This is a genomic window from Shinella sp., assembly GCF_052438155.1.
GTDB lineage: Bacteria > Pseudomonadota > Alphaproteobacteria > Rhizobiales > Rhizobiaceae > Shinella.
The window spans coordinates 1-41,972 of the sequence record NZ_JBQVPI010000034.1 but is presented as its reverse complement, the minus strand read 5'-3'; the positions used below and the strand labels follow the sequence as shown (position 1 = coordinate 41,972).

Here is a 41,972-nt window from a genome sequence, read left to right as displayed (position 1 = left end):
TCCGTCGTGGAGACCGCCAGCTTTTGCGCCTGGGCTTGGTTGGCCATTGTTGTTTCCTCTCAGTTATCTTTTGTGGCCCTTGTCGAGCCGGCGTTCCACGAAGGCCGAGTAGCGCGACATGCCGAAGCAGAAAATCCAGAACGTGAAGCCGGCGAAGATCAGTCCCGTCAGCGGCGTAACAGGTGTGATCCAGGCAGAATCCCCAAAGCTTGCCTTCACGATACCGAGCAGGTCGTACATCGAAATGATCGTGACGAGGGAGGTATCCTTGAACATGCCGATGAAGGTGTTCACGATGCCCGGGATCACGAGTTTGATGGCCTGCGGAAGCACGACGAAGGTCATTTTGTGGAAGTAGTTTAGACCAAGAGCGTCGGCCGCTTCATATTGTCCTTTCGGAATGGCTTGAAGACCACCGCGAATAACCTCCGCCATATAGGCGGACGCAAAGATCGACACGCCGATCAGGGCGCGCAGGAACTTGTCGATGTTGTTGCCGGGTTCGAGGAACAGCGGCAGCAGCACGCTTGCCATGAAAAGAACGGTGATCAGCGGCACGCCGCGGATCAGTTCGATGAAGATGATGCAAGCGGTCTTCAAGACCGGCATTTCCGACCGGCGACCAAGCGCCAGCAGAATGCCCGCCGGCAGCGATATGGCAATGCCGACGAAGGAGATGATGAGCGTCACCATCAGGCCGCCCCACAGCGACGTCTCCACGGGCCGGAGACCGAACACGCCACCGAGCAGCAGGAAGAAGGCGACGACCGGCAGGACGACCAGGAGCAGGAGGGCGTTCAGCCCCTTGCGCGGCACCTTTGGCATCAGGAAGGGGGTGAGCAGCCCCACGAACATGGCGACGACCAGCAACGGCCGCCACAGTTCGTCGCGCGGATAGGAGCCGAACATGAACTGCACGAAGCGGTCGCCGACATAGGCCCAGCAGGCGCCGTTCCAGCCGGCCGGAAGCTGGCCGCCCTGATCGACGGTGAGGCAGGCTGTGCGGTCTGCCCCGGTCCAGACGGCCGACACGAACAGCCAGTTGATGAGGCCCGGCAGGAAGTAGACCAACGCAGCCAGCGCGATGAGCGACAGGATACTGTCCTTCACCGATGCGAACAGGTTTGTGCGGATCCAGCCGATGACGGAGGAGTCGGAAAGCGGTGCCTTCTCCGGCTCGAGGAAGTCTTCGCGGACGTAGGTAATGCTTTCGGCCATCTCAGCGCTCCACCAATGCCATCTTGGCGTTGAACCAGTTCATGAACAGCGAGGTGATAAGGCTGATCGAGACATAGATCAGCATCCAGATCGAAATGATCTCGATCGACTTGCCGGACTGGTTGAGGATGGTTCCGCCGACCGCGACGAGGTCGGCATAACCGACGGCCACCGCGAGCGAAGAGTTCTTGATGAGGTTGAGGTACTGCGAGGTAAGCGGCGGAATGATGATCCGCAGCGCCTGCGGCAGCACGACGAGGCGCGTCGCCTGGCGCGGACGAAGACCCAGCGCATAGGAGGCTTCCGACTGGCCCTTGGACACGCCACGGATGCCGGCGCGCACGATCTCGGCGATGAAGGAGGCCGTATAGAGCGACAGCGCAAGGTAGAGCGCCAGGAATTCCGGACCGATGACCATGCCGCCCTTCATGTTGAAGGAGCCTGGCACGGCATAATCGAGGCTGAGCGGGCTTCCCATCACCACGAAGACAATGAGCGGGAAGAGCACGATCAGGCCGAGATTGACCCACAGGACCGGCGGGCGAATGCCCGTGGCACGCTGTCGGGCATTCGCCCAGACCGTGAAGGCGATCGCCGCGATCACGCCGATGATGAAGGCTGCAAACACGACCCCGAAGCCTTCACCGAAGACCGGCGCCGGCATGTAGATGCCGCGGTTCGAGACGAAGAACACCGCACCGGGATTATCCTTCACATGCTGGAAGATGGTGCGGATCGACGGCAGCAGGGCAAGAACGCCGAGATACCAGAAGAAGATGACCAGCAGCGGCGGAATGTTGCGGAAGATTTCCACATAGACCGTGCAGAGCCGCGCGATCAGCCAATTGTGCGACAGGCGCCCGACACCAACGAGCAGTCCGACGATCGTCGCAGTTACGATGCCGGCGGCGGCCACGACAAGCGTGTTGATGAGGCCGACCTGGAGTGCGCGGAAATAGGTCGAGTCGCTCGAATAGGCGATCAAGGTTTGCGCGAGATCGAAGCCGGCGCGGCTGTTCAGGAAGCCGAAACCCGCCGTCATGTTGGCGCGAGCCAGGTTCTGGACGACGTTGTTCCACGCATACCAGACCGCCGCGACGATCACGACAAGTGTTACGACCTGATAGACGATGCTTCTCAGCGCCGGATTGTAGAGAAGAGATACCTTCGGCGGTTCGCCGGACCCTGTTCGGGCATCCGCAAGAGCCATACATTTCCCCTGAATTTGCGTTCGCCCTGTTTTCCGGGCGTTTGTTTAAAAAGGGAGGGCAACGATTTGCCCTCCCGGATTAGTACGGATCAGTCGCTTAGCGAACCGGCGGAGCGTACTGCAGGCCGCCCTTGGTCCACAGGCCGTTCAGGCCGCGGGCGATCTTGAGCGGCGAGCCTTCGCCGACATTGCGCTCGAAGGATTCGCCGTAATTACCGACAGCCTTGATGATCTGCACGGCCCAGTCCTTCGGCACGCCGAGGTCGGCACCGATGGTCGAGTCAGCTTCTTCGCCGAGGAAGCGCTTGATGTCCGGGTTGGCGGACTTCTTCATCTCTTCGACATTGGCCGTCGTGATGCCGAATTCCTCGGCAGCCACCATCGCGTAGTGCGACCAGGTCACGATGTCGAACCACTTGGAGTCGTTCTGGCGAACGGCCGGGCCGAGCGGCTCCTTGGAGATGATTTCCGGCAGAACCATATGGTCGTCCGGGTTGGCCATCTTCAGGCGGATCGAGTAGAGGCCCGAGGCGTCCGTCGTGTAGGCGTCGCAACGGCCGGCATTGTAGGCGGCGTCGGCTTCATCCTGCGCTTCGAAAACGACCGGCTTGAAGTCCATGTTGTTGGAGCGGAAGAAGTCGGCGAGGTTGAGTTCGGTCGTCGTGCCGGACTGAACGCAGACGGAAGCGCCGGACAGTTCCAGAGCCGACTTTACGCCGAGTTCCTTCTTCACCATGAAGCCCTGGCCGTCATAGTAGTTCACGGCGCGGAAATCGAAGCCGAGCTGCGAATCGCGGCTGATGCTCCAGGTGGTGTTGCGGGCGAGAATGTCGATTTCGCCGGACTGCAGGGCCGGGAAGCGGTCCTTGGCCGAGAGCGGCGTATACTTTACCTTGGTGGCATCGCCGAAGACGGCAGCGGCCACGGCCTTGCAGAGGTCAATATCGAGACCGGCCCAGTTGCCGGCCGAATCCTGCGCGCCGAAGCCGGCGAGGTTCGAACCGTTCACGCCGCACTGCACGAAGCCCTTTGCCTTTACGTCAGAGAGCGTGTCGGCCTGTGCCGCCGTTGCGCCAAGCCCCAGAACGGCTGCACCAACGAGCGCCGCCATAATTTTTTTCGCCATTTTTTCACAACCTTTTTCTGTTGTCTTTGTTTTGTCCGCAGGTCACGCGATCCTAATGGATACGTTGCGGAACTCGCCACCCTCCCGGCGCGAGGTTGCTTATCTCATGCTCAAAATTTCGCAGGGTCAAGTGATCCGGACCATTTTCCGGTCGGTAACCTAAATTTGTCGGCATCTGACGGGATTTTGGGCAGAAAATCGGGGATTTGTGCAGTAAATCGCTCAAAAAATCCGCTTGTTTAACATTTGAAGCGCTTTGGACATCCCGCCGCCCATTCGTATGGGGTTGACCTCGCGGTCTCGCTGGCGAAAAGTCAGCGGCTCAATTCCCTCTCGCATCCTCGGACCGCCCCATGAAAAACAGAGACGAAATCCTCGCCGGCGCCGGCGTGAACACCCGCCTTGCCCATGCCGGAAACGACCCGGCGGACTATCACGGTTTCGTCAATCCTCCGGTTGTGCACGCCTCGACCGTGCTTTTCCCGAATGCCGCGACGATGGAAAGTCGGGCGCAGAAATATACATACGGCACACGGGGCACGCCCACCACGGATGCGCTCTGCGACGCCATCGATGAGTTGGAAGGGTCTGCCGGCACCATTCTCGTGCCCTCGGGGCTGGCTGCCGTCACCGTGCCGTTCCTGGCCTATCTTTCGGCCGGCGACCACGCGCTCATCGTCGATTCGGTCTACCACCCGACCCGCCACTTCTGTGACACGATGCTGAAACGTCTTGGCGTGACGGTGGAATATTATGATCCGATGATCGGTGCGGGTATCGCGGCCCTGATCAAGCCGAACACCAGGCTGGTCCACACCGAGGCTCCCGGTTCCAACACATTCGAGATGCAGGATATCCCGGCCATCGCCGCCGTTGCCCACCAGCACGGCGCGATCGTCACCATGGACAATACCTGGGCGACGCCGCTCTATTTCCGCCCGCTGGATTTCGGCGTCGATGTCTCCATCCATGCCGCGACAAAGTACCCGGCCGGCCATTCGGACGTGCTGTTCGGCACGGTCTCGGCCAATGCCGCGCATTGGGAACAGTTGCACGACACACAGATCGCGCTCGGTACCTGCGCCTCGCCTGACGATGCCTATCAGGTGCTGCGCGGCCTGCGCACCATGGGCGTTCGGCTGGAGCGCCACCAGGAAAGTGCACTTGATCTCGCCCGCTGGCTGGAAGGCGTGGACGACGTTTCGCGGGTGCTGCATCCCGCACTGCCGAGCTTCCCGGGCCACGAGCTCTGGAAGCGCGATTTCAAGGGATCGAGCGGCATTTTCTCGATCGTGCTGAACGGCGGCTCGCCGGAGCGCTACAGGGCGAAGGCCCATGCGTTCCTCGATGCGCTTGGTATTTTCGGCCTCGGTTACTCCTGGGGCGGCTTCGAATGCCTCGCGGTCCATGTCACCCTTTCGGACCGCCGCGTCGCCAAGGGACCGGAGGAGGGGCCGGTTCTCCGTCTCCAGATCGGCCTCGAAGACGTGAAGGACATCAGGGCCGATATCGAGCGCGGGCTTGCGGCAGCGCGGGCGGTCTGACCGTCAACCTGGTGTGCGGTAACCGTAGAGCCAGTCGAGATCGGCGGCGAGGCTCTCCGGTCCGCGCAGCGCCAGCACGAGATTGCGGCCGAGCGCGATCGGACCGCGCGCGTGATAGGCAAAGCGGTTGAAGGCACCGCGGCTGCGCACGCGGGCGACGCGCTCGCGGCGGGTGGTTTCGAAACGCCGGAGCGCCTGCGTGGTGTCGGTTTCATCCGCAAGCAGATGGGCGAGCAGTGCGGCGTCCTCGATCGCCATCGCGGCACCTTGCGCCGCGAATGGCGTCATGGCGTGCGCGGCGTCGCCGATCAGCACGGTCTTGCGTCCATCCGTCCAGGCGCCGTCAGGGCACTCGAAGAGCGGCCACATCAGGGGATCCTGCGCATCGTTCAACAGGCGGCGGATATCGGCGTGCCAGCCGGAAAAGGCGTCGAGCAGGCGCTTGCGGGCTATAGCGTCGCCCTTGCGTGACCAGCCTTCCGGCGGCGCTTCCGCAAGCTGGTGGATGGCGACGATGTTGAAGGCTTGGCTCTCTGCAAGCGGGTAGGCGACGAGATGTGCCTGGGGGCCAAGAAAAGCCGCCACGGTGCGCGGGTTGAGAAACGGCGGTGCCACGCCATAGGGCACGAGGAAACGCCAGGCGATGGTGCCGGAATAGCGCGCGGGCAGGGCGCCCGGCACCGTTTGGCGCAGGCGCGACCAGACACCGTCGGCGGCGATGAGGATGTCCGTCGGCGCGACGGCGCGGGCGTCTTCTGCGGTCTCGATTCGCTTGCCCGTCGTTACTGTGCAAAGCGGCTCGCGGCGAACGGCATCGAGGAGCACGGCTTGTAGGGCGGCGCGGTGCAGCACGCCATAGGGAGCGCCCCAGCGCGTGCGAGCGGCCCGGCCGGCGGGAACCGACGCAAGCGGCGCTAGCGAGCTTCCCGAGGACAGCAGGATATGATCCGGCTCGCTCCAGCGGGCGCTGAGCGCGTCGAGCAGGCCGAGGTTGTCAAGGATGCGAGACGCATTTGGCGAGAGTTGCAGGCCGGCGCCGACTTCCTCGATGGCGGGGGCCTGCTCGAGGACATGCGCGGTGATGCCTTTCTGCGCAAGCGCAAGAGCAGTCGTCAGCCCGGCAATGCCGGCGCCGACGATGGTTGCAGATGTGACGGAAGACATGATCGTACCGGCCCTTCGGCCGTTACGCCGCGACCTGGTTGGTGAAAGTGCAGCCGACCGGATCGGTCTGGCTGGCCTTGAAGGTCGGGTTGTAGCGGAAGAGCGTCGAGCAGTACGGGCAGACCTTTTCGTTGTCGTCGCCCATGTCGAGGAAGACGTGCGGATGGTCGTAGGGCACGGAAGCGCCGACACACATGAATTCCTTCACGCCGATCTCGATTGCGCGATGGCCGCCGTCGTTCTGGAAATGGGGAATGCTGTGGCCAGCCATGTCATGCTCCGTAAAATACCGTCTTTTCTGGCGCGGACCATAGTCGCCTTCCGGCGAAATGTGTAGATGCAAAACCGTCGCGCCTGGCGAGATTTCGGCGCGGCTGCCGTTTTCTCCAGGGCCGAACCGCTTTATGAGCAGGGACAAGAAAACGAAAGAAGGCCCGCGATGAACCTCGATGCTCCAGCCTTTTCCAGCTTCACCCATGACGGTCTCGAACTCGCCTTCTTCGACGAAGGCGACCCCTCGGGCGATCCGGTGCTGCTGATCCACGGTTTCGCCTCAAGCGCCAACGTCAACTGGGTGTTTCCCGGCTGGTTGAAGACGCTGGGCGATGCCGGCTACCGTGTCATCGCGTTCGACAATCGCGGCCATGGCAAAAGCGCCAAGCCGCATGACCCGGCGGTCTATACGCCGCCGTTGATGGCCGGCGATGCCGCAGCGCTCCTCGATCACCTCGCAATCCCCGAGGCGCATGTCTTCGGCTATTCCATGGGTGCGCGCATCACCGCCTTCATGGCACTTGCCCATCCGCACCGCGTGCGGTCCGTCGTGTTCGGCGGGCTCGGCATCGGCATGGTGACCGGCGTCGGCGATTGGGACCCGATCGCCGATGCGCTGCTGGCGCCCTCGCTCGATGTGGTTGTCCATGAGCGCGGCCGCATGTTCCGCGCCTTTGCTGACCAGACGAAATCCGACCGGCAGGCGCTCGCCGCCTGTATCATGACGTCGCGTGATCTGCTGACGGACACGGATATGGGGCACATCGACGTGCCGGCGCTGATCGGAGTCGGGACGAAAGACGACATTGCCGGCAGCGCGCAGGCGCTGGCCGATCTCATGCCGAATGCCCGTGCGCTCGACATCCCCGGCCGCGACCACATGCTCGCCGTCGGCGACAGGGTCTTCAAGCGCGCCGTGCTGGATTTCTATGCGGAAATCGACGGTCGCTGACGCACCATTTGCGACAACAACCGTCGGGCCATTTCGCTCGGCCGTGCTTTGCATTATATATGGACGGGAATGACCATAAGGAGTGCGGCGATGGTCGCGACGAACGAACTCAGGGCCGGTGAGAATCTCAAGGCCATGGATCCGATCTGGGACAGCCTGCGCGAAGAAGCGCGCGTTGCTGCCCAGGCCGAGCCACTGCTGGCGGCCTTCCTCTATTCGACGGTGCTGAACCACCGCTCGCTGGAAGAAAGCGTGATCCACCGCGTCTGCGAGCGCCTCGACCATCCGGACCTGCAGGCGAACCTGCTGCACCAGATCTTTTCCGAGATGCTGGAAGACTGGCCGGAATGGGGCGGCATCCTGCGCGTCGATATCCAGGCCGTCTACGATCGTGACCCCGCATGCCTGCGGTTTTTGGATGCCGTGCTCTATTTCAAGGGTTTTCACGCCATCCAGACCCATCGTGTCGCGCACTGGCTGTATAACAACGGCCGGCGCGACCTCGCGCTTTACCTGCAAAGCCGCTCTTCCAGCGTCTTCCAGACCGACATCAACCCGGCTGCGCGTATCGGCAAGGGCATTTTCCTCGATCATGCCACCGGCTTTGTCGTCGGCGAGACGGCGGTGATCGGCGACAATGTCTCGATCCTGCACAACGTGACGCTCGGCGGCACCGGCAAGGAAGGCGGCGACCGCCATCCAAAGATCGGCGACGGCGTGATGATCGGGGCGGGCGCAAAAATCCTCGGCAACATCCATATCGGCCATTGCTCGCGCATTGCCGCCGGCTCCGTGGTGCTGAAGCCCGTGCCGCCGAAATCGACGGTGGCCGGCGTGCCGGCCAGGGTCATCGGCGAGGCGGGCTGCAACGAGCCCTCGCGCGCCATGGACCAGCTTCTGGCAGCCTTCGACTACGACCTCTAAAGCGGGGAAAGTCGCAGCCTGCCGGACATCGAGGGTTTACACGCCCCGGAGCAGGTGCGAGAAGCGCGCCAAATCAAACGTTGACGGAGACATGTCGTGACGCCGGAAGAAATCAGGAAGCTCGAGGCTTACTTCAAGCGCAATATCAACAAGGAGATCGCGATCAAGGCCCGTCCGCGCAAGGATGAATCGGCCGAGGTCTATCTTGCTGATGAATTCCTGGGCGTTATCTTCCGCGACGACGAGGATGGCGAACTCTCCTACAACTTCTCCATGGCGATCCTCGACATCGATCTCTGATCTGTCGGCATAGCCAAAGAAACGACCCGGCAGCCCATGGCGCCGGGTCTTTTTGTTATATTTTTGCGACAAGTCAGCCGTTTTTAGGCGCCAATAATCATACCTATTGCGCAAGGTCTTGCTTTACTTGTGGAATATTGCATTGCAGCATCTTTATTGACTTTTTTGTGCGCCGCATATAGATTTCGGGGCATATCACCGGGATCAAAGGAGACTTCGATGTTCAATTTCGATGACGCCAACAAGAAGAGCAAGGAAGCCGTGGACACGTTCGTCAAGAGCTACGCGACCGTTGCGCAGGGCTTTCAGGCGATCGCCACCGAAACGGCTGACTATTCGAAGAAGTCCTTCGAAAGCAACGTTGCCCATATCGAGAAGCTCTCGAGCATCAAGAGCGTCGAAGCTGCTGTCGAGCTGCAGACGGCTTTCGTGAAGTCCGCCTATGAAGGCTTCGTCGCTGAAGCCACCAAGCTCAGCGAAATGTACGCCGACCTCGCCAAGGGCACGTACAAGACCTACGAAGCGCCTGTTGCCAAGGCGACCGCTGCTGCCAAGGCTGCTGTCGCGGCTTAAGGCTATCCAGTACTGCATACGCGTATAGCGTTTATCGGCCGGCTGCGGGCAACCGCAGCCGGCCTTTTCGTGTTGCGGAGATTGCGCGAGGCTGATGCGGCAGGAGCAAATTTCGCTATTTCCTTCGGATGGTCCGCGATTATGATTGCAGTGCGAAGCAGGGGTCTTACAATCGTGTGTCGAAACATTAGATAACAGGTCCAGAAGGCAGCCTCGGCTGAACGGTGCGCTCCAAGGAAGTGGCCGAAATCAAGGGAATGAACACAAATGGATGTGAGACTGGCTCGAATGCAGGATGGGGAAGGCGGCAGCGACACTCCCGGTCGCAGCACCTCCGTCATTACCCGCACGAAGCCGAAGACGAAGAAGCCGAGCCTGTACCGCGTCCTGCTTCTCAATGACGATTATACTCCTATGGAGTTTGTAATCCACATTCTGGAACGTTTCTTCCAGAAGGACCGGGAAGCGGCCACGCGGGTCATGCTCCATGTGCACAATCATGGCGTAGGCGAATGTGGCGTGTTCACCTACGAGGTTGCCGAAACCAAAGTGACACAGGTGATGGATTTCTCCCGCCAGCACCAGCATCCGCTGCAATGTGTCATGGAAAAGAAATGAGGAACGAACGTGCCAACATTTTCTGCAAGCCTTGAAAAGGCGCTCCACCAGGCACTGACCTACGCGAACGAGCGCCATCATGAATATGCGACGCTCGAGCACCTCCTGCTCGCCCTTATCGAGGACGCCGACGCGGCCGCGGTGATGGGCGCCTGCAATGTCAATCTCGACGTGCTGCGCAAGACCGTCACCGACTATGTCGATAACGACCTCGCTAACCTGGTGACGGGTTATGAAGAGGATTCTAAGCCCACGTCCGGCTTCCAGCGCGTCATCCAGCGCGCGGTGATCCACGTCCAGTCGTCTGGCCGCGAGGAAGTGACCGGGGCCAACGTGCTCGTCGCGATCTTTGCCGAGCGCGAGAGCCACGCCGCCTATTTCCTGCAGGAGCAGGAGATGACGCGCTACGACGCCGTCAACTTCATCTCGCATGGCATCGGCAAGCGCCCCGGCTCCACCGAAGAGCGCAAGGTGCGCGGCGCAGAAGACACTGACAACGAGCCGAAGCAGCAGCGCAATGGCGCCGAGCCGGAAGAGCCCGCAAAGAAGCAGGATGCGCTCACCGCCTATTGCGTCAACCTCAACGAGAAGGCCAAGAACGGCAAGATCGACCCGCTCATCGGCCGTCATGCCGAGGTCAACCGTACCATTCAGGTCCTTTGCCGCCGTTCGAAGAACAATCCGCTCTATGTGGGTGATCCGGGCGTCGGCAAGACGGCCATCGCGGAAGGCCTCGCCAAGCGCATCGTCGAAGGCAAGGTGCCGGAAGCGCTGGCCGACGCGACGATTTTTTCGCTCGACATGGGCACGCTGCTCGCGGGCACGCGCTATCGCGGTGACTTCGAGGAACGCCTGAAGCAGGTCGTCAAGGAACTGGAAGACTATCCGGGCGCGGTTCTCTTCATCGACGAGATCCACACGGTCATCGGCGCCGGCGCCACCTCCGGCGGCGCAATGGATGCTTCCAATTTGCTGAAGCCCGCTCTGTCCTCCGGCGCGATCCGTTGCATTGGCTCGACGACCTACAAGGAATATCGTCAGTTCTTCGAAAAGGACCGGGCACTCGTGCGCCGCTTCCAGAAGATCGACGTCAACGAGCCGACCATCGACGACACGATCGAGATCATGAAGGGCCTGAAGCCCTATTTCGAGGAGTACCACAAGCTTCGGTATTCCAACGAGGCGATCAAGTCGGCCGTCGAACTGTCGGCGCGCTACATCAACGACCGCAAGCTGCCGGACAAGGCGATCGACGTGATCGACGAGACCGGTGCGGCCCAGATGCTGCTGCCCGTTGGAAAACGCCGCAAGCTGATCACCGAAAAGGAGATCGAAGCGACGGTCGCCACGATGGCCCGTATTCCGCCCAAGACCGTCTCGAAGGACGACGAGCAGGTGCTCGCCAACCTTGAGAAGGAACTGAGCTCGGTCGTCTACGGCCAGGATCTCGCCATTGAGGCACTGTCATCGGCCATCAAGCTGTCCCGTGCGGGCCTGCGCGAACCGAACAAGCCGATCGGCTGCTATCTGTTCTCCGGCCCCACCGGCGTCGGCAAGACCGAAGTCGCCAAGCAGCTTGCCAGCTCGCTCGGCGTGGAACTCCTGCGCTTCGACATGTCGGAATACATGGAGCGGCACACGGTTTCGCGTCTGCTCGGTGCACCTCCCGGCTATGTCGGCTTCGATCAGGGCGGCCTCCTGACCGATGGCGTCGACCAGCATCCGCACTCCGTGCTGCTGCTCGACGAAATCGAGAAGGCGCATCCGGACATCTACAACATCCTGTTGCAGGTCATGGATCACGGCTCGCTGACCGACCACAACGGCAAGAAGATCGACTTCCGCAACGTCATCCTGATCATGACGACCAATGCGGGCGCGTCCGACATGGCCAGGGCCGCCATCGGCTTTGGCTCGTCCAAGCGCGAAGGCGAGGACATGGAGGCGATCAACCGCCTGTTCACGCCGGAATTCCGCAACCGTCTCGATGCGATCATCCCGTTCGGCTCGCTGCCGACCCCGGTCATCCATCAGGTCGTGCAGAAATTCGTCATGCAGCTGGAAACGCAGCTTGCCGAGCGCAACATCACCTTCGACCTCCAGCAGGAAGCCATCGCCTGGCTGGCTGAGAAGGGCTACGACGAGAAGATGGGGGCCCGCCCGCTGTCGCGTGTCATCCAGGAAAACATCAAGAAGAAGCTCGCCGACGAAATCCTCTTCGGCAAGCTCAAGAAGGGCGGCGTCGTCCGCGTTTCCGTCGGCACGAAGGAAGATGGCTCGACCGGCCTGATCCTCGACGCCGTGCCGGAAACCGCACGGATCAAGCCGAAGGCCGAAGTCGAGGAAACCGCCGCGAAGAAGGCAAAGCCCCGCAAGGCCAAGGAAACCGTTGCAGCGGAAGCGGCGCCGACCAAGGCAAAGTCTTCGAAAAAGGTGACCGAAGCCAAGGCCGAACAGCCGAAGGACGAGCCGCCGCGCAAGTCCAGCGCCGTTCCCAAGGTGCCGCGTAAGAAATAACGGTTCTACAAATGATATGGGCCGGGCAGGAGACTGCCCGGCTTTCTTTTTGACACCTCCTCATCCGCCCGTCGGCACCTTCTCCCCGAAGGGGAAGGAGAAAAATGAGACGGTTGCAACCCTCCCTTCTCCCCTCGGGGAGAAGGTGGCCCGACAGGCCGGATGAGGGAGCGGTCGATTCTATTGCAAGAGATTTTTATGACTGCCGAGCCCGAGCCCCAATCCCACACCCATTGGTTCCTTCTCGGCATGCGCGGGCTTTTCAGCCTGCCGGCGATCATCCTGATGCTGTCCTTCGTCGGCTTTGCAGCGTTTACGGCGGAAGCGAAAATTCCGGTCGAGCAGGTGATGTTCATGACCGGAATGGTCTGGGCGCTACCGGCGAAAGTAATCCTCGTCGGCTCCATGCTGTCGGGCGCCCACATCGCAGCCGCCTTCATTGCCGTGACGCTATCCTCCGTGCGCATGATGCCGATGGTCGCCGCGCTCATTCCGGAAATTCGGACAAGCCGCACGCCGACCTGGCTGCTTCTCATCATTTCGCATTTCGTGGCGATCACTGCCTGGGTCTTTGCCATGGAACATGTGCGTGACGTGCCGCGCAGCGGCCGTGTCGCCTTCTTCGCCGGCTTCGGCATCACCCTGACGCTCGCCAACATCCTACTCGTCGGCCTCGTCTACGGCGCTGTTTCGGAATTTCCGCCGATCGTGTCGGGCTGTCTGTTCTTCCTGACGCCGGTCTATTTCCTCACCTCGATCTGGATTTCCGCCCGCCATCGGGTGATCTACTGGGCGCTCGGCATCGGCCTTGCGCTCGGTTACGTCTTTGCGGTGATCGCGCCGGAATACGACATTCTGCTCGCCGGCATTATCGGCGGAACGGTCGCCTGGTGGGGGGAACGGCTGTTGCGCCAGAAGGAGGCAAGCCGATGAGCTTCGACGGCCTGTGGCCCTATATCTACATCGCCATCGCCGGCTGGCTTGCGACGGATCTGTGGCGCTGGGCCGGCGTGCTTGCCGGCAACCGCCTCGATGAAAAATCGGAAGTGCTGAACTGGGTGAGGGCGGTGGCGACAGCACTCGTGGCTGCCGTCATCGCCAAGCTGATCTTCTTCCCGACGGGAACGCTCGAGACCTCGCCGCTCTGGCTGCGGCTTGGCGCGGTGGTTTTCGGCGCCGTCTGCTTCTTTTTCGGCGGGCGCTTCCGGCAGATCCTGGGAATTGCCGCGGCCATTGCCTTCCTGGCCGCGGGTCTTGCCATCACCGGCGTCTGATCAGAGCGGCGCGAGGCCGAGGCTCTGGCGCAGGTCGAAGCCGTTTTCGACGGGATAACGCACGTTGCCGATCTTCCAGTCTCCACCGTTTTTCACGAAGTGGATCTCGACCGTTTTCGTGGCGCCGAAATTCGTCATCTCGGCACGCACCACGGCACCTGTATCGTTTTCCGAAACCAAGGTGGCGACGGCGGAAACCTTGTCGAAGTCCTGCGCATCGATGAAGAAATCGAAGCCCGGATGGTTCTCGCCGGACAATTGCTCGGCGACGTCGGCGAGATAGGGAACATCCTTCGGGCCGTTGCCGTCATTGGCGTAGCCGGCGTAGATTTTTTCGACGATCGCTTCCGGCCGCTCCGCTGCGAAGGCGGGGAAGGCAGGCAGCGCGGCGAGAAGAGCCGCGCTTGCGAGCCCGAACAGCACCGTGCGACGGGTGAGGAGAAGCGTGCTCATTTCGACAGCGCCTTTTTCAGCTTTTCCGCATTCGCGGCCAACACGCCCTGGTCTTCCATCGTACCGGAATGCGGCTTCAGCGCCACGCCCTCGCTGCGCGGGATGACGTGGAAATGCAGATGATAGACGGTCTGGCCGGCGGCCGGTTCGTTGAACTGGATGACCGTGACGCCATCCGCCTCGAACGCCTCCTTCACCGCAACCGCCACCTTCTGCACGACCGGCAGCAGGCGTGAAAGCGTCTCATGGTCGGCATCGAGAATGTTGCGCGACGGCGTCTTGGGGATGACAAGCGTATGTCCGTTTGCCTGCGGCATCACATCCATGAAGGCGACGGTGTGATCGTCCTCGTAGACGCGGTGCGAGGGGATTTCGCCGCGCAGGATCTTTGCGAAGATGTTGTTCGTGTCGTAGCTCATGCTCGTCTCCCGATCGTGCTCAATCTGTGTCGTTTGGTTCGCCGCGGCGGAAGGGGCCGTGTTCGGCAAGGTATTCGCCCGTCATCTCGACATCGCGGCGCTCGCGCTCAAGATAGTCCGCGACGGCACGCCGGAGGCCCGGATGGGTGATGTAATGGGCTGAATGCACGGTGGCTGGCAGGTAGCCGCGCGCCAGCTTGTGTTCGCCCTGCGCGCCGGCCTCAACGCGCGCCAGCCCCTTGGCAATCGCGAAATCGATCGCCTGATGGTAGCAGACTTCGAAATGCAGGAAGGGGTGATCCTCTATGCAGCCCCAGTGCCGGCCGTAGAGGGTGTCGCCGCCGATGAAATTGATCGCCCCGGCAATGTAGCGGCCATTGCGCTTGGCCATGATGAGAACGATGTCGTCCGCCATGCGCTCGCCGATCAGGCGGTAGAACTCGCGATTGAGATAGGGCCGGCCCCATTTGCGGCTGCCGGTATCCATGTAGAAGGTGAAAAACTGGTCCCAGATCTGTTCGGTCAGGTCCTTGCCCGTCAGCCAGTCGATGGAAATGCCGTGTTCCAGCGCGGCGCGGCGCTCCTTCTTCAACGCCTTGCGCTTGCGTGACGCAAGCGTTTCCAGAAAATCCTCGTGCGAGCCATAGCCGGCATTGATGAAGTGGAACTGCTGGTCTGTGCGGTGCAGGTAGCCGGAAGCCTCGAAGACCGGCATCTCCTCCTCCGGCACGAAGGTCACGTGCGCGGATGACACGCCGTGGCGTTTGCACAGTTCCTTCAAACCCTCGGCGAGTGCCGCTTGCGTCTCGATAACCGGTTGGTCGAGGCGGTGCAGCAGACGCGGGCCAGTCGCCGGCGTGAAGGGGATAGAGGCTTGCAGCTTGGGATAATACCTCCCGCCGGCGCGCTCGAAGGCGTCGGCCCAGCCGTGGTCGAAGACATATTCGCCCTGGCTGTGATTTTTGAGATAGACGGGCAGGGCGCCAAGAATAGCGCCGTCGTCGCCCTCCAGAAGAAGATGCTGGCCGAGCCAGCCGGTTTCGGCAACGGCACAACCCGATTCTTCGAGCGAGGACAGGAAGGCGTGGCTGACGAAGGGGTTGTAGGGTGTTGCAGCATCCCCCCTGGAGGCGCCGGCAAGACGCCCCCAGTCATCCGACGAAATGTCGGCGAAGCTCGTTTCGACGCGAATGCGCACCGACCCGGCCATACTCAAGCCGTCAAGGCCTCGCGCGGATCAAACCCTTCGAAGGTCATCTGGTCCGCGTTGAGCGCTGTGATCGTGCGCGCCTCGTCGTCGCGCACGGTCCAGGTGATGATCTGCTTGCCGAGATCGCGCTGCCGGCTGATGAAATCATTCGGCAGGTGGCCGTAATAATAGGAGATGAAATCGAGCCCGAGCTGCATCGCTTTTTCATGCACGGCAAAGTTCTCCGGCCGCGCACCTTCCGCCGTCAGGCCGACGGGGCGGGTTGTGCCGTTCTCCTTCAGGTCCTTCAGCAGCCACTGGTCGAAGCTCATCAGCGCGACCGGGCCGTCATAGTCCTCGATGGCATCGAGCACCGCCACGGCGAACCCCTCGTCATCTCCCTTGCGACCCTTCAGTTCCAGGACGAGCGGCACCCGGCCCTTCACGAGATGGAGTAGCTGTCTCAGCGTCGGAATGCGATCCGCCGTTCCACCGACCGGCAGCAGGCCGAGTTCGCCGGCCGTGCGCGCACGGACGTCACCTTCGATACCGCAGAGTCGCTTCAGGTCGTCGTCATGGAAGACGACGGGAATGGCATCGGCGGCATATTGCAGGTCGCATTCGATCGCGAAGCCGGCATCGGCGGCGCGTGCGAAGGCGGACAACGTGTTTTCCCAGACGGTCCGGTTGAGGTCGTGATAGCCGCGGTGGGCAATCGGCCTCTCGGTCAGCCAGCTGAATTTCTGCATCAGGCAATTTCCATGATGGCATCGATTTCGACGGCCGCATTGAGCGGGAGTGCCGCCATGCCGACGGCGGCGCGGGCATGTTTGCCGGCATCGCCCAGCGCGCCGACGAGGAAGTTGGATGCACCGTTCAACACCAGATGCTGTTCGACGAAGTCCGGCGTCGAGGCAACAAAACCGTTGATCTTGATGATACGCTTGATGCGCGACAGGTCACCGAGTGCGGCCTTCGCCTGGGCAAGGAGGCCAAGCGCGCAGAGTTCGGCGGCCTTCTGGGCGCCGGCGACGTCGACATCCTTGCCGACATGGCCGGTCACAGCGAGCTTGCCGTCGAGCATCGGCAGCTGGCCGGAAATGTGGAGCACGTTGCCGCTGATGACGAAGGGCACATAGTTGGCTGCCGGCGCCGCCGCCACGGGAATATCGTAGCCCAGTTCTTTGACGCGTTTCTCGATTTCAGCGGACATGCCGGTCTCCGTTGCTGGTCTGTTTGGGATATCGCTGCGGCGTGCTGCCGCGATATCGAAATGAATAGGGCATCGCGGGGATATTGCCTCGCTTTTGCCGGAAGAGTTCATATAACATCGCGACCGACTTCAACAGGAGGAAACGGATGTTTCGTTCATCCTTTGCCGCGGCCGCCATGGCCGGGGCATGCTTCGCCGGCAGCGGCATCACGAGCGCCTTTGCCGCCCCGGCAACGGGGCTTGCGCCGCACCGCGCCGTCTACGACCTCCAACTCAAGGATGCCTCCGAACGGTCCGGCATCGCCGGCATGTATGGCCGCATGGTCTATGAATTCAACGGCAGTCCCTGCGAGGGCTACACCGTGAGCTTCCGTTTCGTCACCCAGGTCAATACGGGCGAGGAGACGCGGCTCACCGACCAGCAGACGACGACCTATGAGGACCTGAAGAGCGGCAGCTTCCGCTTCCTCACCCGCTCGTTCACCGACGAAAAGCTGGACAAGGAAGTGCGCGGCTCCGCCCGCGAGGACAAGAACGGCGTCAGCGTCGACCTGACGGCCCCGGACACAAGGCAGGTGGAACTCGCCGCCAGCCGCTTCCCCACCGAACACATGCTGGATGTCATCGATCGTGCCAAGAAGGGCGAGCGCTTCTTCGAATCGCGGCTCTTCGACGGCTCGGATGCCGGTGACAAGACGCTGATGACCACCTCGGTCGTCGGCAAGAAGGAAACGCCGAAGGCCGGTGATCCGGATGCCGACAAGGCGGGCAGTTTCTCCAAGCAGGCTTTCTGGCCGGTCTCGATCGCCTATTACAACGACACGAGCGAAGGGGACGCACTCCCGGTCTATCGCATGTCTTTCAAGCTTTACGAGAACGGTATCACCCGCGATCTGACCATGGACTACGGCGAGTTCGTGCTGAGCGGCAAGCTCGCCAAGCTCGAGATGTTCAAGGAACAGGAGTGCAAGTAGGCCCTTCTGGCCGTCTTTTTTGCTGGTTGCCCTTGATTTTCCGGGAATCTGGGGGTATGGGGCAGCCATTCCACACGTAAGGCATGGGATAGTCCGGGAGAAATCCGGACCGTTCCGCCCGGTGGCATTCCCGAAGGGGATGCTGTTCGCCTTGCGGAGGTTCAACCGGAAAAGGATAACTAGGCATGGCATTGCCCGATTTCTCTATGCGCCAGCTTCTGGAAGCTGGTATTCACTTCGGCCACCAGACCCACCGCTGGAACCCGAAGATGAAGCCGTACATCTTCGGCGATCGTAACAACGTTCACATCATCGACCTGGCACAGACCGTTCCGCTGCTGTCGCGCGCCCTTCAGGTCGTGTCCGACACGGTTGCCGGTGGCGGCCGCGTTCTGTTCGTTGGCACGAAGCGCCAGGCGTCCGACATCATTGCCGACGCTGCCAAGCGTTCGGCCCAGTACTACGTCAACGCCCGCTGGCTCGGCGGCATGCTGACGAACTGGAAGACGATCTCCAACTCGATCCAGCGTCTGCGCAAGCTCGACGAGATCCTCGCTTCGGAAGGCTCCGGCTATTCGAAGAAGGAGCGCCTGACCCTCGAGCGCGAACGCGAAAAGCTTGAAAAGGCTCTCGGCGGTATCCGCGACATGGGCGGCACGCCGGACCTGATGTTCATCATCGACACCAACAAGGAATCGATCGCGATCCAGGAAGCCAAGCGTCTCGGCATCCCGGTCGTCGCCATCATCGACTCCAACTGCGATCCGGACCCGATCGATTTCCCGATCCCCGGCAACGACGACGCCTCGCGCGCCATCGCTCTGTACTGCGATCTGATCGCACGTGCTGCCATCGACGGCATCGCACGCCAGCAGGGCGCATCGGGCCGCGATCTCGGCGCCTCCGCTGAAGTTCCGGTCGAGCCGGCACTCGAAGCTGAAGCCGAAGCATAAGGCCAAGGTCGGAGCGAGACATTCGCTCCTGCTTTTCCGATCCAACCGAGGCCAGAGAGACGATCCCTGGCCTCGGCTTGTTTAAAGACCTTGTCTGCCCACGGTCCGAAGGGCCGCAGCTGAGGCGACAGGTCGCGGTGATCTTCATCACCCTGTCATATTCCCGGGTACATTCGTTCCCAAAACCTTGAGTTCGCCGAGGTTTTCCGGCGGCACGCAACAACCGACAAGAGGCTCACAATGGCTGAAATCACCGCTGCACTGGTGAAGGAACTGCGCGAAAAGTCCGGCGCAGGCATGATGGACTGCAAGAGGGCGCTGACTGAAAACAACGGCGACATCGAAGCAGCGATCGACTGGCTGCGCGCCAAGGGCATCGCCAAGGCCGACAAGAAGTCCGGCCGCACCGCGGCTGAAGGCCTCATCGGCATTGCCAGCGCCGGCACCAAGGCCGTCGTCATCGAAATCAACTCCGAAACCGACTTCGTTGCCCGTAACGATGCCTTCCAGGACATCGTTCGCGGCGTTGCTGGCGTGGCACTTGGCACCGACGGTTCCGTCGAGGCGATCTCGGCTGCCAACTACCCGGCAACCGGCAAGTCCGTTAACGAAACCATCACCGACGCGATCGCCACGATCGGCGAGAACATGAACCTGCGCCGCGCAACGCTGCTGTCGGTCGAAGACGGTGTCGTCGCGACCTACATCCACAATGCGGTTGCTGACGGCCTCGGCAAGCTCGGCGTTCTCGTCGCGTTGAAGTCGACCGGCGACAAGGAAGCGCTCACCACCATCGGCCGCCAGGTCGCCATGCACATTGCCGCCACCAACCCGCTCGCCATCCGCTCCGAAGAAGTCGATGCTGGTGTCGCCGAGCGCGAACGCAACGTCTTCATCGAGCAGTCGCGCGCTTCCGGCAAGCCGGACAACATCATCGAGAAGATGGTTGAAGGCCGCATGCGCAAGTTCTTCGAAGAAGTTGCCCTGCTGTCGCAGGCCTTCGTCATGAACCCCGAAGTGACCGTCGGCGCTGCCGTCAAGGAAGCTGAAAAGACCGTCGGTGCGCCGATCGAAGTCGTCGGCATGGCCCGTCTCCTGCTCGGCGAAGGCGTCGAAAAGGAAGTAACGGACTTCGCCGCCGAAGTCGCAGCCGTCGCCAAGGGCTGATTCCCTTAATCCCGATTGGGAAAAGACTGGCCTGATTGGGAAAAGAACAGGGCGCCGCGTGACAACGCGGCGCCCTTCGTGTATCCGGCTTGCCGAAATGCCTGCCCCGAATATTCTCAAGCGGCGAGGGCTGCCCCTTGCAGGACCGCCCCCGGTTCTGCCCGGCTGCCGGATCGGGAGAGCAGGATCACAAGTTCAGGAGTGACAATGACCGCCAAGCCAATCTACAAACGTGTTCTGCTGAAAGCCTCGGGCGAGGCGCTGATGGGATCGCAGGGCTTCGGTATCGATGTCGCGGTCGCAGACCGCATAGCTTCCGATATCGCGGAAGCCCGCGCACTCGGCGTTGAAGTCGGTGTCGTGGTCGGCGGCGGCAATATCTTCCGCGGTGTGGCCGTGGCCTCCAAGGGCGGCGACCGGGTGACCGGCGACCACATGGGCATGCTGGCGACCATTATCAACGCGCTGGCGCTCGCAACCTCGCTGCGCAAGCTCGACATCGATACGGTGGTCCTTTCCGCGATCGCCATGCCGGAGATCTGCGAGAGCTTTTCGCAGCGCGCGACGCTCTACCACCTGTCGCTCGGTCGCGTGGTGATTTTCGCCGGCGGGACCGGCAATCCGTTCTTCACCACCGATTCGGCCGCTGCCCTTCGCGCGGCCGAAATGGGCGCCGAGGCGATCTTCAAGGGCACGCAGGTCGATGGCATCTATTCCGCCGATCCGAAGAAGGACCCGCACGCCACCCGCTTCGACCGCCTGACGCACAGCGAAGTGCTGGAAAAGGGCCTCGCCGTGATGGACGTCGCTGCCGTTGCGCTGGCGCGCGAAAACCACATTCCGATCATCGTCTTCTCCATCCATGAAAAGGGCGGATTTGCCGAAATATTGACCGGTGGCGGACACGGCACCATCGTAACCGACAACTGATTCTCTTGTGGCTGCACGCCCGATGCGTGCAGCCGTTCCGTGAAAGTGGAGTATTCCGATGAGTGAAGGTATTGACCTGAAAGAACTGAAGCGTCGCATGGACGGCGCGATTACGGCCTACAAGAGCGACATCGCCTCGTTGCGCACCGGCCGCGCCTCGGCCAACGTGCTCGATCCGGTGCAGGTCGAAGCCTATGGTTCGCGCGTGCCGCTGAACCAGGTCGCCAACATCTCCGTTCCGGAGCCGCGCATGCTGTCGGTATCCGTCTGGGACAAGGGCATGGTCGGCGCCGTCGAACGCGGCATCCGCGAATCGAATCTCGGCCTCAACCCGATCATCGACGGCCAGAACCTGCGTATTCCGCTGCCGGAGCTCAACGAAGAGCGCCGCAGGTCGCTCGTCAAGGTCGCTCATGACTATGCCGAGAAGGCAAAGGTGGCGATCCGCCATGTGCGCCGCGACGGCATGGATGATCTAAAAAAAGCCGAAAAGGATGGCAGTATCGGCCAGGACCTGAGCCGCGCCCAATCCGAAAAGGTGCAGAAGATGACGGACGAGACGATTTCCGACGTCGATCGCTTGCTTGCCGAGAAGGAAAGGGAAATCATGCAGGTTTAGGGCGTTCGCCACCTGCATTCATTTCTCTTTTTCGGATTGCTCATGAACCAGCTTTCGCCCAGCACCGTACCGGCCCACGTTGCCATCATCATGGATGGTAACGGCCGCTGGGCGAATGCGCGCGGCCTTCCTCGCGCCATGGGGCATCGCAAGGGCGTGGAAGCCGTACGCGAAGCCGTTAGAACGGCCACCGAATGCGGCGTTTCCTACCTCACGCTCTTTGCCTTTTCCTCGGAAAACTGGAGCCGCCCGCAGAGCGAGGTCTCCGACCTGATGGGGCTGCTCAAGACCTTCATCCGGCGTGACCTCGCGGTACTGCACCGGCAGAACGTGCGCATCCGCATCATCGGCGACAGGGCGAACCTGTCCAGCGATATCCTGCCGCTCCTTCTGGAAGCGGAAGACACGACGCGAGCCAATACCGGAACGACACTGGTGATCGCCTTCAACTACGGTGCGCGTGACGAGATTGCCCGCGCCATGCAGGCCCTTGCAGCCGACGTGGCCGCCGGGCGCCTCGATCCCTCACAGATTACGCCGGAGCGCATCGGCGCATCGCTTGATACGGCTGGCATTCCTGACCCCGACCTCATCATCCGCACCAGTGGCGAGGAACGGCTGTCCAATTTCCTGCTCTGGCAGGGAGCCTATGCCGAACTGATGTTCATTCCCGACTTCTGGCCTGATTTTTCGCGCGAGACCTTTCTGGAGGCCCTGTCGCGTTATGCTGCACGCGAGCGCCGGTTCGGCGGCTTGCAGACGGCAAAGACGCTTGCGGTGGGCTCCTGATGCAGAGTGAACTGCGCCTGCGCATCCTTTCCGGCATCGTGCTTGCCATTGTCGTGCTTGCCGCGACCTGGCTCGGCGGCTTTGCCTTTCGCCTGCTGGCATCAGCCATCGGGCTTCTCGTCTATTATGAGTGGTCGACGATCACGCGCCTGCCGGAGACGGATTTTCGCGCCAATGCGTTCGGCTGGTTTTCGGTTGGGGTCATCGCGCTGCTCGTCGTCTTCGGCTTCGATGAATTCGCCTTGCCTGTGCTGATCGGCGCGACCCTGGTTGGCATCGTCTACGCCCTTGCCCTGAAGGGCAGCGGCTGGCTTGCCGGCGGCATCGTCTATTCCGGCCTGACGGTCATCTCGCTTGCCGCAATCCGGGGCGATACGGCGAATGGCTTTGCGGCGATGATCTTCATCTTCGCCGTCGTCTGGGCGACGGATATCCTTGCCTATTTCATCGGGCGCGCAATTGGTGGGCCGAAACTCGCGCCACCGATCTCGCCCGGAAAAACCTGGTCGGGAGCCATCGGCGGGGCCATATCGGCAGTCATCGCCGGCACATTGGTCCATATGATCTTCTTCCCGCTGAACGGCCTCTGGATACCGATGATTGCGTTTGTGCTCTCGGTCTTCAGCCAGGTCGGCGACCTTTTCGAATCCTTTATCAAGCGCCGATTTGGTGTGAAGGATTCGAGCCGCCTCATTCCGGGACATGGCGGCGTCATGGACCGGGTCGACGGCCTTGTTTTTGCCTGCTTCGCCGCGTTCCTCATTGCGCTAGGCGATGCGCTCGTGTCAGGTGCCGCAAACGCGCCAGCCGGCGTGTTTCTTTTCGGCCCGTAATCACGAAGACTTAAGGATTGGGATCATGGAAATGCTGGCTGGCTCCGTTGGCTTTGTGACGGGCTATATCATTCCCTTCCTGGTCGTGTTGACGCTGATCGTCTTCGTGCATGAGATGGGTCACTACCTGGCTGGGCGTTGGTCTGGAATAGGCATCACAGCCTTCTCCGTTGGCTTCGGCCCGGAGATCTTCGGCTTTAACGACCGGCACGGCACGCGTTGGAAGCTGTCTGCGATCCCGCTTGGCGGCTATGTGAAATTCCTCGGTGACGACGATCCGGCTTCCATTCCGGATTATAACGCCGTTGCGGCGCTACCTGAATCCGTACGCAAGCGCACCTTTCTCGGAGCGGCCCTGTGGAAACGGGCGGTGACCGTTGCCGCCGGACCGATCGCCAATTTCGTGCTCGCCATCGCCATCTTTGCCGTAATGTTCGTCATCTACGGCCGGCAGGTCGCCGACCCTGTCGTTGCAGAAGTTCGACCGGGCAGCGCGGCCGAGGAAGCCGGGGTTCTCCCGGGCGACTTGCTCGTCGCACTCGACGGACACCCCGTGGCAACGTTCGATGACGTGCGCCGCTATGTCAGTGTCCGCCCGGAGCTGAAGATCACCGTCACCGTCCGCCGCGATGGCGCCGAACTCGATCTCCCGGTGGTGCCGCAGCGCGCCGAAATCACCGACCAGTTCGGCAACAAGATCGAACTCGGCCAGATTGGCATCGTGACCAACCAGGAGACCGGCAATTTCCGGGTTATTGAGTATGGTCCGATCGAGGCCGTGGGGCAGGGCGTGCTGCAAAGCTGGCATATCGTGACGGGCACGTTCGACTACCTGTCGAACCTCGTGACGGGCCGCATGAAGGCCGATCAGCTCGGTGGTCCGATCCGTGTTGCGCAGGCTTCAGGCCAGATGGCGACGCTTGGTGTTGCCGCATTGCTGCAACTTGCCGCCGTCCTCTCTGTTTCCATTGGACTTTTGAACCTTATGCCGGTTCCGGTACTTGATGGCGGCCATCTGATGTTCTATGCGGTGGAGGCTATCCGGGGCAGGCCTGTCGGGCCCGGGGCGCAGGAGATCGCATTTCGCATCGGCATGGCGCTGGTGCTCATGCTGATGGTCTTCGCGACCTGGAACGATATATCCATGCTTCTTGGCTGAAAGTTTGCCGGCGCGTCCGGCGGGAATTAAAGGGGGACCGCGGCCCGGCGGGCAGTCTTGCTAAGGCTCTGTTTACCGTAATGAAAAGCATTTAGTGGCCGTAGGGCCACGGTTTGAATTGAAGTAAACAGAAATTAACGCGTGACCTTGCTTGTATGGCAAAAGCGGTTAAAACGGCAAACGTGACCGGAATCGGGTGTAAGCCCGCCGGGACGTTGAAACGAAGGTAAGTAGTGAAGATGAAAGCTGGTTCAAACTTTTTGAACGCCGTGTCGGCCGTTGCATTGTCGGCCAGTATGGTTGTCACGGGCGGCTCTTTTGCCACGCTTGTCTCCGCCACGGCCGCTGAAGCGGCCGTCATCCGCAGCATTCAGGTGCGCGGCGCCGAACGTGTCAGTGCCGATACGGTAAAAGCCAACGTCACGATTACCCCCGGCAAGAATTTCTCGAACACGGACATCGATGCTTCCGTGCGTCGGCTGTTTGCGACCGGCTACTTCTCCGATGTGAAGATCACCGTTTCCGGCAGCACGCTTGTCGTCACCGTCAACGAGAACCAGCTGATCAACCAGGTCGTCATCAACGGCAACCGCAAGATCAAGGATGACAAGCTTCTGCCGCAGCTTCGCTCGCAGTCGCTTGGCCCGTTCAGCCAAACCGCCATCGAGGCCGACATTCAGACGATCCGTGAGGCCTATGCTTCCATCGGCCGTAGCGACGCGACCGTCACCACCGAGACCTATCCGCTCGGCAATGGCCGTGTGAACCTTGCCTTTGTCGTCGATGAGGGTGATCGCACCAAGATTTCGCAGATCAATTTCGTCGGCAATCAGGCCTATAGCAACAGCCGCCTGCAGTCCGTCATCATCACCAAGAAGTCGAACTTCCTGTCGTTCCTGACCCGCAAGGACGTCTACAACGAGGACAAGCTGCGCGCCGACGAAGAAACGCTGCGCCAGTTCTACTTCAATAACGGCTATGCCGACTTCCGCATCGTTTCGGCCGAGGCCGTCCTTGACGAGACGACCAACGAATATGTCATCACCTTCACGGTCGATGAAGGTCAGCGTTATGACTTCGGTCAGATGAATGTCGAATCGACAGTCGAAGGTATTGATTCTCAAGAGTTGCAAGGGCTGATCGAATCTCGCCCCGGCAAGACGTACCGCGCCAAGGACGTCCAGGACACGATGTCCGAGATTTCCCAGCGGGTTGCGGCAAAGGGTTACCCCTTCGCCCGCGTCACGCCGCGCGGCAATCGCGATCCGGGTTCCAGCACGATTGCTGTCGACTATCTGGTTGACCAGGGCGAGCGGGCTTATGTCGAGCGCATCGAGATTCGCGGCAACACCCGCACGCGCGATTATGTTATCCGTCGTGAATTCGATATCGGCGAAGGTGATGCCTTCAACCAGGATGTCATCGCGCGCGCAAAGCGTCGCCTTGAGGCACTTGGCTATTTCTCGACCGTCAACATTTCTACAGCGCCAGGCAGTGAGGCCGACCGCGTTGTCGTGGTTGTCGATGTTCAGGACCAGTCGACCGGTTCGTTCGGTATCGGTGCCGGTTATGAAACGGGCGACAAGGGCGGCCTGAAGCTCGAGGCCTCGATCGAAGAGAGGAACTTCCTTGGCCGCGGCCAGTATATTCGCGTTTCTGCCGGTGCCGGCAAGAATTCCCGCGATTACAACCTTTCGTTCACGGAGCCTTACTTCCTTGGCTACCGCCTCGCAGCCGGTTTTGATATCTTCAGCAATGAAGACCGCAGCGAAGATTTCTATGACCTGAATACCCGCGGCTTCAACCTGCGTATGACGGCTCCGATCACGGAAGACCTGTCGACGACATTGCGCTACAGCTACGCAAAGCTCGATTACAAGACCTCGCTGGACTTTGATGATCCGGATGACAGGGAAGAGTTGTCCAGCCCGTACTGGGATGTGGTCAACAATGGTCCGTGGGTTCGTTCTGCAATCGCGCATAGCGTGACATTCGATACCATCGATGATCGCACGCTCCCGCGCGACGGCATTTTTGCTCAGGTCACGCAGGAGTTTGCGGGGCTGGGCGGTGATTCCGAGTTCTACAAGATTTCGGGTAAGGCGCGTTACTATCATACGCTTCTGGAAGACGCCGATGTCATCGGCTCGATCTCCGTCAGCGGCGGCCACATGTGGGGCTTTGGCGACACCAAGGTCTATGACCAGTTTAACCTGTCGGGAAGCGATTTGCGCGGCTTTGAATCCAGCGGGATCGGCCCGCGGGCAACGTCGACGGGCGATGCGCTCGGCGGTACGACCTACTTCACGGCCTCTGCAGAAGCGTCCTTCCCGCTGCCATTCGTGCCGCGTGACGCTGGCTTCCGTGGTGCGTTCTTCGCCGATGCTGGCACGGTCTACGGCAACGACGTCAAGATCAACCAATTTGGCATGGACGACAAGGTCAAGGGTACGGACATGACCCTGCGTGCTGCCGTCGGCGCCTCCATCATCTGGGCGTCGCCGTTCGGTCCGCTGCGCTTCGATTATGCGATCCCGGTCAAGAAGGAAGACTTCGACGAGACGCAGCGCTTCAAGTTCGGCATCGCGACCCAGTTCTAAGACGGGCAGTCCAGAACTGCGCAAAACGGACGTTCTGGAGTCATCGCGTGATGGAACATAACTGGTTTTTTCCGCCCCATGATGGTATTCGTCTGGGTGACCTGGCGGTAGTGCTTGGGGCGGAGCTAGCGGATAGCGCGCATGCCGACCGCATTGTGCGGACTGTTTCACCCGTAAATCGGGCGAAGAACGGCGATCTCTGTTACATTCTCTCCCGTAAATTCCGCAATGAGCTCGCGACAAGCGAGGCAAGCGCGATCCTTTGTGACCGCGCGTTCGTCTCCCTCATTCCGCCCCACATCGCCATCCTCGTTTCCGCGCGTCCCCACACTGCTTTTGCGCGCGCCGGTGAACTGTTGCATCCTTCGGCCATGCGACCAGAGGGGATGACATCTGCTGCGGCTGGGGTCGCCCCCAGTGCCTATGTCGATCCCGAAGCACGCCTCGAACCCGATGTTTCCGTCGAGCCCATGGCCGTCATCGGCAAGGGCGCCGAGATCGGCGAGGGCACGCGCATCGGCCCCGGGGCGATCATTGGTGCTGGTGTCAGGATCGGCCGCAACTGCACCATCGCCGCGGGTGCGACCGTGCAGTACGCGTTGATCGGCAACGATGTCATCATTCATCCGGGCGCCCGCATCGGCCAGGACGGGTTCGGCTATGCGCCGGGCCTCAAGCCGGGCATGATCAAGATCGTCCAGATCGGCCGCGTCATCATTCAGGACAATGTGGAGATCGGCGCCAACACGACGATCGACCGCGGCACGATGGACGATACGGTCATCGGCGAGGGGACCAAGATCGATAACCAGGTCCAGGTCGGTCACAATGTGCGCATCGGTCGCCATTGCGGCATCGTCAGCAAGGTCGGCATCGCTGGCAGCACACGCATCGGTGATGGCGTCATGATCGGCGGTGCGTCGGGCATCAACGGTCATATCACCATTGGCGATGGCGTACAGATTGCCGCGATGAGCGGCGTCGTCGCCGATGTTCCGGCTGGCGAAAAATATGGCGGCGTCCCGGCGCGGCCCATGCGCGAGTTCCTGCGCGATATGGCGGAGATCGCCTTGCGTTCCAGTACCCGAGTCCAGAAAAAGGGGGGCAATGATGAGTGAAGAGACCAAGGCAACGCTCGGCGTGGCTGACCTGCGGGAAATCTTGACGCTGCTTCCCCATCGTTATCCTTTCCTTCTCGTCGACAAGATCATCGAGATCGACGGCGACGAATCGGCGATCGGCATCAAGAACGTCACCGTCAACGAGCCGCATTTCATGGGGCATTTCCCGGATCATCCGATCATGCCGGGCGTGCTCCTGATCGAAGGCATGGCGCAAACCGCAGGCGCGATCTGCGCGCGCAAATCGCGCGTCGGCAGCAACCTCGTCTACTTCATGACGATCGACAACGCCCGCTTCCGCAAGCCGGTCGTGCCCGGCGACCGCGTCGAGTACCACGTCACGAAGCAGAAGCAGCGCGGCAATATCTGGAAGTTTCACTGCGACGCAAAAGTTGATGGGCAACTCGTCGCGGAAGCTGATATCGGCGCGATGATCGTGAAAAAGGAAGACGCCTGAAAATGATTGCTGCCAGCGCGAAGATCCACCCGCTTTCCGTCATCGAGGACGGCGCTGTCATCGGTGAGAACGTTGTCGTCGGGCCCTTCTGCCATGTCGGTCCCAAGGTCGTTCTCGGCGAGGGCGTGGAGCTTCTGACGCATGTGGTTGTGACCGGGCGGACCGTCATCGGCCGCGGCACGCGCATTTTCGCCAATGCTGTGATCGGCGGTGATCCGCAGAGCGTGAATCACGACGGGGCGGAAACCACGCTTTCCGTCGGCGCCATGTGTGTCATCCGCGAAGGCGTGACAATGAACACCGGCACGACCGAAGGCGGCGGCAAGACGGTGGTGGGCGACAACAACCTGTTCCTCGCCAACTCGCATGTCGCGCATGATTGCCAGCTCGGCAACCACATCATCCTGTCGAACAATGTCATGCTCGCCGGTCACGTCACGATCGAGGACCGGGTCATTCTTGGCGGCGGTTCCGCCGTGCACCAGTTCACGCGCATCGGCCGCCAGGCGTTCATCGGCGGTCTTTCGGGCGTGTCCTACGATGTGATCCCCTACGGCATGCTGAACGGCAATCCCGGCATTCTGGGTGGCCTCAACGTTGTTGGCATGAGCCGTGGCGGCATGGAGAAGGCGACGATCCACCAGGTCCGTCGCGCCTTCAAGCAGATTTTCGAGGGCGAAGGCTCCATCCGCGTCAATGCCGCTGCGATCCGCGACGAATATGCGGGCAGCGAACCGGTCATTCACATCCTTGACTTCATCGCCGCCGACAGTGACCGCGCGCTGTCCTCCCCGAACCGGGGTAACAAGGGCTGAGTGGCATGACGGATGGCCGGCCCGTACAACGTGACCGGCTGGCTATCATTGCCGGCGGAGGGCTCCTGCCACGCTATGTCGCCGACGCGGCCCGCGCCCGTGGCGAAAATCCCTATATTCTCGCGCTCACCGACGAGTCCGGAGAGGACTGGTCCGGTTTCGACCACCAGGTGATCTCTATCGGTAATTATGCCGGTATCGGTGCGGCGTTCCGCGCCAAGGGCATCGGCCGCGCGGTGCTGTCTGGCTCCGTCCGCCGCCGCCCCGAATGGCGCGACATCCATGCACCGTTCAAGGCACTGCTCGCGCTCCCGTCCGTTGTTCGCACACTGCTGAAGGGCGGTGACGACGCCGTGCTCAAGATGGTTATTCGCCTGATTGAAAGCGAAGGTGTGCATGTCGTCGGTGCGCATGAAATCGTGCCAAACCTTCTGGGGAGCGAAGGCCCCCTTGGCGCCGTTGCACCGGATGCGGCGGCTGAAGCCGATATTGCCGCCGCCGCCGCTGCCGCACTGGCACTCGGCCGGCTGGATGTGGGGCAGGGTGCCGTTGCGCTTGGCGGTCGCGTGGTCGCGCTGGAAGGGGCGGAAGGCACGGATGCGATGCTGGAGCGTGTGGCGCAGCTGCGCGCTTCGGGCCGCATCTCTGCGCGTCGTAAGGGCGTGCTGGTCAAGCTCTGCAAACCCGAGCAGGATCTCCGGGCCGACCTGCCGTCGATCGGCGTCGAGACGTTGCGGCGCGCCCGCGCAGCAGGCCTCGCTGGTATCGCTGTCGAGGCGGGGCGGTCGCTGGTGCTGGAGCGCGAGGCGCTTGTCGCGGAAGCGGATGCGCACGGCCTTTTCGTCACGGGCATCGTGCCGGGAAGGGTGGAGAACCAGCGATGACGGATACGGCACTGAAGGTCGGCGTGATTGCCGGCGAGGTATCGGGCGACCTGCTCGGCGGTGATCTGATCGCAGCCTTGCGCGAAGCCCATGGCGGCTCGATCGAACTCGTTGGCGTCGGCGGGGAGGCGCTGGAACGGCAGGGGCTCACCTCCCTGTTCGACTTTTCCGAACTTTCCATCATGGGCATATCGCAGGTGCTGAAGCGCCTGCCATCCCTGCTGCGGCGCATTCGCCAGACGGCGGACGCGATCATCGCCGAGCGCCCGGACGTGTTGGTCATCATCGACAGCCCGGATTTCACCCATCGCGTCGCGCGCCGTGTCCGCAAAGCCCTGCCGGGCCTGCCGGTGGTCAATTATGTCTGCCCGAGCGTATGGGCCTGGAAGGAAGAGCGCGCGCCACGCATGCGCGCCTATGTCGACCATGTCCTGGCGTTGCTGCCTTTCGAACCGGCTGTCATGGAGCGCCTCGGCGGCCCTGCAACGACTTACGTCGGTCACCGGTTGATCAGCGATCCTGACGTCCAGCGGGTCCGCGCGGCGCGCCTAGCGCAGACGGATCACACTTCCGACGCGCGTCTTTGCCTGCTGTTGCCCGGCTCCCGCGCAACCGAGATTACCCGTCTGCTGCCGGTCTTTGCCGATGCGGCGCGGGAGATGACGGCGCGCAATCCCGCCACCCGTTTTGTGCTGCCGACCGTGCCGCGCCAGGAAGCGCTTGTGCGCAAGCTGACGGCCGACTGGCCGGTGAAGCCGCAGATCACCGTCTCGACTGCGGAAAAGTGGCAGGCTTTCGCAGAGGCCGATGCGGCGATTGCGGCGTCAGGCACCGTCATTCTCGAATTGGCTCTGGCCCGTGTACCGGTCGTTTCCACCTACCGCTTCGACTGGCTCGCCAACCTCTTCCTCCGCAAGATCAAAATCTGGACCGCCGCAATTCCCAACCTCATTGCGGATTACACCGTCGTGCCGGAATATCTCAACGAACAGGTACGCCCGGGCAGCCTCACGCGTTGGTTCGAGCGGCTTTCCCGCGATACGACCGAACGTCGCGCCATGCTGGAAGGTTATGACCTCGTGCATGAAAGCATGCGAACCGTCCGCCCGCCCGGCGAAACCGGCGCGGCGGTCATTCTCGATCTTCTCGCAACAAAAAAGCCCGGTCGAAACTGACCGGGCTTTTTCATTTCATCTTTTCGCTATCAGCGCTTGGAAACTGGCACGTAATCGCGCTTCGGTTCGCCGATATAGAGCTGGCGCGGGCGGCCGATGCGCTGTTCCGGATCTTCGATCATCTCGTTCCACTGGGCGATCCAGCCGACCGTGCGGGCGAGCGCGAAGAGCACGGTGAACATGGTGGTGGGGAAGCCCAGCGCCTTCAGCGTGATGCCGGAGTAGAAGTCGATGTTCGGATAGAGCTTCTTCTCGATGAAGTACTCGTCCGTCAGCGCGATGCGCTCGAGTTCCATCGCGACTTCCAGCATCGGATCGTCCTTGATGCCGAGCTCGTTGAGAACCTCGTGCGTCGTCTTCTGCATGATGCGCGCGCGCGGATCGTAGTTCTTGTAAACGCGGTGGCCAAAGCCCATCAGACGGAACGGATCGTTCTTGTCCTTGGCGCGGGCGACATATTCCGGAATACGATCGACCGAACCGATTTCGGCGAGCATGTTCAGGGCCGCTTCGTTGGCGCCGCCATGCGCTGGGCCCCAGAGGCAGGCAATGCCGGCCGCGATGCAGGCGAACGGGTTGGCGCCCGACGAGCCGGCGAGGCGCACTGTGGAGGTCGACGCGTTCTGCTCATGATCGGCATGCAGGATGAAGATGCGATCCATGGCGCGAGCCAGAACCGGGTTCGCCACATAGTCTTCGCACGGCACGGCAAAACACATGCGCAGGAAGTTCGACGCATAGTCGAGGTCGTTCTTCGGGTAAACGAAGGGCTGGCCGATATGGTATTTGTAGGCCATGGCGGCGATCGTCGGCATCTTGGCGATCATGCGCAGCGATGCAACCATGCGCTGGTGCGGGTCGGTGATGTCGGTCGAGTCGTGATAGAAAGCCGAGAGCGCGCCGACACAGCCGCACATGACGGCCATCGGGTGGGCGTCACGGCGGAAGCCGGTGAAGAAGCGCGACATCTGCTCGTGCACCATGGTGTGGTGCGTGACGCGGTGGTCGAAGTCATCCTTCTGCGCCTTGGTCGGCAGTTCGCCGTACAACAGCAGGTAGCAGGCTTCGAGGAAATCGCCGTGTTCGGCCAGCTGCTCGATCGGATAACCGCGGTGCAGCAGAACGCCTTCGTCACCATCGATATAGGTGATCTTCGATTCGCAAGAGGCGGTGGAGGTGAAGCCGGGATCGTAGGTGAAGGTGCCGGTATTCTTGTACAGCGTGCCGATGTCGATCACATCGGGGCCGATCGTACCGGATCGCGTCGGCAAGTCCACCGTCTTGCCACCGACCGACACACCCGCGCTAGTTCCTGTCATAACGATCCTCCGTTGTTTCCAATGGTGGCACGAAGCTGTGCCGTATCCATGAACATGCTCGTTTTGCTAACCCATTTGTCCGATGCTGCCAAGCAATACGAAAGGCAAATTGTGCATTGCGAAAACAGGCTTTCCGGCAACGCAATATCTACCCTTTCCATGAAGTTGCAAGCAACTTTTGAGGGTGCTTTCCTCGATGCGGAGGGCGCATCCTTTATGCCCGGCTTAGCGTTTTCGACGCGTACTGCAGATTGAAGATTTCTCCATTCGATTGCATAGTGCCAGTGGGAACGGGTGGGGCCGAGCCATGGCCAGGATCGACATCGCGGAACGGTGGACGGCGTCCGAGGCTGATGCCTGGCGCGGTGCGCCCGCCGAGGAAACTCCACCGGTCGCGCCACTTGAAAAACCACGCCGGCTGGTCTTCGTTCTTCTCCTGCGTGCCGCCAGTCATCTCTACGAACGCCTTGCAAGGCGGCAAACGCTGGCAGCCGCCTTTGCCGAGGAGCGCGCGCACGGTCATTTCCTCCTCTTCGTTCCAGTCTTCCTCGGTGCGGGCGCCGCGCTGTGGTTTTCCGCAGAGTCGGATCCGTCGCCCTATGCGCTGATCCTGCTTGCCTGTGCAGCGCTCTGGCCCGCCTTGCGGTTGCGGCATCGCGAAGGCCTCGTGGCGCTCGCGGCGGGTGGCGCGTTCCTCATCCCGCTCGGCATGCTGCTTGCTGCTGCCGAGACCGCCCGCCTTGGCACCATCATCCTGGATGCGCCGGTGACAACGGAGGTGAGGGGCCGCGTCCTTTCTCGCGAGAGCGACGATCGCGGTGCAATCCGCTATCGCATTGCACTCGAAACCACGCGCGAGCCCACCCTGAAGCGCGCGCCCGGCGTGGTTACGCTACTCGCCCGAAGCCGGCATGAGCCGATTGCCATCGGCGGCGGCATTGCGGGGCGCGCGCGCCTTGGCCCACCCTCTGGTCCTGCGTTGGCGGGGCTCAACGACTTCACCTTCGATGCGTATTTCGCCGGCACGGGCGCTGTTGGCTACTTTTACAGAGCGCCCACCGCCGTGGCGGTAGACGAACCCGGGCTGGACGACAGGATACGGCAACGGATCGCCGCATGGCGAAACAACCTCACCGAGCATATTCGGGGACGCATCGGCGGGGACGCGGGGGCCATCGCCGCTGCCCTTGTCACCGCGGAGCAGCGGGCGATCGGGGAGGATACGGTGGAAGCGCTGCGGCAGGCGGGCCTTGCCCATGTCCTCGCCATTTCCGGACTGAACATGGTGCTCGCCGCCGGGACCTTCCTCGTCGGTGCGCGCATGCTGATGGCGCTGATTCCAGGCTTTGCAGAGCGCTACCCGACCAAAAAGTTCGCGGCCGGCGGCGCCCTGGTGATGGTGACGCTCTACATTCTGGTTTCGGGTGGCGCGATCTCCGCGGTGCGGTCCTGGATCATGATCTGCGTGATGCTCATCGCCGTCCTCTTCGGGCGAGCGGCCATCAGCCTGCGCAACGTGGCGATCTCGGCGATCCTCATCCTGCTGGTCACGCCCTCTGCCGTGACGAATCCCGGTTTTCAAATGTCCTACGCCGCAACGCTCGGCCTTGTTGCCGGCTACGCCGCGTGGCGCGAGCGTCCGGTTCAGCGCGAAAGCCGGGGAGGGCCGTTTGCGCTCTTTGGCGGCGCTGCCGGCCGCTTCTTCGGCGGACTCATCCTCTCCTTGCTGATCGGCGGCTTTGCGACACTGATCTACTCCATCGGCCATTTTCACCGCATCCCGGCCTGTGGGCTTGCTGGCAACCTGCTGGCCATGCCGTTGATCAGCGTCATCGTCATGCCCTTCGGTCTCATCGCCGTTCTCCTGATGCCCTTTGGCCTCGATGCCATTCCCTTTGCGATCATGGGCAAGGGCATCGAGTGGATGATCATGCTTTCGACATGGGTTGCTAGCTGGAAGGGCGAGGTCGTCACCGGCCGCATCCCTGAGATCGCCTTCCTGCTCATCGGCATCGGCGGCGGCCTTGTCTGCCTTCTGCGGACCCGGCTGCGCCACGCCGGCACGCTTCTCGTCGTCTTCGGTATCCTTGTCGCCTGCTGGCCCGGCGGAGGCACGAGGCCGGAGATTCTCGTGTCGGAAGATGGCCGCCTGGTTGCGATTCTGCTTGGCGAAAAAGCAGCGGTCAACCGCGCCAGCCCCCCGGATTTCATCTACGCGCAATGGCGGCGCGCCCTTCGCCTCGACGGATTGATGAAACCTGAAATTCGTAAAACGGACGGACTGGCGGTGGAAGCCAAGAACGCAGAGCCCACAAACAAGGTCAGGCAGAAGCGGCCCCGCCGAAAAGCGGACCGGCAAAAGGCCAAAGCAGCCATGGCCGCAGCACTCGATGCAGCCCGCATCCGCACCGGCTTCATCTGCGAGACAAAAGCCTTTTGCGCCGCTGTTTCACCCAGCGGATGGCGTATCGTGGCGCTGGAAGACCTCGCCTTCCTCGGTACGGCGTGCGACGGGCGGATCTCGTCATCGTGCCGGTGGCAATCCGGCTGGAGACTTGCCGCTCAGGTGCGCGCCTCATCACGGTTCGACATTTGAGGCAGACCGGCGCCCTGGAAATCCAGTCGGCGGTCGATCAAGCACACCCCGTCGTCTCCGACACCCTCTTTGGCTCGGCCGTCGAAACGCTTCACCGCCCCTGGTCACGACACCGCACATACGATTGGCGCACAGCTACTTATGACGCTGGCAAGGGCGATTAAAGCATGTCGCGATATTTCAGCTTCACGTCTCGCGCTTTGGGTATCCGATTTTTCGCATGTCGCTCTGGCGCTGCACGCGCTTACGCGACAGGCTTTAATGGTAGCGGCGAATGAGGCCGACGAGCTTGCCCTGGATCTTGACGCGATCCGGCCCGAAAATACGGGTTTCGTAGGCCGGATTGGCGGCCTCAAGCGCAATCGATGCACCCTTGCGGCGGAAGCGCTTCAGCGTCGCTTCCTCATCATCGACCAGCGCCACGACGATTTCACCGGGATTGGCAGTGTTCGTATTGCGAATGATGACAGTGTCGCCGTCGAGGATACCGGCCTCGATCATCGAATCGCCCTTGACCTCCAGCGCATAATGCTCCCCGCCACCGATCATTTCTGCAGGCACAGTGATTTCATGGGTATTGTTCTGGATGGCCGAGATGGGCACACCCGCCGCGATACGCCCCATGACCGGCACGGAAACGGAGGAGGGCATGTCTGCCTGGCTTGACGTGCGCTGGGGCGGCGCAGCTGTTACCTGTTGCTTCCCGAGACTCCCCTCGATGACGGCCGGGGAAAAGCCGCGTCGCGGTTGCAGGCTGGGCGAATACGCCTCCGGAAGCTTGATGACTTCCAGTGCGCGTGCGCGATTGGGCAGGCGACGAATGAAGCCTCGCTCTTCGAGTGCCGTAATCAGCCGGTGGATACCCGATTTCGATGCAAGATCCAGAGCATCCTTCATTTCGTCGAAAGATGGCGGTATGCCAGATTCCTTCATCCGTTCATGGATGAACAAGAGAAGTTCCTGTTGCTTACGTGTCAACATCGCCGCCCACTCCAGAATCGCGAAACAAATATAGAACATACACTATCTGTTCCATATGTGTTCTGCAAGAGCCGCGCCTGCAGAGGCTGTGTTGGTGGCGTGGAAATTAATCCAGATTTCGGTCCTTGAAATGGCGACAATTAATCTAGATTCCAATACAATAAGGTTCTGAAATTTCGATACTTTTTCGCGACGAAACCGCCAGAATCACCAAAAGTGTGACTTTTAAATTCAGCTAGCCTTCTATGCTATTGATTTCGTTTAATAATAATAACTTATTCGATGTTTCTAAGTTCCATAATACTCCATCTTGCGGATTTGGCTATTGAACACGGTTTGTGGCATTTAGCTCAACGATGAGTTCCAAAATGTTGGCTGGTTCGGCGTCGCGAAATTCATCAACATGAATAGCCCTGAGATTTGTAGACGTCTTCCTTCCTAAATTTGAGGTAGTAGGCGGATATGGGCAAAGCTAATTTCAGCGACGATTTTAAGCGTGACGCGGTGCGTCAGATCACTGAGCGGGGCTATCCGGTTTCGGAAGTTTCGCAGCGGCTGGGTGTCAACCAGCATTCTCTCTATGAGTGGAAGAAGAAGTTTTCTTCGACGCCCGGTGAGCAGGGTAGTTACCAGGCAAAAGAGATCAGGTGGCTCAAGAAGGAGCTGGCGCGTCTCACCCAGGAACGCGACATATTATAAAAAATGCCACCGTGTATTTCGCTAGGGATGCAAAGTAAAGTACGCGTTCATTGCCCAGCATCAACAGCGGTTTTCGGTGCGAATGATGTGCCGCCTGTTCCGCATCCATCCCGGCGGGTTTTATGCTTGGCTTCGGATGCCGTTGAGCAAGCGTGCCTGCGAGGACAAGCGGCAGATCGATCTGCTCCAGACGGCTTGGGAAGAGATCGGCAAGGTCTACAGCTATCACAAGCTTCATGACGACCTGCTCGATCACGGCGAGACATGCTGCCCCAACCGGGCTGCCCGCCTGACCCGGATTGCCGGTATCAAGGCTCAGATCGGCTACAAACGCCGTCCCAGCGTCTATGGTGGCAGACCTTCCGTTGTCATCGACAACACGCTGGATCGGCAATTCGACGTCGAGGCTCCAGACAAGGTCTGGGTCACCGACATCATCTACATCCGTACCAGCGAAGGTTTTGCCTATCTGGCCGTCGTCATAGATCTTTATTCCCGGTGACCTTCCCCTGAACTTTCCTCCGGCAGCGATTAGAGCCTCGGCGGTTTTTGATACGCCAAATGGCGCGGTGTGAGCAACCGGCTCCAACGCTACGCGAAGCTTCCACATCGCGTAGCGTTGGAGCCGGTTGCGGCGATGATCCCGGCATAGTCTGCCGGGGTCTGGTATCCGAGCAATGAGTGCGGCCGGAAATTGTTGTAATCGTCCGCCTATTCCGCGATGGCGCTGCGGGCGTGGTCGAGGCCGAAGAACAGGCTCTCATTGAGCAACTCGTCGCGCATGCGGCCGTTGAAGCTCTCGATATATCCATTCTGCATTGGCTTTCCTGGCGCGATGTAGTGCCACTCGACCTTATGATCCTTCGACCAGGCAAGGATGGCATTCGAGGTCAGTTCGGTCCCATTGTCGGAGACAATCATGCCGGGCTTGCCTCGCCGTTCAATAAGCGTCGTCAGTTCTCGTGCGACACGACGACCGGAGATCGATGTGTCCGAGATTGCCGCCAAGCATTCGCGCGTGACGTCGTCGACAACGTTGAGCACACGCAAGCGTCTGCCGCAGGAGAACTGGTCGTGAACGAAATCCAGCGACCAGCGGGCATTTGCCTTTGCTTCGACGAGGATCGGCGCACGGGTGCCGACAGCGCGCCGCCTGGCTTTCCGCTTGCGTACAGAAAGACCTTCCTCCCGATACAGTCGGTAGATGCGATTGACGCCGGACCGCTCTCCATCACGCCGAAGCAGAATGAACAGCCGTCGGTATCCGAAACGCCGGCGCTCATTGGCCAGATCTCGGAGCTTCGCCCGCAGCTCGACTTCAGGCGGTCGGCAGGATCGGTAGCGAACCATCTTGCGGTCGGCGGATATAATCTGGCAGGCCCGCCGTTCCGAAAGCCCCATAACGGCCTTCAGATGCGTGACCGCGTCACGCTTGGCGGCGGGCCCTACCACTTTTTTGAAAGAAGCTCGCGGAGCGCGGCAACGTCCAGCATCTGCTCGGCCAGCAACTTCTTCAGCTTGGCGTTTTCCTCTTCGAGCGCCTTCAAGCGCTTCGCCTCGGACACTTCCATGCCGCCGTATTTGGCCTTCCAGTTGTAAAACGTCGCTTCTGAAATTCCGTGCCTGCCGCACAGGTCGGCCGCCTTCGCTCCAGCCTCCTGTTCACGCAAAACACCGATAATCTGCTCTTCCGTAAATCTCTGCTTCTTCATGCGTCCGTCCTTCAATGGGCCGGACGCTAATCAATTCTGGAGGAAATTCGCAGCGGCAGGTCAATCGGGATGCTGTCGCTCGTCGAGTTCGAGAAACAGCAGAAAACCTAACCCGAGAACGTCTACGAAACGCGGGGCTATTCAGACCTTGACTGCCACCATGTCTTTCTGGACTTGCTCACCCAAGCGGATACCCGCATCGAAGCGCCCCGCGACGATATCGGTCAGTCCTTGGGATCATCAAATATGCCGCACAGCAGAGCCGCGTAAGGCTAAGTGCGGATCAGCTCGATTATGCTCAGCCGGCACGGCTCAAGAACCGTATCGACTATTGTGAAATAGACGAGCTGACTGCCATGTACAAAGCGGCTATGGGCAAATGCCATACGTCGCGGGAGGGGCGTAAGGGCTGGCTCGAGGAGATGGAAGCGCGCGGCGGGTCGATTGAGGATCGCCCGACCGTGAAGTGTCAGCGTGTGGCGGCGCATATCGGCAAGTTCATTGTTGTTGCCGCCTGGACGGGGACGCGCGCAGCGCGCATCCAGGATGCATCGTTTGTCCGTGAGCCAGGTCGTCCGTGGATCGATCTGAAGAAGGTAATCTTCTATCGATCGGCGCTCGGAGAGGACGTCGCGGCAAACAAGAGAGCAGACCCCGTCCTATTGCCTGATCGTCTCGTTCATCTGATGAGGAAATGGCACGAGGTAGACGGCTGCTGCTACCTTATCGAATACCAAGGTCGACCAGTGGATTGCCGGAAAGGCTTTTACACACTCAAAAGTGAGGTGTTGCCCCCGGAACACGCAAAGGTATTGAACAGACGCAGTCTCAAGCACACAGCATATTGAGGGAAGGGGTGTCGATTGAGGCTGTCGCCCATTACGTATCGACGACGCCTGAGGCTATCCGGCAGGTCTATGCCCAGCTGATTCCTGGCGAGTATTCCGAGGTTCATAAGGTGCTAAACCGCAAAGGCCCTCGAAAGCAGCGGCCGGGCGAACCTGATGAAAAGAAAGCGACTTGACTCCTCTCGAGCATCCGGCCATTGGTCGAATGTTCTCGTTCGAGGGGAGTCGGATTTGCCGCCAACTTACCGCCAGCGGAACAACGGAATTTAGCGGGAACGAACGGGCATTATCGGGCGTTTCCAGATATCAACAATGCCGATTTCGTAGGCAGTGTCACTGCTTTGAGACCAGAGGGTCGGGAGTTCGAATCTCTCCACTCCGACCATCTGCGAGCGTCTTGATGGCAAATGCTCTTCCGGTCATTCCCCCTTTACGGAATCTGGGTTATGCATTCTCGGACGCGCGACGGCACAACGGTGCGCCTTTATGCGAGAATTCTGGAGCCGCTTCGATGACCGCGAAGATCTATCGTCCCGCCAAGACCGCCATGCAGTCCGGCAAGGCCAAGACTAACCTCTGGGTTTTGGAGTTCGACGCCGAAACGCCGCGGACGATCGATCCGATTATGGGCTATACGAGCTCCGGCGACATGTACCAGCAGGTCAAGCTCACTTTCGAAACCAGCGAAGAGGCAATTGCCTACGCGACACGCAACGGCATCGAATATCGCCTGATCGAGCCCAAGGAAGCGACCCGCAAGCGCGTCGCCTATCCGGATAACTTTCGCTTCAACCGTATGCAGCCCTGGACCCACTAAAGTTCACCGGCGCCACCGGTAACGGCCCCTTAGCTCAGCTGGATAGAGCATCTGCCTTCTAAGCAGAATGTCGCAGGTTCGAGCCCTGCAGGGGTCGCCAACACACTATTTAAGATGTTGATTTCACTACAGGTGCGACCGAGTAGGGTCAAAGGTGCGACCTACATTCTGTTCGACAGGCGTTCCGACGCGCCTCGCGCCAACTTCTTTTTCTCGGCTTCCCTCGTGTATGTCTCTGCCATGGTGAGACGAGACCAGCCATACATCGCCATCAGCTCGTGGGCAGTCGCACCTTCGTCAGCAGCTATCGTGGCGCCCGCCTTTCGCAGCCCGTGTGCACGGCATTCGTCCGGCAGACCCGCGAGTGTGCATTGCTTTGCAAACCAATTCCCAAATGATGCGCCGGAGCTGAACGGCTTTCCTCGTTCCGTAGTAAGGAAGGCCAGATCGCCGGTCGGCGTCGCGTCAATTGATTCCTGTAGGTGCTTGAAAACCGGGAGATGAACCCAGACGCCGGTCTTCTGAGTTCGCAGGGATATCACCCCATCCTTCATATGCTGGCGTCCGACTACCACGGATCCGAACGGCGCAGTCCAAGGAAGAGCATGATGTCGATCGCGAGCCGCGGCTTCGTCCCAAGCTTGTGATGCGCCCGGTATTTCTCCACTTGTTCGACCGACCATGCGTGAAAGCCATCGGTCTTTATCGTGACCTTTGAGACGCCGGAAACCGGGTTGGTTTCAAGGTGCTTTGCCTCCACGGCCCACTTGAAAAGGTGGCTCATGGTCTTCAGGAAGTTGTTCGCCGCGTTCGGGGTCGCGGCTCTCTTGTCTATGCCCTTTTTTATGTTGGCGCGAGATATGGCGCCGTAGGGCATTTCGGCAACCTTCGGGTCCTTCAGAACTGCGATCAGCATATTGTCCCGAGCTTGCCGGGTTAGAGGGGCAAGGGCGGAGAAGGCGGCGCTTCGTTTGTACTGCCCGACCAGCCACTTGAATGTGCCGGTCTTTGGCTTAAGTGGCTCTGGCGAGGCAGAGCTGCCGGTCAATGCCCGTTCGTATGCTGCATTGAACTGCGGTGTGCCATATTCGTCCGGCAACCGAACGCGTTTCCCATGGCGTTTGAAATACCAAACCCATCGATCGTGTCTGGTTTTTTCGTGGGACAGAAATGGCTTGCGGGGCATGTCCGCCATCAGAAGGCTATGTCCTCATATTTGACAAGCCGTTCGACCTTGTGATTATCGGGGATATCGGGGGAAATTCGGAAAATCTTCCCGTTGACCTCGACTCGCACGCCTTCTTTCTTGGCGATGGATGCCATACGCCGAAGCTCCGCCTGTTTTATGAGGGCCGGCGCCGTCATTCTCCCGGCTCCTTCGATCGATCATGCTCGATCGCGCTGTCTTCGCTCATCGTCCGCCAGTCGGGCCAGGAACGGGCCATGTTCTTCCGCTGCTTGGCGAGGAGAGCCGGCAAGTTCATCGGAGCCATCTCGTTTCTTCTCAGTAATGACCCTGTCCATGACAAGTTCTCCATCAACACGAGAACAATGGCA

The 41,972-nt window shown here is 60.8% G+C and carries 43 protein-coding genes, 1 tRNA gene and 3 pseudogenes; 29 read left to right on the top strand and 18 right to left on the bottom strand.

Translation table 11 applies throughout. The annotated features are described in order from the left end of the window. Positions 1–63: 63 nt before the first annotated feature. The 3 genes from ACT6VE_RS30615 to ACT6VE_RS30605 all read right to left on the bottom strand — a co-directional run bounded on the left by ACT6VE_RS30615 (position 64) and on the right by ACT6VE_RS30605 (position 3,554). Positions 64–1,218: an amino acid ABC transporter permease gene (locus ACT6VE_RS30615; protein WP_444802020.1), complete on the bottom strand. Its 1,155-nt coding sequence runs from the start codon at positions 1,216–1,218 to the stop codon at positions 64–66. A gap of 1 nt (position 1,219) precedes the next feature. Continuing rightward, entirely contained in the window at positions 1,220–2,428 is a 1,209-nt protein-coding gene (locus ACT6VE_RS30610) for an amino acid ABC transporter permease (protein WP_444802019.1), read from the bottom strand. Positions 2,429–2,525: 97 nt separating this feature from the next. Next, positions 2,526–3,554 carry an amino acid ABC transporter substrate-binding protein gene (locus ACT6VE_RS30605; protein ID WP_444802018.1) on the bottom strand — a complete coding sequence of 343 codons (1,029 nt, stop codon included), beginning with the start codon at positions 3,552–3,554 and terminating at the stop codon, positions 2,526–2,528. Positions 3,555–3,907: 353 nt separating this feature from the next. Between ACT6VE_RS30605 and ACT6VE_RS30600 the strand changes: the two genes are divergently transcribed. Beyond that, positions 3,908–5,098, top strand: a complete 1,191-nt coding sequence (locus tag ACT6VE_RS30600; protein WP_444802017.1) for a cystathionine beta-lyase — start codon at positions 3,908–3,910, stop codon at positions 5,096–5,098. A 3-nt stretch (positions 5,099–5,101) separates the two neighbouring features. Here ACT6VE_RS30600 and ACT6VE_RS30595 read toward each other — a convergent pair whose 3' ends face one another. Both ACT6VE_RS30595 and ACT6VE_RS30590 read right to left on the bottom strand, forming a co-directional pair. Further along, entirely contained in the window at positions 5,102–6,262 is a 1,161-nt protein-coding gene (locus tag ACT6VE_RS30595) for an FAD-dependent monooxygenase (RefSeq protein WP_444802016.1), read from the bottom strand. A 22-nt stretch (positions 6,263–6,284) separates the two neighbouring features. Continuing rightward, positions 6,285–6,533, bottom strand: a complete 249-nt coding sequence (locus ACT6VE_RS30590; protein WP_444802015.1) for a zinc-finger domain-containing protein — start codon at positions 6,531–6,533, stop codon at positions 6,285–6,287. A gap of 168 nt (positions 6,534–6,701) precedes the next feature. On the opposite strand from ACT6VE_RS30590, the gene ACT6VE_RS30585 reads away from it, so the two are divergent. From ACT6VE_RS30585 to ACT6VE_RS30550, 8 genes are all read left to right on the top strand, one after another. Then, on the top strand, positions 6,702–7,487 hold the full coding sequence (locus tag ACT6VE_RS30585; protein WP_444802014.1) for an alpha/beta fold hydrolase: 786 nt from the start codon (positions 6,702–6,704) through the stop codon (positions 7,485–7,487). Between the two features lie 90 nt (positions 7,488–7,577). Beyond that, entirely contained in the window at positions 7,578–8,411 is an 834-nt protein-coding gene (gene cysE, locus ACT6VE_RS30580; RefSeq protein WP_444802013.1) for a serine O-acetyltransferase, read from the top strand. Between the two features lie 96 nt (positions 8,412–8,507). Then, positions 8,508–8,711 (top strand): DUF3126 family protein, encoded by a 204-nt coding sequence (locus ACT6VE_RS30575; RefSeq protein ID WP_444802012.1) that lies wholly within the window; start codon positions 8,508–8,510, stop codon positions 8,709–8,711. 219 nt (positions 8,712–8,930) lie between these two features. Next, the gene (locus tag ACT6VE_RS30570; protein ID WP_444802011.1) at positions 8,931–9,284 is read left to right on the top strand and encodes a phasin family protein; all 354 of its coding nucleotides are present in this window, start codon (positions 8,931–8,933) and stop codon (positions 9,282–9,284) included. 267 nt (positions 9,285–9,551) lie between these two features. Beyond that, the gene (gene clpS / locus ACT6VE_RS30565; RefSeq protein WP_444802010.1) at positions 9,552–9,902 is read left to right on the top strand and encodes an ATP-dependent Clp protease adapter ClpS; all 351 of its coding nucleotides are present in this window, start codon (positions 9,552–9,554) and stop codon (positions 9,900–9,902) included. A gap of 9 nt (positions 9,903–9,911) precedes the next feature. Then, positions 9,912–12,419 (top strand): ATP-dependent Clp protease ATP-binding subunit ClpA, encoded by a 2,508-nt coding sequence (gene clpA / locus ACT6VE_RS30560; RefSeq protein WP_444802009.1) that lies wholly within the window; start codon positions 9,912–9,914, stop codon positions 12,417–12,419. Between the two features lie 198 nt (positions 12,420–12,617). Then, positions 12,618–13,352: an AzlC family ABC transporter permease gene (locus tag ACT6VE_RS30555; protein WP_444802008.1), complete on the top strand. Its 735-nt coding sequence runs from the start codon at positions 12,618–12,620 to the stop codon at positions 13,350–13,352. Next, complete coding sequence (locus ACT6VE_RS30550) at positions 13,349–13,693, top strand: AzlD domain-containing protein (protein ID WP_444802007.1); 345 nt, start codon at positions 13,349–13,351, stop codon at positions 13,691–13,693. Before ACT6VE_RS30555 ends, ACT6VE_RS30550 begins: the two co-directional genes overlap by 4 nt. Here ACT6VE_RS30550 and ACT6VE_RS30545 read toward each other — a convergent pair whose 3' ends face one another. Genes ACT6VE_RS30545 through ACT6VE_RS30525 form a run of 5 tightly spaced genes read right to left on the bottom strand, consistent with a single transcriptional unit; the run spans position 13,694 to position 16,967 of the window. Continuing rightward, positions 13,694–14,146 (bottom strand): DUF3828 domain-containing protein, encoded by a 453-nt coding sequence (locus ACT6VE_RS30545; RefSeq protein WP_444802006.1) that lies wholly within the window; start codon positions 14,144–14,146, stop codon positions 13,694–13,696. After that, on the bottom strand, positions 14,143–14,565 hold the full coding sequence (locus ACT6VE_RS30540; protein WP_444802005.1) for an HIT family protein: 423 nt from the start codon (positions 14,563–14,565) through the stop codon (positions 14,143–14,145). The genes ACT6VE_RS30545 and ACT6VE_RS30540 overlap by 4 nt, the downstream gene beginning before the upstream one ends. Before the next feature lie 19 nt (positions 14,566–14,584). Further along, positions 14,585–15,775, bottom strand: a complete 1,191-nt coding sequence (locus ACT6VE_RS30535) for a GNAT family N-acetyltransferase (RefSeq protein WP_444802023.1) — start codon at positions 15,773–15,775, stop codon at positions 14,585–14,587. Positions 15,776–15,777: 2 nt separating this feature from the next. Further along, positions 15,778–16,503 (bottom strand): glycerophosphodiester phosphodiesterase, encoded by a 726-nt coding sequence (locus ACT6VE_RS30530; protein WP_444802004.1) that lies wholly within the window; start codon positions 16,501–16,503, stop codon positions 15,778–15,780. Beyond that, positions 16,503–16,967, bottom strand: a complete 465-nt coding sequence (locus ACT6VE_RS30525; protein WP_069058819.1) for a RidA family protein — start codon at positions 16,965–16,967, stop codon at positions 16,503–16,505. Before ACT6VE_RS30525 ends, ACT6VE_RS30530 begins: the two co-directional genes overlap by 1 nt. Positions 16,968–17,113: 146 nt before the next feature. Between ACT6VE_RS30525 and ACT6VE_RS30520 the strand changes: the two genes are divergently transcribed. From ACT6VE_RS30520 to lpxB, 14 genes are all read left to right on the top strand, one after another. Beyond that, complete coding sequence (locus ACT6VE_RS30520) at positions 17,114–17,941, top strand: cell envelope integrity EipB family protein (RefSeq protein ID WP_444802003.1); 828 nt, start codon at positions 17,114–17,116, stop codon at positions 17,939–17,941. Between the two features lie 185 nt (positions 17,942–18,126). Further along, positions 18,127–18,894 (top strand): 30S ribosomal protein S2, encoded by a 768-nt coding sequence (gene rpsB, locus ACT6VE_RS30515; protein ID WP_069058823.1) that lies wholly within the window; start codon positions 18,127–18,129, stop codon positions 18,892–18,894. Positions 18,895–19,134: 240 nt separating this feature from the next. Next, positions 19,135–20,061, top strand: a complete 927-nt coding sequence (gene tsf, locus ACT6VE_RS30510; protein WP_444802002.1) for a translation elongation factor Ts — start codon at positions 19,135–19,137, stop codon at positions 20,059–20,061. 207 nt (positions 20,062–20,268) lie between these two features. Continuing rightward, the gene (gene pyrH / locus ACT6VE_RS30505) at positions 20,269–20,991 is read left to right on the top strand and encodes a UMP kinase (RefSeq protein ID WP_444802001.1); all 723 of its coding nucleotides are present in this window, start codon (positions 20,269–20,271) and stop codon (positions 20,989–20,991) included. Positions 20,992–21,049: 58 nt separating this feature from the next. Continuing rightward, positions 21,050–21,610 carry a ribosome recycling factor gene (frr, locus tag ACT6VE_RS30500; protein WP_444802000.1) on the top strand — a complete coding sequence of 187 codons (561 nt, stop codon included), beginning with the start codon at positions 21,050–21,052 and terminating at the stop codon, positions 21,608–21,610. Positions 21,611–21,652: 42 nt separating this feature from the next. Continuing rightward, complete coding sequence (locus ACT6VE_RS30495) at positions 21,653–22,399, top strand: isoprenyl transferase (RefSeq protein WP_444801999.1); 747 nt, start codon at positions 21,653–21,655, stop codon at positions 22,397–22,399. Beyond that, positions 22,399–23,232 (top strand): phosphatidate cytidylyltransferase, encoded by an 834-nt coding sequence (locus ACT6VE_RS30490; RefSeq protein ID WP_444801998.1) that lies wholly within the window; start codon positions 22,399–22,401, stop codon positions 23,230–23,232. Before ACT6VE_RS30495 ends, ACT6VE_RS30490 begins: the two co-directional genes overlap by 1 nt. A gap of 25 nt (positions 23,233–23,257) precedes the next feature. Continuing rightward, a complete protein-coding gene (gene rseP / locus ACT6VE_RS30485) occupies positions 23,258–24,391 on the top strand; it encodes an RIP metalloprotease RseP (protein ID WP_444801997.1) in 1,134 nt (377 codons plus the stop codon). 239 nt (positions 24,392–24,630) lie between these two features. After that, positions 24,631–26,991, top strand: a complete 2,361-nt coding sequence (bamA, locus tag ACT6VE_RS30480) for an outer membrane protein assembly factor BamA (protein ID WP_444801996.1) — start codon at positions 24,631–24,633, stop codon at positions 26,989–26,991. 50 nt (positions 26,992–27,041) lie between these two features. After that, positions 27,042–28,109 carry a UDP-3-O-(3-hydroxymyristoyl)glucosamine N-acyltransferase gene (lpxD, locus tag ACT6VE_RS30475; RefSeq protein ID WP_444802022.1) on the top strand — a complete coding sequence of 356 codons (1,068 nt, stop codon included), beginning with the start codon at positions 27,042–27,044 and terminating at the stop codon, positions 28,107–28,109. After that, positions 28,102–28,569: a 3-hydroxyacyl-ACP dehydratase FabZ gene (fabZ, locus tag ACT6VE_RS30470; protein WP_444801995.1), complete on the top strand. Its 468-nt coding sequence runs from the start codon at positions 28,102–28,104 to the stop codon at positions 28,567–28,569. The genes lpxD and fabZ overlap by 8 nt, the downstream gene beginning before the upstream one ends. Continuing rightward, complete coding sequence (gene lpxA, locus ACT6VE_RS30465; protein ID WP_444802021.1) at positions 28,566–29,384, top strand: acyl-ACP--UDP-N-acetylglucosamine O-acyltransferase; 819 nt, start codon at positions 28,566–28,568, stop codon at positions 29,382–29,384. The genes fabZ and lpxA overlap by 4 nt, the downstream gene beginning before the upstream one ends. A 5-nt stretch (positions 29,385–29,389) precedes the next feature. After that, positions 29,390–30,268: an LpxI family protein gene (locus ACT6VE_RS30460; RefSeq protein ID WP_444801994.1), complete on the top strand. Its 879-nt coding sequence runs from the start codon at positions 29,390–29,392 to the stop codon at positions 30,266–30,268. Then, positions 30,265–31,443, top strand: a complete 1,179-nt coding sequence (gene lpxB / locus ACT6VE_RS30455) for a lipid-A-disaccharide synthase (RefSeq protein WP_444801993.1) — start codon at positions 30,265–30,267, stop codon at positions 31,441–31,443. Before ACT6VE_RS30460 ends, lpxB begins: the two co-directional genes overlap by 4 nt. Positions 31,444–31,472: 29 nt before the next feature. On the opposite strand, the gene gltA is transcribed toward lpxB, so the two are convergent. Next, positions 31,473–32,762 carry a citrate synthase gene (gene gltA, locus ACT6VE_RS30450; protein WP_444801992.1) on the bottom strand — a complete coding sequence of 430 codons (1,290 nt, stop codon included), beginning with the start codon at positions 32,760–32,762 and terminating at the stop codon, positions 31,473–31,475. A 48-nt stretch (positions 32,763–32,810) separates the two neighbouring features. Here gltA and ACT6VE_RS30445 point away from each other — a divergent pair, with 48 nt between their 5' ends. After that, complete coding sequence (locus ACT6VE_RS30445; RefSeq protein WP_444801991.1) at positions 32,811–33,017, top strand: hypothetical protein; 207 nt, start codon at positions 32,811–32,813, stop codon at positions 33,015–33,017. A gap of 52 nt (positions 33,018–33,069) precedes the next feature. Continuing rightward, positions 33,070–35,358 carry a ComEC/Rec2 family competence protein gene (locus ACT6VE_RS30440; RefSeq protein WP_444801990.1) on the top strand — a complete coding sequence of 763 codons (2,289 nt, stop codon included), beginning with the start codon at positions 33,070–33,072 and terminating at the stop codon, positions 35,356–35,358. A 258-nt stretch (positions 35,359–35,616) separates the two neighbouring features. Here ACT6VE_RS30440 and lexA read toward each other — a convergent pair whose 3' ends face one another. After that, positions 35,617–36,339, bottom strand: coding sequence for a transcriptional repressor LexA (gene lexA / locus ACT6VE_RS30435; RefSeq protein WP_444801989.1), 723 nt, complete (start codon positions 36,337–36,339; stop codon positions 35,617–35,619). Between the two features lie 462 nt (positions 36,340–36,801). Here lexA and ACT6VE_RS30430 point away from each other — a divergent pair. After that, positions 36,802–37,537 (top strand): annotated as a pseudogene (locus ACT6VE_RS30430) (IS3 family transposase); the annotation flags it as partial. A 146-nt stretch (positions 37,538–37,683) separates the two neighbouring features. Here ACT6VE_RS30430 and ACT6VE_RS30425 read toward each other — a convergent pair. After that, positions 37,684–38,750: pseudogene (locus ACT6VE_RS30425) on the bottom strand (IS3 family transposase); the annotation flags it as partial. Positions 38,751–38,894: 144 nt separating this feature from the next. Continuing rightward, a pseudogene (locus tag ACT6VE_RS30420) lies at positions 38,895–38,984 on the bottom strand (LysR family transcriptional regulator); the annotation flags it as partial. Positions 38,985–39,106: 122 nt separating this feature from the next. Between ACT6VE_RS30420 and ACT6VE_RS30415 the strand changes: the two are divergent. From ACT6VE_RS30415 to ACT6VE_RS30405, 3 genes are all read left to right on the top strand, one after another. Further along, a complete protein-coding gene (locus tag ACT6VE_RS30415) occupies positions 39,107–39,598 on the top strand; it encodes a hypothetical protein (protein ID WP_444801988.1) in 492 nt (163 codons plus the stop codon). A gap of 511 nt (positions 39,599–40,109) precedes the next feature. After that, positions 40,110–40,415 (top strand): ETC complex I subunit, encoded by a 306-nt coding sequence (locus tag ACT6VE_RS30410; protein WP_444801987.1) that lies wholly within the window; start codon positions 40,110–40,112, stop codon positions 40,413–40,415. 23 nt (positions 40,416–40,438) lie between these two features. Continuing rightward, a tRNA-Arg gene (locus ACT6VE_RS30405) sits at positions 40,439–40,515 on the top strand. 61 nt (positions 40,516–40,576) lie between these two features. On the opposite strand, the gene ACT6VE_RS30400 is transcribed toward ACT6VE_RS30405, so the two are convergent. The 4 genes from ACT6VE_RS30400 to ACT6VE_RS30385 all read right to left on the bottom strand — a co-directional run. Further along, positions 40,577–40,969, bottom strand: a complete 393-nt coding sequence (locus ACT6VE_RS30400; RefSeq protein ID WP_444801986.1) for a tyrosine-type recombinase/integrase — start codon at positions 40,967–40,969, stop codon at positions 40,577–40,579. 14 nt (positions 40,970–40,983) lie between these two features. After that, positions 40,984–41,610, bottom strand: coding sequence for a hypothetical protein (locus tag ACT6VE_RS30395; protein ID WP_444801985.1), 627 nt, complete (start codon positions 41,608–41,610; stop codon positions 40,984–40,986). Beyond that, positions 41,610–41,780: a hypothetical protein gene (locus ACT6VE_RS30390; RefSeq protein ID WP_444801984.1), complete on the bottom strand. Its 171-nt coding sequence runs from the start codon at positions 41,778–41,780 to the stop codon at positions 41,610–41,612. The genes ACT6VE_RS30395 and ACT6VE_RS30390 overlap by 1 nt, the downstream gene beginning before the upstream one ends. Beyond that, on the bottom strand, positions 41,777–41,972 hold a 196-nt coding region (locus ACT6VE_RS30385; protein WP_444801983.1), incomplete at its 5' end, for a dATP/dGTP pyrophosphohydrolase domain-containing protein. The genes ACT6VE_RS30390 and ACT6VE_RS30385, both read right to left, overlap by 4 nt.

Coding starts and splice junctions, on each gene's coding strand:
- lpxD (WP_444802022.1), top strand. CDS start 27,042: ATGGAACATAACTGGTTTTTTCCGCCCCATGATGGTATTCGTCTGGGT.
- ACT6VE_RS30460 (WP_444801994.1), top strand. CDS start 29,390: ATGACGGATGGCCGGCCCGTACAACGTGACCGGCTGGCTATCATTGCC.
- ACT6VE_RS30535 (WP_444802023.1), bottom strand. CDS start 15,775: ATGGCCGGGTCGGTGCGCATTCGCGTCGAAACGAGCTTCGCCGACATT.
- ACT6VE_RS30590 (WP_444802015.1), bottom strand. CDS start 6,533: ATGGCTGGCCACAGCATTCCCCATTTCCAGAACGACGGCGGCCATCGC.
- tsf (WP_444802002.1), top strand. CDS start 19,135: ATGGCTGAAATCACCGCTGCACTGGTGAAGGAACTGCGCGAAAAGTCC.
- lpxB (WP_444801993.1), top strand. CDS start 30,265: ATGACGGATACGGCACTGAAGGTCGGCGTGATTGCCGGCGAGGTATCG.
- ACT6VE_RS30390 (WP_444801984.1), bottom strand. CDS start 41,780: ATGACGGCGCCGGCCCTCATAAAACAGGCGGAGCTTCGGCGTATGGCA.
- ACT6VE_RS30400 (WP_444801986.1), bottom strand. CDS start 40,969: ATGAAGGATGGGGTGATATCCCTGCGAACTCAGAAGACCGGCGTCTGG.
- ACT6VE_RS30555 (WP_444802008.1), top strand. CDS start 12,618: ATGACTGCCGAGCCCGAGCCCCAATCCCACACCCATTGGTTCCTTCTC.
- ACT6VE_RS30445 (WP_444801991.1), top strand. CDS start 32,811: ATGAACATGCTCGTTTTGCTAACCCATTTGTCCGATGCTGCCAAGCAA.
- ACT6VE_RS30525 (WP_069058819.1), bottom strand. CDS start 16,967: ATGTCCGCTGAAATCGAGAAACGCGTCAAAGAACTGGGCTACGATATT.
- ACT6VE_RS30495 (WP_444801999.1), top strand. CDS start 21,653: ATGAACCAGCTTTCGCCCAGCACCGTACCGGCCCACGTTGCCATCATC.
- fabZ (WP_444801995.1), top strand. CDS start 28,102: ATGAGTGAAGAGACCAAGGCAACGCTCGGCGTGGCTGACCTGCGGGAA.
- ACT6VE_RS30600 (WP_444802017.1), top strand. CDS start 3,908: ATGAAAAACAGAGACGAAATCCTCGCCGGCGCCGGCGTGAACACCCGC.
- ACT6VE_RS30610 (WP_444802019.1), bottom strand. CDS start 2,428: ATGGCTCTTGCGGATGCCCGAACAGGGTCCGGCGAACCGCCGAAGGTA.
- ACT6VE_RS30545 (WP_444802006.1), bottom strand. CDS start 14,146: ATGAGCACGCTTCTCCTCACCCGTCGCACGGTGCTGTTCGGGCTCGCA.
- ACT6VE_RS30395 (WP_444801985.1), bottom strand. CDS start 41,610: ATGGCGGACATGCCCCGCAAGCCATTTCTGTCCCACGAAAAAACCAGA.
- ACT6VE_RS30410 (WP_444801987.1), top strand. CDS start 40,110: ATGACCGCGAAGATCTATCGTCCCGCCAAGACCGCCATGCAGTCCGGC.
- ACT6VE_RS30415 (WP_444801988.1), top strand. CDS start 39,107: ATGTACAAAGCGGCTATGGGCAAATGCCATACGTCGCGGGAGGGGCGT.
- frr (WP_444802000.1), top strand. CDS start 21,050: ATGAGTGAAGGTATTGACCTGAAAGAACTGAAGCGTCGCATGGACGGC.
- ACT6VE_RS30530 (WP_444802004.1), bottom strand. CDS start 16,503: ATGCAGAAATTCAGCTGGCTGACCGAGAGGCCGATTGCCCACCGCGGC.
- clpS (WP_444802010.1), top strand. CDS start 9,552: ATGGATGTGAGACTGGCTCGAATGCAGGATGGGGAAGGCGGCAGCGAC.
- ACT6VE_RS30540 (WP_444802005.1), bottom strand. CDS start 14,565: ATGAGCTACGACACGAACAACATCTTCGCAAAGATCCTGCGCGGCGAA.
- ACT6VE_RS30550 (WP_444802007.1), top strand. CDS start 13,349: ATGAGCTTCGACGGCCTGTGGCCCTATATCTACATCGCCATCGCCGGC.
- gltA (WP_444801992.1), bottom strand. CDS start 32,762: ATGACAGGAACTAGCGCGGGTGTGTCGGTCGGTGGCAAGACGGTGGAC.
- lexA (WP_444801989.1), bottom strand. CDS start 36,339: ATGTTGACACGTAAGCAACAGGAACTTCTCTTGTTCATCCATGAACGG.
- ACT6VE_RS30570 (WP_444802011.1), top strand. CDS start 8,931: ATGTTCAATTTCGATGACGCCAACAAGAAGAGCAAGGAAGCCGTGGAC.
- ACT6VE_RS30585 (WP_444802014.1), top strand. CDS start 6,702: ATGAACCTCGATGCTCCAGCCTTTTCCAGCTTCACCCATGACGGTCTC.
- pyrH (WP_444802001.1), top strand. CDS start 20,269: ATGACCGCCAAGCCAATCTACAAACGTGTTCTGCTGAAAGCCTCGGGC.
- ACT6VE_RS30520 (WP_444802003.1), top strand. CDS start 17,114: ATGTTTCGTTCATCCTTTGCCGCGGCCGCCATGGCCGGGGCATGCTTC.
- cysE (WP_444802013.1), top strand. CDS start 7,578: ATGGTCGCGACGAACGAACTCAGGGCCGGTGAGAATCTCAAGGCCATG.
- ACT6VE_RS30605 (WP_444802018.1), bottom strand. CDS start 3,554: ATGGCGAAAAAAATTATGGCGGCGCTCGTTGGTGCAGCCGTTCTGGGG.
- rseP (WP_444801997.1), top strand. CDS start 23,258: ATGGAAATGCTGGCTGGCTCCGTTGGCTTTGTGACGGGCTATATCATT.
- bamA (WP_444801996.1), top strand. CDS start 24,631: ATGAAAGCTGGTTCAAACTTTTTGAACGCCGTGTCGGCCGTTGCATTG.
- ACT6VE_RS30595 (WP_444802016.1), bottom strand. CDS start 6,262: ATGTCTTCCGTCACATCTGCAACCATCGTCGGCGCCGGCATTGCCGGG.
- rpsB (WP_069058823.1), top strand. CDS start 18,127: ATGGCATTGCCCGATTTCTCTATGCGCCAGCTTCTGGAAGCTGGTATT.
- ACT6VE_RS30615 (WP_444802020.1), bottom strand. CDS start 1,218: ATGGCCGAAAGCATTACCTACGTCCGCGAAGACTTCCTCGAGCCGGAG.
- ACT6VE_RS30490 (WP_444801998.1), top strand. CDS start 22,399: ATGCAGAGTGAACTGCGCCTGCGCATCCTTTCCGGCATCGTGCTTGCC.
- ACT6VE_RS30440 (WP_444801990.1), top strand. CDS start 33,070: ATGGCCAGGATCGACATCGCGGAACGGTGGACGGCGTCCGAGGCTGAT.